This window comes from Micromonospora sp. NPDC005172, from assembly GCF_040608555.1.
Classification (GTDB): Bacteria; Actinomycetota; Actinomycetes; order Mycobacteriales; family Micromonosporaceae; genus Micromonospora.
Genome location: NZ_JBEXIL010000015.1, coordinates 115,343 through 157,602, shown reverse-complemented (window position 1 = coordinate 157,602; position 42,260 = coordinate 115,343). Strand labels below are relative to the sequence as shown.

The following is a 42,260-nucleotide window of genomic DNA, read 5'->3' as shown; positions in this document are numbered from 1 at the left end:
GGACCGGCGACAGCCCCACCGGTGAACGCGAGACCAGCAGCGGTCAGAGCAGTCCTACGAATCAGATCGGTACGCATAACAGCGTGCTCCTCTGCGAAAGTCGGGGGAAAACACGACGACACACGAACGGGGGCGGTGTGTCGAAGCGGAAGTTCATCCGAGACAGGGCCCGGCGACCCGACGGGGCCTGCACAGGGCGTGTCTCCGGAGGGGTGGTCCAACGGCCTGTGGTGGCGGATCATTCCGCCGCGCCTGAAGGGCTTGCGGACCGGGGCTGGCCGGTGCTGCTCGGCGGTGCGGGGGATGTAACGACGCCGACCCGGCGGGTGTTCCCGGCCGCTGCCCTGCGCCGCCAGCCCGACGGGCGCGGCGGCATGCCAGGTATAACGACCCCGCCCGGCCCGCGATTCCGCCGCCAGGGTGCCACCGGTCACGGGATGAAACTCCCAAATCACCCAAAATGCACCTGGCCACCCATGATCGCGCTAGATCCAGGAAAGAGGCCCCTCGGTGTGCGGGCGAGGCCACTACGTCCCGGATCGAGCACGATCATGCCCGACGTCACGTTCCGCGCCGACGTCCCCGACGTGGCGGGGTGCGTCGGCTGGGCTCACCCGTGGCCGCTGTCTGTTGACTGGCCACACGGGAGGTTGAGCCGCGGGTGGTCAGGCGGAGTCCGCTGCCTCGCTGGCCTGGGCGTGACGCTCCAGCAGCCGCTGCCGGATCTCCTCCGGCGTGTACGCGCGCCGGCGTCGCTCGGCTCGGGCGATGACCACACCGGACGCTGCCACCCCGGCGAGGCCGGCGAGGCCGAGGATCTTCCACCACCGCATTGGTTGCCGCATCGGCCTAGGCTAGTCCCCCATGAGCATCAGCCTGGATGAGGCCGTCGAGTTGACCCGCACCGGCGACGTGTGGGTGTTCCGGGGTCGTAGCGCGCCGGACCGGGCGATCCAGTTCACCACGAACAGTCCGGTCAACCACGTCGGGATGGCGGTGGTGCTGGACGACATGCCGCCGTTGATGTGGCACGCCGAGCTGGGCAAGTCGCTGCCGGATCTGTGGTCGGGCACGCACCAGCGTGGTGTGCAGCTGCACGACCTGCGGGACGCGGTGTGCGTGTGGGCCAACCGGTACGGTCAGCGGGCCTGGCTGCGGCAGCTCGACCCGCCGGCCGAGGGCGAGATGGAGCGCGCGGTGTTGCGTACCGTGGCGCGGTTGGACGGTACGCCGTTTCCGTCGACCGCCCAGTTGGCGTGGCGGTGGGTGCGCGGTCGGGTGCCGTCGATGCCGGGTCCTGGCCGGGCGGCACTCCGAGCCGTATCGCGGGCCGCCCAGGCGGCCTGGGTCGACCCCGCTGCTTCCGCCGTGTCGGACACCCCCACCTCCGGGGTCGACGGCCCGGGCACTGCGGGCACCGGGGCCGAGCGGGGGACACGTGCCGCTCCGACCAGCGCGGCCGCGCGGGACCGGGCGTTGGAGACGGCGTACTGCGCCGAGGTCGTGGCCGTGACCTACGAGGCGATGGGGCTGCTGCCGGCCGGTAAGCGTCCGAACTGGTACGACCCGGGGCGGTTCTGGAGTGGTGACGACCTGGGGTTGGCCGGTGGCGCCCGGTTGGGTACGGAGATCGAGGTGCGGGTTCCGCCCCGCTGAGGTTTGGCCCACCCGGTGAGCGGCAATTGCTGTCGCCGTGAACGCCTCCACGGATCTCGACACGCTGACCGGTTTCTTCGATCGGTACGGCGCCGCGTTGACCTCGGGCGACCTGCCGTCCCTCGGCGGCTGTTACGCCCTGCCCGGGCTGGTGGTGGCGGACGCGTACAGCTTCTCGTTCACCTCGTTGGCGGCGGTCGCGCTGTCCTTCGTGGGCGCCGCGCCCGACTACCAGGACCGGGAGTTGATCGCCGCGCACGCCCGGATCGAGGACGTGCAGCCGGTCTCCGCGCTGCTGACCCTGGTGTCGGTGGAGTGGGAGTTCCTGGACAGTCAGGGGCGTTCGGTGCCGGGGGAGCGGTACCGCTATCTGCTGCGTACGTCGGCTGAGGGTCCGCTCATCTGCACGGTCGTCCGGACGGCCTGACCGCCCGCGTACCGTCGAGGCGGCCGAGCCGTTTTCCGCGCCAGGGTGGCCGGTCGGTCCGATCCGTACCCGCCCGGTTCCCGGTCGGGCCGGCGCTGGCTACGCTGTCGCGTCGGTGGGACGAGGGGAGACCTGATGGCGGTGGGGCCGGACGGCGCGGGAGGTCCGCGGACGGCGCGGGTCGTGGTGTCGCTGCCGTGGATCGTGGTGCTGGTGGGCGTCTGCGCGCTGGCGGTGCTCTTGGTGGTCGCGCTGCTGTCGTTCCGTACCCGGGAGCGGGACAGCTCGCCGCAGGCGGCGCCGCCGGTGTTCCTGCCGACGACGCCGGCCGCGGCGTCGTCTGCGCCGACGCCGGGTGGGTTGGAGCGGCGGACGGCCTCGCCGCGCGCGTCGCGCAGCAGCCGGACGCCGTCGCCGCGTGCCACGACCCGGTCGCCGTCGCCGGCCAAGTCGAGTGCCGGGACGCTGGCGACGGCGGACGACGGTGCGGTGTCGGCTCGTTACCAGGTCGGTACGGACGGTTGGAACGCGACCGACGCCACCTTGGCGGTGACCAACGAGTCGCAGCGGTCGGCGGACTGGCGGGTGGAGTTGGCGTTCGAAGGCGACATGCGCGGCCTGCGGGTGAGTGGTGCGGCGGGAATCTCGGTGTCGGCCCAGGGTGACGGCGGTTTCGTGCTCAGCGGCGGGGCGTCGCTGGGTCCAGGTGACACGGCGACGGTGCGCCTGCGGCTGGGTTGGGACGGCTCCGCGGCGCGTCCGCTGCGGTGCACTGTCAACGGGGTCGACTGCCGGTTCGGCTGACCGGGCGTCGGGTGTGCCGCGCGCGCTTTCAGCGTGAGCCGTCGATCGCTAGGCTGCCCGGACGGCCCGCTGAGGGAGGTACATGTCCGGCTTGCGTCGTGCCCCGCGACCGTCGCACGGTCCGGCGGCCATCGCCTCGTCGCCGTGGATCGTGGTGTTTGCCGGCGTTGTCGTGATGGTGGTCCTGCTCTTCGTGGCCCTGGGCGCGTACCGGGGGCGTAGCCCGGCGCCGGACGACGGGCCGCCACCTGCGGGCCTGCCGTTGCCGCCGGTGCCGGTGTCGCCGTACGAGCTGTCGCCGACGCCGCTGCCGGAGAACTCGGCGCTGCTGCCCGGGTTGTCGCCACGGGCCAGCGGCTCGCCTCCGAGCACGCCGGTGATGTCAAGCCCGCCGGCGGTGAGCCCGACGGGGGCGGCGGCGTCGGCGCGGCCGTCGACCCGGGCCCCGCAGCGGCCACCGGCGGTGAGTGGCCGCTACCGGGTGGTGCAGAGCTTCGACGGGGGTTTCACCGGCGAGGTGTTGGTCGTCAACTCCTCGGGTGTGGACCGTGGCTGGACGGTGCGGTTCGACTTCACCGGTGGTCGACTGGTGACGACCTGGGTGGAGGGGGTGCCACAGGGGACGGTGCGGCAGGTCGACGGCGGCTTCAGCTATGTCAGTGGGGTGGACGTGCCGGCCGGCGGGTCGGTGGCGTTGCGGTTCCACCTGGAGCGGGCGTCCACGACACCGCGGGGGTGCACGGTCGACGGGGTGCGCTGTAGCGGTTTCTGAGCGGTGCTTCCGCAAGGATGCTGCTCTGTTTCGACTGTGTTTGCAAGGTATTGCAGATCGTTGCGGCAAGGATTAGCGTGCGGCCATCACGACCAGAGGAAGGCCGTCGATGAGACCCCCGTCGATCCCGCGTACCGCCCTGCTCGCGCTCGCCTGCCTGCTCACGTCCACCCTCGTCGGTGCGCCGGTCTCCGCGCGTGCCCTCGACGCCGACCCCCGTCCGTCCAGCGCCGACAGGCTGGCCGAGGCCGGTGCCGTGCAGTGGCGCGACGCGCCCACCGCCGAGGCGCTGCTGGCCGCGGGCACCGACACCGCGCGTGCCGAGCAGTTCTACTTCGTCCTGCCGGACCGGTTCGCCAACGGCGATCGGCGCAACGACACCGGCGCGCTCACCGGTGACCGGCTGCGCACCGGGCTCGATCCGACCGACAAGGGCTTCTACCACGGTGGTGATCTCAAGGGCGTTATCGACAAGCTGTCCTACATCCAGGGTCTGGGTACCACCGCCATCTGGCTCGCCCCGATCTTCAAGAACCGCCCCGTGCAGGGCGAGGGGGACGACGTCTCCGCCGGCTACCACGGCTACTGGATCACCGACTTCACTCAGGTCGACCCGCACTTCGGCACGAACGCCCAGCTCAAGGAGTTGGTCACGCTGGCGCACCGGCGGGGCATCAAGGTCTATCTCGACGTCGTGGTCAACCACACCGCCGACGTCATCAGGTACGCCGAGGACCGCTACGCGTACGTGGACAAGGCCACCTCGCCGTACACGGACGCGCAGGGGCGGGCCTTCGAGGACCGCAACTACGCCGACGGCAGCCGTGACTTCCCGAGGGTCGACAGCACCGCCGGCCCGTACACGCCGGTCTTTCCGGAGCCGGGCGACGCCACCGTGAAGGTGCCGGCCTGGCTCAACGACCCGAGCATGTACCACAACCGGGGCGACTCGACCTTCGCCGGTGAGAACAGCGAGTACGGCGACTTCTTCGGCCTCGACGACCTGTGGACCGAGCGGCCCGCGGTGGTCCAGGGCATGACCAGGGCGTACGGCGACTGGATCGGCGCGACAGGCGTCAACGGGTTCCGGCTGGACACCGTCAAGCACGTCGACATGGACTTCTGGCCGCAGTTCACCCGGGGCGTCGAGCGCGCCGCCGAGAAGGCCGGCAAGAAGGACTTCTTCCTGTTCGGCGAGGTGTACAGCGCCGATCCGGAGGTCACGTCGAGGTACGTGCGGCGCGGCGGCCTGCCGGCCACCATCGACTTCCCGTTCCAGGAGGCCGCGCGGGGCTACACGGCGGGCGCCGGCTCGGCGAAGGCGCTTGCCGACGTGTACGCCCGCGACGACCTCTACGCCGCCCGGGACACCGACGCGGGTCGGCTGCCCACCTTCCTCGGCAACCACGACATGGGTCGGATCGGCTCGTTCATCGCCGGCGGCGGCACCGATCCCGCCAGTCACCTGCGCCGCGATCAGCTCGCCCACCAGCTCATGTTCCTGACCCGCGGCCAGCCGGTGGTCTACTCCGGCGACGAGCAGGGCTTCACCGGCCCCGGCGGGGACAAGGACGCCCGGCAGGACATGTTCGCGTCGAAGGTTCCCGACTACCTCGACGACGACCTGCTCGGCACCGACCGCACCCACGCCAGCGACCAGTTCGACACCGCCCACCCGCTGTACCGGACGATCGCCGAACTGGGCCGGCTCCGCCAGGCGCACCCCGCGCTGCGCGACGGCATCCAGGTCACCCGGTACGCCGCCGACGGTCCCGGCGTGTTCGCCGCCTCCCGGATCGCGCCCGGGGACCGCACCGAGTACATCGTCGCGGTGAACAACACCGGGACCCCGCAGACTGTCACCGTGGACACCTGGTCGGCCGGCGCCACCTTCACCGGCATCTACGGCTCCTCGGCCGGTGCGAAGGCCGGCGGCGACGGAAAGCTGACGCTGACCGTGCCACCGCTGTCGGCGGCCGCGTACCGCGCGGGCACCGCCGTCGCCCGGCCGACCGGCACGCCGACCATCAGCCTCACCACGCCCGCGCCGGACGCGTCGGTGGCCACCCGCGCCACGGTCACCGCGCAGGTGACCGGCGACCCGCTGGCCACCGTCACCGTGGCCGCGCGGGTCGGCGGCGGCCGGTGGACGCTGCTGGGCAGCGCCGACCACGCGCCGTACACCGTGCACCACGACCTGGACGGGCTGGCCGGCGGCACCCGGATCGAGTACCGGGCGGTGGTCCGCGACGGCCGGGGCCGCACCGCCACGGCCCGGTCCGTCGCCGTCGTCGGCACGCCCGAGCTGGGCGGGTCCCGGGAGTGGGCGGTCGTGCACTACCAGCGTCCGGCCGGGGGGTACGACGACTGGGGGCTGTACGCCTGGGGTGACATCGACCCGGCGTACGTCACGGAGTGGCCCGAGGGGCAACCGTTCGCCGGGGAGGACTCCTACGGGCGGTTCGCCTGGGTGAAGCTCAAGCCCGGTGCGAAGTCCGTGGGCTTCGTGGTGGTCGACTCCGGTGGCACCAAGGACGTCGCCCAGGACCGCAGCATCGACGTGACGGCCACCGGTGAGGTCTGGCTCAAACAGGGCGACCCGGCGATCTACCCGAGCCGGCAGGCGGCCACCGGTCAACCGGACCCGCCGGTCGAGGAGGGCACCGCTGTCATCCACTACCGCCGGGCCGACGGCAACTACGACGGGTGGGGCCTGCACGTGTGGGACGGCGCGGCCAACCCGACCGAGTGGGCCACCCCGCTCGCGCCGACGTCCATCGACGCGTACGGCGCGGTGTTCCGGGTGCCGCTGGCGGCCGGGGCCACCGGGCTGAACTACATCATCCACCGGGGCGACACCAAGGATCTCCCCGACGACCAGCGGCTCGACGTCGCCAGCGCCGGCCGTGAGGTGTGGCTGCTCGCCGCCACCCCGGGGCGGCTGCTCCCGTCGACCGCGACCAGCGCAGGCGGGGACACCGACATCGGCAGGCAGCGGGCGCACTGGATCGACCGGTCGACGATCGCCTGGCAGACCCCACCGACCGACGGCCGGGTGTACGCCCTGGTGGCCGCCCCGGCCGGCGGGGTGAGCGTCGTCGACGGCGAGCTGTCCGGGACGTACACCAGTCTGCCGTTGCGCGCGCAGCGCAACGGGCTCACGGAGGCCCAGCGCGCGGCGTTCCCGCACCTGTGGTCCCATCGGGCCTTCACGCTCGACCGGGGTGACCTGGCGAAGGTGCCGGCGGCGCTGCGCGGGCAGGTGCTGGTCACCGAGCGCGACGCCCAGGGAAAGCTGCTCGCCGCGACCGGCGTGCAGATCCCCGGCGCGCTCGACGACGTGTACTCGCGGGCCACCCGGGTCACGCTCGGGCCGACCTACGCCGGGCGGACGCCGAGCCTCGCGCTCTGGGCGCCGACCGCCCGAACCGTGACGCTGCAACTGTTCGACTCGCCCACGGCCGTGCCGACGACGGTGCCGATGCGCCGCGACGACCGCACCGGGGTCTGGTCGGTACGCGGCAACCACGCCTGGACGGGGAAGTACTACCGCTACCAGGTGCAGGCGTGGCAGCCGGCGGCGCAGCGGATGGTCACCGCGTCGGTCACCGACCCGTACTCGGTGGCCCTCGCCCCGGACTCCACGCACAGCCAGCTCGTCGACCTGGACGACCCGGCGCTGGCTCCGCCGGGGTGGCGCACGCTGCGCAAGCCGGCCGCCGTGCCGGCGTCGAAGGCGCAGATCTCCGAGCTGTCGGTGCGGGACTTCTCCATCGCCGACGACACCGTGCCGGCGCAGCGGCGGGGCACCTTCCTGGCGTTCACCGACCCGGGAACCGCCGGCATGACGCACCTGCGCGCGCTCGGCGACGCGGGGGTGACCCACCTGCACCTGCTGCCGGCGTTCGACTTCGCCACGATCCCCGAGAAGCGGACCGACCAGCGCGAGCCGGCCTGCGACCTGGCGGCGCTCCCGCCGGACTCCGAGGCGCAGCAGGCGTGCGTCGCGGCGGTCGCCGACACCGACGGTTACAACTGGGGGTACGACCCGCTGCACTACAGCGTGCCGGAGTGCGGGTACGCCGTCGACCCGGTCGGCGCGGCGCGGACCACCGAGTTCCGCCGCATGGTCGCCGGGGTGAACGACGCCGGCCTGCGGGTGGTCATGGACGTGGTCTACAACCACACCGCGGCGGCCGGCGTCGATGCCAAGTCGGTGCTCGACCAGATCGTGCCCGGCTACTACCACCGGCTGCTCGACGACGGCACGGTGGCCGACTCCACCTGCTGCGCCAACACCGCCCCCGAGCACGCGATGATGGGCAAGCTGGTCGTCGACTCGCTGGTCACCTGGGCCCGGCAGTACCGGGTTGACGGCTTCCGGTTCGACCTGATGGGTCACCACCCGAAGGCCAACATCCTGGCCGTCCGAGCCGCGCTGGATCGGTTGACCGTCGCCCGCGACGGCGTGGACGGCAAGGCGATCATGCTCTACGGCGAGGGTTGGAACTTCGGCGAAGTCGCCAACGACGCCCGGTTCGTGCAGGCCACCCAGGCGAACATGGCCGGTACCGGCATCGGCACGTTCAACGACCGGCTGCGCGACGCCGTGCGCGGCGGCGGGCCGTTCGACGCCAACCCCCGCGTGCAGGGCTTCGCCTCCGGGCTCTACACCGACCCGAACGGCGACCCGGTGAACGGGTCGGCGACGGCGCAGAAGGAACGGCTTCTGCACGCCCACGACCTGGTCAAGGTGGGTCTCACCGGCAATTTGCGGGACTACCGGTTCACCGACACCTCGGGCCGCACGGTCACCGGGGCGCAGGTGGACTACAACGGTTCCCCGGCCGGCTACACCGCCGCGCCGGGCGAGGCCGTCACCTACGTCGACGCGCACGACAACGAGATCCTGTACGACGCGCTGGCGTACAAGCTGCCGCAGGCCACCAGCGCGGCGGACCGTGCCCGGATGCAGGTGCTCGCGCTGAGCACGGTGGTGCTGGGGCAGGGCACCGGGTTCGTCACCGCCGGGACGGAACGGCTGCGGTCGAAGTCGTTGGACCGCAACTCGTTCAACTCCGGTGACTGGTTCAACCAGATCCGCTGGGGCTGTGAGCGGGGCAACGGGTTCGGTGTCGGCCTGCCGCCGGCGCAGGACAACCAGGACAAGTGGCCGTACGCCAAGCCGTTGCTCGCGGACCCGGCCCTGGTGCCCGACTGCGCGGCGATCGACACCACCGACGCCCGGTACGCCGAGTTGCTGCGCATCCGCGCGTCCTCGCCGGTGTTCGGCCTCGGCACCGCCGAGCAGGTGCAGCAGCGGGTGGCGTTCCCGCTCTCCGGCGAGTCGGAGACCCCCGGCGTGCTGACCATGACCCTGGATGCCCGCGGCCTGGGCGGGGCGTGGACGTCGCTGACCGTGGTCTTCAACGGCACCCCGGGAACGACGACGCAGACCCTGACCGGTCTGCGAGGTGCGGACGTGGCGCTGCATCCGGTCCTGGTGCACTCGGCCGACCCGGCGCTGCGGACAGCGTCGTTCGACCGGGCGACCGGTGCCTTCACGGTGCCGGCGCGCAGCGTGGGGGTGTTCGTCCAGAGGTGAACGGGGACCGGCCCCCTCCCGCGTCGTGCGGAAGGGGGCCGGTCCTTGTTGGTGCGTGGTGCGTGGTGCGTGGTGCGTGGCGCTGGTGCTCAGGCGAAGCAGTTCTCGATGGTGCCGCCCGGGATGGCCAGGCAGTTCGTCGGGCGGTTGGCGGTGATGGCGGACTTGTCGTCCACGTTCACCTGACCGAAGAAGGTGAACACACCGCCCGGCGCGAAGGTCGAGAAGTTGTTGGCGACCTTCGTCTTCGACAGGTTGACCTCGCCGAAGATGTTGAAGATGCCGCCGCCGACCCCGATCGGGCCGATGGCCCGGTTACCGACGACCTCGGTGTCCCGCAGCGTGAGGACGCTGCCGGCGTTGAAGACCCCGCCGCCGAAGAAGCCGGCGGTGTTCTCCTTGATCCAGCTGTCCTCGACGGTCACCGCGCTGTCGAAGGCGATGGCGAGACCGCCACCGACCCCGGCGGTGCTGTTCTTCGCCACCGTCACCTTGTGCAGGTTGAGCTGGCTGTCCGCCGCCGCCAGACCACCACCGGCGAGGACCGCCGTGTTCGAGGTGATCTCGGTGTCGTACGCGGTGGTGTTGCCCTCGATGTCGAGGTAGCCGCCGCCGAAGCCCAGCGTCTCGTTGTCGCTGATCACGGTCTTCTTGAGCTCGACCGTGCCGCCGTCGACGTCCTCGGTGAAGATCTCCGCGGCGCCGTTGGAGATGCCGCCGCCACCGATGATGGCGGTGTTGTCCTTGATCTTCGACTCCTCGACCTTGAGCAGGCCGGCGTTGAACACACCGCCACCGAAGAAGAAGGCGGTGTTGCTCGCGACGGTGCTGTGCCAGATCTTCGCGGTGCCGAAGTTGGCCACACCGCCGCCGTTGCCGCCGGACTGGTTGAGGACGACCTCGGACTCGATGATCTCGGCGGTGCCGCCCGGCTGGACCAGGATGCCCGCGCCGTCGGTGTCACCCGGCTCCTCGACGAGCGGCGTGACGACGCCCGGCGCCGCCTTCGTGGTGGCCTTCGGCGTCACCTTGGGTGCGGCCTTCAGGCCGGCCTTCGGGTTCGCCTGACGCGCGGTGAGGGCCTGGTCCAGCGGAACACCGGCCTTCACCTGCGCCGCGATCGCCTCGGAGTCCGAGTAGGACGCCCAGACGGCCGCCGGCTCGACGGCGTTCAACGTTTCGAGAGTCTGACCGCCCTTGATGGTCAGGCCCTTGAGGGTCAGGTGCCCACCGCTGCCGACGTTGAGGATGCGGAAGTAGTCGGCCGTGGCCTCCCGGGCGATCGTGGTGTGCTCGCCCTTCAGGGTGATGCGCTCGGTGATGACCGGCAGACCGTTGCCCTGGTAGTCGTTGCGGCTCAGGTTGTAGGTGCAGCCCTTGGCCAGTTCCAGCACACCACCGTGCTTGTTGTTGGCGAACACGATCGCCTGGATCAGCTTGTCGGTGTCGCAGGGCACCTCCTTCCCACGCTCGTGGTCCTTGTCCCGGTCCTTGTCCTTGTCCTTGTCCCGGTCCTTGTCCCGGTCGCGACCCTCGTCACCGTGCTGGTCGCCGTCCTTGCTGACCTGCGCGGTGTTCCAGTTCAGGCCGACCGCCCCGGCGCTGCCCGCGACGCCCACCGCCGCGATGCTGATCACGCCCGTCAGACCGGCCACGCCGCTGGCGAGCCAGAGCTTGCGGCGGCGCTTGGCCGTCGCCCGCCCGGAGGCTTCGTTGTTCGTTAGGTAGTTGGACATCGGAGCTCTCTGCCCTCTCCTCGTACCAGACAGGGTCGCCGCCCTCAGACGGTCGTCCCCTGCTACAAATCGGTTGTAGCTCCCAAAAACACCGTATGAGAATGTTCCTCGCCTGGCGGCGGTATCCGAAACAACCCCACATTCGGTTCATGTCGGGCCGCGGGTGGCCTTCAGGCCCCGGCCGGGCACGCGGCCCCCAGCCGGGTCATCACGCCCCTGACCAGCCGAAATGGGTACGCCCCTCCGTGCCGTCACCGGCTCGGAGGGGCGCGCCCTCTATGTGGTTCAGCCCCACCCGATCAGGCGAAGCAGTCCCGAACGTTGAAACAGTTGGTCGGGCGGTTGGCAGTGACCGCAGACTCGTCGTCCAGCAGGACCGTGCCGCCGAGGCTGTTGAAGATGCCCCCCGGCTCGAGGGTGGCGAAGTTGTGCGCCACCGTCGTCCGGTAGAGCCTGACCTCGCTCCCCTCGGCGTTGAGGATGCCGCCGCCGCGGGCGAACGGGCCGATGGCCCGGTTGCCGACGACCTCGCTGTCGCGCAGCGTCGTGCGGCTCTCGTCGTTGAAGAGGCCTGCGCCGCTGGACCCTGCGGTGTTGTCCGCGATGGCGGTGTCCTCGATCGTCGCGGTGCTGTCGGCGACGACCGCCACACCACCACCCTCGCGACCGGCGCTGTTCCTGGCCACCGTGGCGTTCTTGAGGGTGAGCTGACCGTCGGCCACGCCAACGCCGCCGCCGTCCAGGACCGCCGTGTTGTCGGTGACCTTCGTGTCGTGCAGGGTCGTGGTGCCCCCGACGTCCAGGACGCCGCCACCGACACCGAGCGTCTCGTTCTCGGTGATCTCGCTCCTGTAGACCCAGACCGCACCGCCATCGATGCTCTCGGTGACGATCGAGGCCGCACCGTTGGCGATACCGCCGCCACCGACGATCCCCGTGTTGTCCGTGACCTTCGACTCGTCGACCTGGAGCACGCCGGTGTTGAAGATGCCGCCGCCGTAGAAGAACGCGGTGTTGTGCGCCACGGTGCTCTTGCTGAGCCGCGCCGAACCGAAGTTCGCCAAGCCGCCGCCGTTGCCGCCGGACTGGTTGTAGAGCAACTCGCTGTCCAGGATCTCGGCCCGACCCCCGGGCTGTACGAGCACGCCGGCACCGTCGTTGAACCCGGGCTCCTCCACCAGTGGCACGACCGCCGCGCCCGCCGCCGTCGACGTACCGGCCGTCGGGGCCTTGGTGATCGCCGCCGTCGTGGCTGCCGCTGCCGGCTTGGCCGCCTTGCTTGCTCCCGGCTTGGCCGCTGCTGCCGTTGCCGGCTTGGCCTTCGCTGGCTTGGCCTTCGCTGCCTTGGCTGTCGCTGCCGTGGCTGTCGCCGGCTTCGCTGCCGTCGTCGCCGGCTTCGCTGCCGTTGGGGTGGCCGCCTTGGCTGCCTTCGGTGGGGCCGCCTTGGTTGCTGCCGCAGGCTTCGCGGCTGGTGCTGCGGTCGGTGTGGCGGCACTACCCGGGGCGGCGGCGTCTGTCGCCGTGGTGGTCCGGACCGAGGCCGAGTACGGCCCCCAGACCGTGGCCGGCGCCACCGTCACCGGCCGTTGGATGGTCTGCCCACCCCTGATGCTCAGGCCCTTGAGGGTGAGGTTCCCGCCCGGACCCACGTTCAGGATGCGGAAGTAGTCGGCGGTGGCCGCGCGGCCGATGACCGTGTGCTCACCCTTGAGCGTGATGGGCTCGGTGATCACCGGGAGGCCGTTGCCGTCCTGGTTCCGGGTCAGGGTGTAGGTGCAGCCCTTCGCCAGTTCCAGGACGCCGCCGTCGCCGCTGTTGGCGAAGGTGATCGCCTGGATCAGCTTGTCCGAGTCGCAGGGCACCTGCCGGGCGCGGTCCTTCTCCTCGTGCTTGTCGTCCTTACCGCCACGATCATCGAAGCCGCTCCAGTCGTCGCCGCTCCAGTCGTCGTCGCCGCTCTCCTTGCCGTCGTCGGCGTTCCCACCCCCAGCGTCGCTGACGTTCTGCCGGTTCGTCGACGGCTGCGCGTCGGACACCCGGTCGGAGGTGGGCTTGTCATCCCGTGCGGCCACACCTCCGAGGGCGGCCAACCCCACCACTCCGGTCAAACCGGCGACGCCGGCGACCCACAGGGCCCGTCGTCGTCGTGTCGGCGGAGCCGTCGAGGCCCCGCCGTCGGTACTCGTTACGTCGTTGGACATCAGAGCCTTCCGCCCTTCCTGCTACCAGACGGGGTCGCACCGCCCGCAGCGCCACGACCAGCTACAAATGGGTTGTAGCCTCTGATGCCCACCGTATGAGAACTATCTTCGCGAGGAAGACGTATCCGAAAAAACCCCGCATATGCCTCAGGTTAGGGCACGCGCCCGCTAACGGACCGGGTCGGCAGGAAGGGATGTAGGCAGCCCAAACGGCCACCCGAGGCGCGCCTGGGTGGCCGGGCGAGGGGCGCTCGTCGTCGCATGATCCACACCGCTGCGCCGATGTCGCTGTATCCGGGCGGCTAAATACCGCAAGGTCGGCGATCTGGCGGTGGACAGACGTGCCACGGGCGGCCGGAAATGGGGCCGGGCCGGACGCCAGAGCGTCCGGCCCGAGCCAGGGTGTCGCGCGCGGGTCAGGCGGGCAGGCGGGGGCCGGCCTCGCGCTGCTCGGCCAGCCAGGTCTCCACGTCGTCGGAGGTGCGTGGCAGGCCCGCCGACAGGTTCACCGCGCCGGTCGCCGTGACCAGCATGTCGTCCTCGATCCGGATGCCAATGCCGCGTAGCTCCGCCGGGACCAGCTCGTCCTCGGGTTGGAAGTAGAGCCCCGGCTCGACGGTGAGCACGTAGCCCTCGCCCAGGGCGCCGTCGCGGTACGTCTCCTTACGGGCGTTCGAGCAGTCGTGCACGTCGATGCCGAGCATGTGACCGAAGCCGTGCAGCGTCCAGCGCCGGTAGACCGAGGACTTCTCGTCCATGGCCTCGTCGACGCTCACCGGCAGCAGGCCCAGCTCGGCCAGGCCCTCGGCGAGCACCCGCATGCAGGTCAGGTGGACGTCCCTGAACTTCACGCCCGGGCGGATGGCGTCGATGCCGGCCTGCTGCGAGGCGTACACGATGTCGTAGACCTGGCGTTGCAGGGCGGTGAACCGGCCGTTCACCGGCAGCACCCGGGTCACGTCGGCGGTGTAGAGGTTGCGCCCCTCGACCCCCATGTCCATCAGCAGCAGGTCACCCGGACGGGTGGCGCCGTGGTTGTGCACCCAGTGCAGGATCGTGGCGTGCTCGCCGGCGCCGACGATCGAGCCGTACCCCACGTCGTTGCCGTCGTGGCGGGCGCGCAGGGCGAAGATGCCCTCCAGCAGCCGCTCGGAGACGGCCCGGTCGGCCGGCAGGACGCGGGCCACGTCTTCGAAGCCGCGCACGGTGGCGTCGATCGCGTCCTGGAGCTGGGCGATCTCCCACTCGTCCTTGACCAGCTTCAGCTCCGAGAGGGCGATGGCCAGCTCCCGGTCGCGGGCCGGCTGGCCCTCGTCGCGGGGTCCGTCGTAGGACCGCACGGCCGCGTCCACCTGGGCGTCGAAACCGCGCAACACCCGGGTACGCGCCGGCGCCAGGTCGGCCAGCGCCGCCTCCAGGCCGGTCAGGTCGGCGGTGGGCAGGTCCAGCTCGGTGGACTTCTCGCCGAGGGTGTGTCGCCGGCCCACCCACAGCTCACCGTGTCGGCTGCGGAAGAACTCGTCGGTCTCCCGCGACGAGCGGGGCCGCATGTACAGCGTCGCGTCGTGCCCCGAGCCGTTCGGGCGCACCACGAGCACGCTGTCCGGGTCGTGGTCACCGGTCAGGTAGGCGAAGTCGCTGCCCGGCCGGAACGGGTAGGTGGTGTCGTTGGCGCGGACCTTCTCACCACCGGTCGGGATGACAAGCGTCTCGCCCGGGAAGGCGGCGGAGAGCGCGGCGCGCCGCTTGGCGTAGTTGGGGACCTCGGGACGGGGCGCGACGGGGAGTTCGGTGTCGCGCCAGCCCTGCCGCATGAACGACAGGAACGCCTCCGGGAAGTCCGGATCGTGCGATTCCGTGCCGTCTGTCGGCGTACCGTCGGTGCGTTCCTCGGTCATGGGGCCGCTCCCTTCCGCTCGTGGCTGGTCCCGACGGTACCGCGCGCCCGGTTCGCGGTGGTGGCGGCCGGGAGCGGCCCGGAACGACGGACGGCTGCGACGGGCCGACAGACCGCGTGGAAAGATGACCACCATGTGCGGACTCCTGGCCTTCTTCAGCGCGAACGGCAATGCCGCCGCGCACCGCGACCACATCGCCGGAGCATTGGAATGCCTGCACCACCGCGGCCCCGACGAGACAGGGGTCGAGGTGGTCGGCGACGCGTCCGGCCGGTACGCGGACGGAGTGTTCGCCCACAAGCGGCTCGCCATCATCGACGTCGCGTCGAGCCACGAGCCGCTGCCCTACGCGAACGGCCGTTACCTGCTGACCTTCAACGGTGAGATCTACAACTACATCGAGCTGCGCGACGAGCTGATCCGGGACTTCGGGGCGCAGTTCGCGACCGCCGGTGACGGCGAGGTGATCGTCGCCGGCTACCACTACTGGGGCGAGCAGGTGCTCACCCGGCTGCGCGGCATGTTCGCCTTCGTCATCTGGGACCGGCAGGAACGGCGGGCGTTCGGCGGCCGCGACTACTTCGGCATCAAGCCGCTGCACTATCTGGAGACCGCCGACGGCCTCTACCTGGCGTCGGAGAAGAAGGCGCTGCTGCCGTTCGCGCACAGCAACTACCAGGGCGACGCGGGCGTCGACGCGGCCAACCTGAGCCACTACCTGACCCTGCAGTACGTGCCGGAGCCCGGCACGCTGCACAAGGGCATCAGCCGTATCGGCTCGGGGGAGTACCTGACCTGGACCCCGGGCGGGCGGATCGACGTGCGGCGGTGGTACCGGCCGGTGTTCCGGCCCGCGCCGGTCGACGACGAGCAGAAGCTCTACCACGAGATCCGGGAGACGCTGCGCGAGAGCGTGCGCATGCACATGCGCTCCGACGTGCCGGTCGGCTCGTTTCTGTCCAGCGGCATCGACTCGACAGCGGTGGTCGCGCTGGCCCGCGAGTTCAACCCGAACATCCTGACGTTCACCGTCGGCTACGACGTCCCGGGCTACTCCGAGATCGACGTCGCCCAGGACTCGGCGCGGCACCTGGACGTCACCACCATTCCCACCAAGATCGGTCCGCAGGACATGATCGACGCGCTACCGAAGATCGTCTGGCATCTGGACGACCCGGTGGCGGACCCGGCGCTGGTGCCGCTGTACTTCGTGGCGAAGAAGGCCGCCGAGCACGTCACGGTGGTGCTCTCCGGCGAGGGCGCGGACGAGTTCTTCGGCGGTTACACGATCTACCGGGAGCCGCTGTCGCTGGGCAGCGTCAACGGTCTGCCCGGCGGTGTGCAGAAGGGGCTGCGCGCGGTCTCCAAGGCGATTCCGCAGGGCGTCAAGGGCAAGAGCTTCCTGGAGCGCGGCACCACCCCGATCGAGGAGCGTTACTACGGCAACGCCCGGATGTTCACCGAGGAGGAGAAGCAGCACCTGATGCGCCGCTACGACCCCTCGGTGCGCTACACGGACGTCACCGCCCCGATCTACGCCGAGTGCACCGAGCTCGACGACGTCACCAAGATGCAGTACGTCGACCTCTACACCTGGCTGCGCGGCGACATCCTGGTCAAGGCCGACCGGATCTCGATGTCGCACTCGCTGGAGGTGCGGGTGCCGTTCCTCGACCGGGAGGTCTTCGACGTCGCGGCGAAGATTCCGGTCGATTTGAAGCTGCCGCCGCGCTCCGACGCCACCAAGTACGCGATGCGCCAGGCGTTGCAGGGCGTCGTCCCGCCGGCGATCGTCAACCGCAAGAAGCTGGGCTTCCCGACCCCCACCCGGGTCTGGCTGCGCGGCGAGATGTACGAGTGGGCCCGGCACGTGCTGAGCACCTCCGGCGCGGGTGACCTGCTCGACCTGTCGTACGCGCTGCGGCTGCTCGACGAGCACAAGCGGGAGGAGGCCGACCACTCCCGCAAGGTGTGGACGGTGCTGATCTTCTGCATCTGGCACGCCATCTTCGTGGCCAAGACGCTCGACCCGGGCATCCAGCGCAACCAGTCGGCCCTGCTGACGAAGCCGGTGGTCGGCTCCATGGTCCGCTGACCCACGGACCCCACCCTGTCGATCAAGAGGTTTGCGTCATCGGAAGCGCTCCGGATGACGCAAACCTCTTGATCATTTCAGGGGACCTCAGCGACGGGCGCAGGTGACCGTCGGGAGGCTGTTCGTTCCCGTGCTGCTGGCCAGGAAGCCGAACGACGTCGTGCCTTCCGGCGCGACCGTGCCGTTGTACTGGACGTTCGTCGCGGTCACCGAGGCGCCGGACGTCGTCTGGGTGGCATTCCAGACCTGGTTGATCACTTGTCCGCTGGGCCAGGTCCAGCTCGCGGTCCAGCCGGAGAACGGCGTGCTGCCGTGGTTCATGATCGTGACCTCGCCCTGGAATCCGCCCTGCCAGGTGCTGGTCACCTTGTAGACGGCCATGCAGTCACCGCTGGACGGCGGAGGCGTGGTCGGCGGCGGGGTGGTCGGCGGCGGCGTGGTGGGCGGGGGAGTCGTCGGCGGCGGGGTGGTCGGCGGCGGGGTGGTCGGCGGAGGCGTGGTGGGCGGCGGGGTGGTCGGGTTCGACCCGCCCGGACCCACACCGGTCACCTGACCGCTGCCGCCGTCGAAGGTCACGTCCGAGCAGCCGAAGAAGTTCTCCTGCGAGTCCGAACGCACCCAGCGGGAGTAGATGATGTGCCGGCCGCTCTTGCCCGACGGCAGGTTGCCGCTGAAGTAGTAGTGACCGTCGTTGGTGCCGACCGCGCCGCGCTGCGGCGGGTTGGTCACTGTCAGGAACGGCTCCTCCAGGTCACTCCAGGCCAGCGCGCGGGTGGGGCTCCAACTGTCCTTCGTCACGTAGAAGTAGAAGGTGCCCGGGTGGTGCGCCCAGTTGCTGTACTTGAAGTCCAACCGCGCGCCGGACGTCAGGTGGGTCAGCGGCCAGTCGGTGCGGGCCAGGTCGTAGCCCCGGTAGCCGGTGTTGCCACCGCTGCACAGCTGACCGTCCGGAATGAAGCCGGTGGTACGGCCACCGGCGTCGGAGCGCAGCACGCTGAACCAGTTGTAGAGCGAGTTCGTGCCGCTCTGCGCCACGGCGGCGGCACAGGCCGGGTTGTTCGGCCTGATCTCGCCGGTCTGGCTCATGCCGTCCTGCCAGCAGAGGTAGGTGCGGCTGCCCGGCGTCATCGCCGCGCCGTGCGCGGCCGCCGGTTGTGGACTGGACGCCAGGGCTACGGCGCCCAGCGCAAAGGTCAGGGCCGCGGTGAGCACTGCGGCCGTACGGGAACGGTTCACGGGTTCTCCTGACTCGGGAGGCGTGCCGCCTGGGCCGCCCCGCCGCAAGCGGATACGACGATCACCCTGGCGCGCCCCGGCAGAAGATCGGCCGGGGGACACGCGCCATCGACGGTCCTGTCCTGGACCGGTGCCCTCGCGTCTAACCAACCCGGCAACCGGTGGCGCGGCAGCCCTCGCACCGCCCGGTACGCGTCATCCCACCACGCCGCCCGTCGCCGGCGCAATAGTCGGTCCTCGATGTGTCAATCGCGGCGGGCACCCATGCCGGGCTTGTCCGTCCTCCGATCGGCCCCGCCCGTTCTCTCCTATAGTGATGGTCTGCCTTCCTACGGCGACGACGGCCGTCCGAGCAGACGAAGGGGGCGGCAGCGCGTGCCCGACGTGTTCGACGAGCTGCACCGCCGCTGCCGGGCCGGCGAGTCGGTCGCCCTGGCCACCGTGGTCGCCACCTGGCGATCCGCGCCGCAGCCGCCCGGGGCCGCCATGCTCGTCGCTGCCGACGGGTCGGTCACCGGCAGCGTCTCCGGCGGCTGCGTCGAGGCGGACCTCTACGAGCGGGCCCGCCACGTGCTCGACACCGGCGTACCGGAGTTGGTCCACTACGGCGTCAGCGACGACGAGGCGTACGCGGTGGGCCTGACCTGCGGCGGCATGCTGGACGTGTTCGTCCAACGGTTCGACGACGACGCCCTGGCGCAGCTCGACGTGGTCGCCGCCGCGCGGCAGGCCGGCGAACCGGCCGCGGTCGTCACCTGCGTGGCCGCCGACGCGGGCGACACCGCGGCGTCGGCCGATCCGGCGGGGCGGCTGGGCCGTCGGCTGGTGTTGACCGCAGGGCAGGTGACGGGCTCGCTCGGCGACGACCGGCTGGACGACGCCGCGGTCGACGACGCGCGCGGGCTGCTCGCCGCCGGGCACAGCGGCGTCCTGCGGTACGGCTACCAGGGGCAGCGCCGGGGCAGCGGCCTGAGCCTGTTCGTGGCCGCGTACGCGACCCCGCCCCGGATGATCGTCTTCGGGGCGATCGACTTCGCGGCGGCGGTGGCCCGCATCGGCGCGTTCCTCGGTTACCGGGTGACCGTCTGCGACGCCCGGCCCGTCTTCGCCACCGGCCGGCGCTTCCCGGAGGCGCACGAGGTGGTGGTGCAGTGGCCGCACCGCTACCTGCGGGACGAGGTCGACGCCGGCCGGGTCGACCGGCGCACCGTCGTCTGCGTGCTCACCCACGATCCGAAGTTCGACGTGCCGCTGCTGGAGCTGGCCCTGCGCCAACCGCTGGCGTACGTCGGCGCGATGGGCTCGCGGCGCACCCACGACGAGCGGCACAAGCTGCTCCGCGAGGCGGGGCTCGCCCCCGAGCAACTCGACCGGCTCGCCTCGCCGATCGGGCTGGACCTCGGTGGTCGTACCCCCGAGGAGACCGCGGTCAGCGTGGCGGCGCAGATCGTCGCCGCCCGCTGGGGCGGCAGCGGACGCCCCCTGGCCGCGCTCGACGGACCGATCCACCACCCGGGCTGAGCGCGGCCCGGGCCTTCGCCGCTCGCCGGGCCGCGCGCTGTGCCAGCCTGGTTGCAGACGGCCGTCGCGGCCGCGGACGACGAGGGGAACTCCGATGGGGTACGCGCTGGTGCTCGGCGAGGCGCTCGTCGACCTGCTCGACAGCGAACTCGACGGGGAACGGGTCTACCGGCAGGCCATCGGTGGTGGCCCGCTCAACGTCGCCGTCGGGGTGACCCGCCTCGGCGGGGCGGCGCAGTTCGTCGGCTCGCTCGGCGACGACGCGCTGGGCGGGCGGATCCGCGGCTTCCTGACCGAGGTCGGGGTGGGCCTGGCCGGGGCGGTCACGGTGCCCGTGCCGACCACGCTCGCGGTGGTGACGTACGCGGGCCCGGAACCGGACTTCCGCTTCTACGGCGAGCCACCCTCGTACGGGCTGCTCGGCCCGGACGACCTGGACCTGGCGCTGACCGAGGGCGCCGACGTGCTCTACTGCGGCTCGATCGTGCTGCTCGAGCCGGGCACGCTGGCCGCCGCCCGCAGGGCCTGGTCGCTCGCCACGGGTCTGCGGGTCCTCGACCCGAACGTCCGCCCGCGACTGCTCGACGGGCCGGCCGCGCTGGACGGGCTGCGACGGGTGGTGGCGGAGTTCGCCGCGGGAGCGCACCTGGTCAAGCTGAGCAGCGCCGATGCCGGGCTGCTGTATCCGGGTGAGCCGGTCGAGGGGGTGGCCGCGTACCTGCGGGAGCTGGGGGCCTCCACGGTGGTGGTGACGCTCGGCGCGGCCGGCGCGGTGCTGGCCGCCGCCGAGGCCGACCCCGTGCGGGTGCCGGCCCCGAAGGTCGACGCCGTCGACGCCACCGGCGCCGGTGACTCGGTCATGGCCGCGTTGATCGCCGGCCTGCTGCGCGACGGCGAGCCGGCCGACCCGGCCGGCTGGGTGGACTCGGTGGCGTTCGCGCTGCGGGTCGCCGGCCTGGTCTGCGAGTCGCCGGGCGGGGCCACCGCCATGCCCACGCGCGCCGACGTCGAGCGCCGCTTCGGCGGCTGAGGAGCGGTGACGACTGGTTGACGGCCACGTTATGTGAACGTTAACATCGGCGTCTGCCTATTTCCAGCGTGTTATCCGGGAGGCTCCGATGAGACTCGTCCTGGTACCACCGGCATTCCGCCGCCTCGCCGCCATCCTCGTCGTCGTCCTGGTGGCCGCAATCGGCGTGGCAGCCAGTCCGCCGGAGCGGGCGCTCGCCTGGGACAACGAGACAGCCAGCACCCCGCCGATGGGGTGGAACAGCTACGACTCGTTCAACTGGAGCGTCACCGAGGCCGACGTACGGGCCAACGCCGACTACATGGCCACCAACCTGCGCCAGGTCGGCTGGCAGTACGTGGTGATCGACTGGGCCTGGTACTACCCCGGGCGACACAACAACAGCCCCAACCAGGACTCGAACCTGCAACCCCGGCTCGGCATGGACGGCAACGGGCGGCTGCTGCCCGACACCACCCGGTTCCCCTCCGCGGCGGGCGGCAACGGGTTCAAGCCCCTGGCCGACTACATCCACGCGCAGGGACTGAAGGTCGGCGTCCACCTGATGCGGGGCATCCCCCGCCAGGCGGTCGCCGACAACGTCCCGATCCTCGGCACCACCTGCCGCGCCAACCAGATCAACAACAGCACCACGGCGGCCTGGCTCAACCTCATGTGGGGCCTCAACATGTCCAACCCCTGCGCGCAGAGCTACCTGGACTCGGTGTTCCAACTGCTGGCGTCCTGGGGGATCGACTTCGTCAAGGTGGACGACATCGCCGCCCCGACCTACCGCCAGGCGGAAATCGAGGGCTACAAGCTGGCCATCCAGCACAGCGGCCGTCCCATGGTGCTGAGCCTGTCGCCGGGCGCGACCCCGCTGGCCAGTGGGGGCCACGTCCAGGCCAACGCGCACATGTGGCGGATCGTCAACGACCTGTGGGACAACTGGTCGTCCGTCGACGCCCTCTTCGACCAACTCCGCAACTGGACCCCGTACCGCGCCACCGGCGCGTGGCCCGACCCGGACATGATCCCCATCGGCCGCCTCTCCAAGTACGGGCCGGTCGGATCGCCGCGCTACTCCAACCTGAGCGCGGACGAGCAGCGCACCCTGATGACGCTCTGGGCGATCAACCGGGCGCCGCTGATGTGGGGCGGCAACCTGGTGGAGAACCGCGCCTCGGATCTGGCGTTGATGACGAACGCCGCAGTCCTGGCCGTCGACCAGAACAGCGCGAACAACCGTCAGCTCTCCGGCGGCACGCGGCAGGTGTGGACCGCCGACGTGCCGGGCAGCACCGACCGCTACGTCGCCCTGTTCAACCGCGAGAGCAGCGCGGCGAACGTCTCGGTCAACCTGGCCGACCTCGGAATCGGATCGGCCACCGTGACCGACCTGTGGTCCGGCGCGTCCCTCGGCACGGTCAACGGCACGCTCACCCGCTCCCTGCCGGCCCACGGTGCCGGGCTGTACCGGCTGACCCCGGGCACCACGGTGCCGGTGCCGTCCGCGTACACCCTCACCGCCCAGCACAGCGGGAAGCTGCTGGACGTCTCCAACAACGCGACGAACGACGGCGCCGACATCGTGCAGTGGGCCGCGAACGGGCAGCCCAACCAGCGGTGGCGGTTCCAGGACGCCGGCGGCGGCTACCAGACGGTGATCAGCGCGCACAGCGGCAAGTGCCTGGACGTGTACGGCGGCGCGAGCGCCACCGGCGACGGCGTCCGCGTGACCCAGTGGACCTGCAACGGCGGCACCAACCAGCAGTGGCGCGTGCAGGACCCAGGCACGGGCGCGGTACAGCTCATCGCCAGGCACAGCAACAAGTGCCTGACCATCCTCAACGCCGCCACCACCGACGGCGCCCGCGCCGTCCAGTCCACCTGCACCACCGGCACCAACCAACAGTGGCGCCGCACGGGGGTCTAGCTCCGCCCTCTCCTTCGCGCCGATCTTGCACTTCCTGTTGACAATATGTCCCTTATCCGGGGCTATGTCGCCGCAGGAAGTGCAAGATCGGCGGGGGTTGGGCGCTCAGCTTTCGCCGTTGAGCTCCCGGTAGCCGCGGCGGGCGGCGATCAGGGCCGCTCGGGCACCGAAGGGCGCCTCGGCGGCCACCCGCTCCGGGTGCGCGTCGCCGGTGTGCGCGGCCCGGATCAGCCAGGCCAGCCGCACCAGCTCCGCGTGCTGGGCGCGCACGAAATCGACGTCCACCGGATCGCCGTGACCCGGCACGACGACCGTGCGCGCGGTCGTCAGCCGCAGCAGGTCCGCGACCGCGTCCGGCCACTGCAGGGGGTACGAGTCCTCGAAGGCGGGCGGACCACTCTGCTCCACCAGGTCGCCGGCGACGAGCACATCGGCGTCGGGAACGTGCACCACCAGATCGGCGTCGGTGTGCCCACGTCCAGGGTGCCGCAGCACCACCCGTCGAGAACCCAGGTCGAGCGTCGTCTCGGTGTGCACCGTGTGCGTCGGGGCCAGCAGCGGAGTGTCCGCCAGATCGGCGGCCAGCTCCGGGTGCTCCGCGCGCACCTCCTCGTACGCCTCCCGGCGCAGCCGCTCCGGCTCGTCGTGCAGGGCGGCGGCGGCCCGCTCGTGCGCGTACACCGGGCGTGGTGGGTCGCCGGCCAGGACGGCGTTGCCGAAGCAGTGGTCGTAGTGGTGGTGCGTGTTGACGAGGGTCAGCGGACGGTCGGTGACCGCCCGGACGGCCTCGGCCAGCTCGGCGGCCTGCCCGGCCGAGGAGAGCGTGTCCACCAGCAGCGCCCCGTCGTCGCCGACGACGAGCGTGACGTTGACCCGCAGCAGGGGCTCGTCCCGCACGTACACCCGGTCGGCGACCTCGACGAACCCGGCGCTCACGACGACCGCCCGGCCCGGTCGACGAAGCGTTGCCGGTCCACCAGGAGGCGGTCCACCCGGCCCCGCGCCACCGTCTGGTCGCCGTCGGCGACGGTCACCTCGAACGACAACCGTCGACCGTCGACCGTCGCCAGCAGCGCCTGCGCCCGTACCGTGCGGCCCACCACCGTCGGCGCGAGATGCTCCAACTCGACCCGGATGCCCACTGTCGTCGACCCGGGCGGCATCGCGCTGGCCGTGGCCGCGACGGTGGCGGCCTCCGCGAGCGCGAGCGCCCGGGGTGTGCCCAGCACCGGTACGTCCCCCGAACCGACCGCCTGGGCGGTGTCCGCGTCGGTGACGATCAGCTCGACCTGGGCGGTCAGACCCGGCGCGAAGGCCGGCTCGGGCTGCTCCTGCATGGTCGCCAGCCTAGGTGCTCCCCGAGCCTGCCGAAGACCCGCCCGGCGATCCCGGCGCCGCCCACCCTCCACCCGTGCGGCGCCTCGACGGGTGGTACCCGTCGGTCGATGCCGTAGCCGTCGTTAACCTTGACCGCGATGGCCGTCGTGACTGACCCCCAGCCCCCCGCCCGGACCGACCCACCCGCGTCCCCGGAAGCGGGCCGCCGGCGCATCGTCGCCATGACGATCTGGGCGGTCGCCTTCGTCGCCGCGTGGCTCGGCATCGGTCTACCCACCGACCCGGCGTACGCCTTCGTCTGGATCTGGCTCGGGACCATCGCCTGGCACAGCGACCGCCCGTGGCGCAGCCACCTGCGCTTCGCCCGGGACTGGGTACCGGTGGTGCTGCTGCTTGCCGCGTACAACCTGTCGCGCGGGTTCGCCGACAACGGCGCCACCCCGCACGCCATGGAGTTGATCGTCGCCGACCGGTTCATGTTCGGCTGGGCCACCGGTGGGGAGGTGCCCACCGTCTGGCTGCAGGAGCACCTGTACCGCCCGCAGGTGCACTGGTGGGACATCGCGGCGAGCTGGGTGTACTTCTCGCACTTCGTGGTGGCGCTGGCCGCCGCCGCCGTCCTCTGGCTGCGCGACCGGCACCGCTGGGCCGCCTACATGCGGCGCTGGGGTTTCCTGTGCGCCGCCGGGCTGGCCACCTACTTCATCTATCCGGCCGCCCCGCCGTGGTGGGCCGCGCAGAACGGCCTGCTCACCGAGGTCGCCCGGATCTCCACCCGGGGCTGGAAGGTGTTCGGGATGCACGGCGCCGGCAACGTGCTCAACGCCGGCCAGATCGCCTCGAACCCGGTCGCCGCGATGCCGTCGCTGCACACCGCGTGGGCGCTGTTCGTGGTGCTGTTCTTCCTGCACACCACCCGTCGCCGGTGGTGGCCACTACTGCTCGCGTACCCCCTGGCGATGACCTTCACCCTGGTCTACTCCGGCGAGCACTACGTGATCGACGTGCTGGTGGGCTGGACGTACGTCGGGCTGACCTACCTGGTGGTCGGCCTGGCCGAGCGCGGCTGGAGGACCTGGCGCGCCCACCGCGCCACCCAACCCCCCACCACACCCGTCACGACCGCACCCCAACCCCCACCCCCACCCACCGAAACCCCAACCCCGCCCATCCCGGCCAACCACTAACCCGCCCCCGCCCCCGCCCGGCCTCCGCCCGGTTCCGGCCTCCGCCCCTTCCCCGGTGATCATGAAGTTATTGCTCCTCGCGTCGGCGTGTCGGGGCAATAACTTCATGATCAACCGGGGTGGAGTGGGGTTGGGGTTGGGGGTTGGGTGGGGGTGGGGTGGTTAGCGGGGTGGGGCTGGGGTTTGGTGGCGGGCGGCGGTTGCTCGGGTGGTCAGTTCGGCCGCCAGGGACCAGGCCTCGGCGAGGTCGCGGTCCTGGGCCGCCGCGCCCGAGCCGCCGGCCGTGTCCGCGTACACGGTGGCCAGCCCCAGCCGACGCTGCACCGGCCCCTGCACGACGCGCACGCTCTGGATCCGCGCGTACGGCACGATCGCCAGCTCCCGGGTGAGCAGCCCGGACCGGGTGGCGAAGACCCGTTCGAAGAGGCCCGCACCGAGCGCGCCGCGTCCGAGTGGGTGCAGCCAGCGCGTCCGGGGCGGTGGCGGGCTCAGTGTGAGCGCGTCCAGGCGTACGGCGGGTAGCACCTCGCCGACGATCATCGTGGCGGTCGGCAGGTCGCCCACCGGCAGCAGTCGGTCCGGCCGGTTGCGGTCGTCGGCCTCCGCGATCGAGTAGCCGGCCACCTCCAACCTCAGTCGCAGCCAGTCGTTGACCCGCCACAGCAGCGGCCACGTGGCCCGTACGGTCTGGACCCGGTCCAGCGGCACGGTCTGCGCCCGGGTCTCCAGCAGGCCGTTGTGCACCCGCAGGGTGCCGCCGTCGCGGGCCAGCCGGAAGTTCCAGTCGTCGAGGACCCGGCGGATCGGTTGCAGCAGCACACCGGCCATCGCGGTGAGCGTGCTGGCCACCGCGATGAACGACCACGACCCGGCGGTGACGAACTGCACCACGACGAATGCCACACCGAACGGGAGCAGGAACGCCTGCGGGGTGAGCAACTGGCTGACCAGCAGGTTCTTGTTGCGTACCGCATGCAGTGGCCGGCCCGGCACGGCCGTCGCCGCCTCGGTCGGCGTCGCGGGCGCGGTGGTGTCGGGTGCCGCCGTCCGCCCGGCGAGCGCCAGCAACCGCGCGCGCAGGCGGGCCGCGTCGGCCACCCCGAGGTACGCCAGCGGCGCCTCGGTCTTGCCCCCGCCGACGACCTCCAGGCGCAGCTCGGCCAGGCCGGTGAGCTGGGCGAGCAGGGGCCGGACCACCTCCACGGCCTGCAACCGCTCCAACGGGATCGCCCGGGTACGCCGCCACAGCAGCCCCTCGTACACCCGCAGCTCACGACCCACCACGTGGTAGCCGGTGTTGTACCAACTGATCACCGACAGCACCGTCGCGCCGAGCGCCAGCACCACCACCATGGCGGCGAACCAACCGAAGCCGACCCGCGACAGGGTCGACCAGGACAGGCCGGCGATCACCACGACCAAAGACTTGGCACCGTGCAGCAGCGGGCTGAGCGGGTGCAGCCGTTGCCGAGGCTCGCCGTCACCGCCGCCCCCCGGCGCCGGCCAGGGCTGAACCGCCTGCGCTGGCCCGACGGGGTACGGCGACCCAGCGGCCTGCGGTGGTCCGACCGGGTGCGGTGGTCCGACCGGCTGTGGCGTGCCGGGCGGCTGTGGCCAGCCGGGCGGGTGTGGCGTGCCGGGCGGGAACGCGCCGCCGTCGGAGGGTGGCGGTCGGGTGCCCGGCTCGACGGGGCTCTCGCTCATCGGGCCGGCTCCCGGCGTCGCCGACGGTCGCCCGCGCGGCCGGTCACAGCCCCTCCGCCCGATCCTCGCCGAGCGCGGTGAGCCGGTCGCGCAGTCGGGACGCCTCGGCCGGACGCAGGCCGGGTACCCGTGCGTCGCTGGCGGCTGCGGCCGTGTGCAACTGCACGGTGGCCAGGTCGAAGGCGCGTTCCAGCGGGCCGGCGCTCACGTCGACGAACTGCATGCGGGAGTACGGGACGATCGACAGCCGACGGACCAGCAGCCCGTGGCGCACGAGCAGGTCGTCGTCGCGCTCGGCGTAGCCCCAGGCGCGTACGGCCCGGACGATGGCAGTGGCCCGCCACGCGCCGAGCACCAGTACGACGGCGAGGGCGAGACCGAACAGCCAGTGGCCGCTCAGCGCCCAGCCGATAGCGGTGACGGCCAGGCCGACGGCCACCACGAGCGCGAGCCGGATCAGCTCCACCCAGATCAGGTCGGCGGAGATCGGCTGCCACTGGACGGTGTCCGGCCACGGCTCCAACGGGCCGTGTCTCGACCCGGCGGGGTCGCGCCCGGCCGGCAGGAGCCCGGGGGGCGGCAGGTCGGGCGGCGACGAGGGGACGTCGTGGTGGCTGTCGGACGGGGGAACGGCGTTCGGGGGCAACGGGGCTGGCGACGACACGTCCGGGGGAGACGGGTCCGGGCCGAGCGTGCCGGGCGCGGGGAATGCGCCGGGCGCGGGGAATGCGCCGGGCGGCGGCGCGACGCCGGGCGGCGCAGCGGCTGGGGAGGTCGCCCGGGTCGGGGCGGTGGGGCCGGGCAGGGCCGGTGGGGCGTCGGGGTCGGGGGAGGTCGGGATTTCGGCGCGGTCCTCCGCGCTCACCGATGGGATCCGTTCTGCGCGTCCCGCGCCGCCGCGCGAGACGCCACGCTGCTGTGCCTCATCGCTCGCTCACATGTCGAGGGTAGGCGATCCGGACACCGGAGTGACGGTACGGAGGAAGCCCCGGGCGTCCAGGAACGCCCCGAGGGTGTCGCGGTGCTCGGCGCAGGCCAGCCACGTCTTGCGCCGATCGGCGGTGTGCAGGCGGGGATTGTTCCACTCCAGCGCCCAGACGGCGGGGGCGCGGCAGCCCCGGGCCGAGCAGACCAGGGCTTCGTCGGCAGGGGTGGGGGCGCTCATCCGGGCCAGTCTAGGGCGGCCGGACGGAAAAGTTTGAGCGCCGGGCGGCCACGGGGGGAGCCGCCCGGCGACGGGATGAATCGTACACACGGCGGCCCGGTCCCTGTCCACCCGTGACGCGCGATTCGGTGGTCGGGACGGCGCGGCGAATTTCGGCTTCTCCCCACCTCGGCACTCAGGAAGGCATGCGAGTCTTGATACCGCATCAGCCGCGACGACCGACGAACGCTGTGGAGGACCGGTGGCCCAGCCGACCACGCCCGACGCCCCGACGCCGAACGGGGTGGCACCGCAGGCGCCCGCCCCGGTGACCACGCCCGCGCAGGACGCCACCCTGCTGGAGAAGGCGTTGTTCGAGATCAAACGGGTGATCGTCGGCCAGGACCGGATGGTCGAGCGGATGTTCGTCGCGCTGCTCGCCCGCGGCCACTGCTTGCTCGAAGGCGTGCCCGGCGTCGCCAAGACCCTGGCCGTGGAGACCCTCGCCAAGGTCGTCGGCGGGTCCTTCGCCCGGGTGCAGTTCACCCCGGATCTGGTGCCGGCCGACATCATGGGCACCAGGATCTACCGGCAGTCGAGCGAGAAGTTCGACGTGGAGTTGGGCCCGGTCTTCGTCAACTTCCTGCTCGCCGACGAGATCAACCGTGCGCCGGCCAAGGTGCAGTCGGCGCTGCTGGAGGTGATGAGCGAGCGGCAGGTGTCCATCGGCGGCGAGAGCCACCGGGTGCCCGACCCGTTCCTGGTGATGGCCACCCAGAACCCGATCGAGCAGGAGGGCGTCTACCCGCTGCCGGAGGCCCAGCGGGACCGCTTCCTCATGAAGATCGTGGTGGGCTATCCGACCGACGCCGAGGAGCGGGAGATCGTCTACCGGATGGGCGTTGCCGCGCCGGAGCCGACGGCGGTCTTCGACACCCCCGAGTTGATCGCCCTGCAACGCAAGGCCGACCAGGTCTTCGTGCACAACGCGCTTGTCGACTACGCGGTACGTCTGGTGCTGGCCACCCGCGCGCCCGCCGAGCACGGCATGCCGGACGTCGCCCAGCTGATCCAGTACGGCGCCAGCCCGCGCGCCTCGCTCGGTCTGGTCCGGGCCACCCGGGCGCTGGCGCTGCTGCGGGGCCGCGACTACGCCCTGCCGCAGGACGTGCAGGACATCGCCCCGGACATCCTGCGGCACCGGTTGGTGCTCAGCTACGACGCGCTCGCCGACGACGTGCCGGCCGATCACATCGTCCAGCGGGTGATGTCGACCATCCCGCTCCCGTCGGTCGCACCCCGGCAGCAGGCCACCCCGCCGTCGACCGTCCCACCGCCTGGCGCGGGCTGGCCCGGGCAGCGGCCGTGACCTCACCCACCCCTCGACCCGCCCCTCTGGCCGACCGCAGCGAGGCCGTGCTGTCCCGACTCCAGTTGCTGGTCACCCGCAAGCTCGACGGTCTGCTGCAGGGCGACTACGCCGGCCTGCTCCCCGGGCCGGGCAGCGAGGCGGGGGAGTCGCGGGAGTACCGCCCCGGCGACGACGTACGCCGGATGGACTGGCCGGTGACCGCGCGGACCACGACCGCGCACGTGCGGCGGACGGTCGCGGACCGGGAGTTGGAGACCTGGTTGGCCCTGGACCTCTCGGCCAGTCTGGACTTCGGCACCGGGCAGTGGCTCAAGCGGGAGGTGGTGGTGGCGGCCGCCGCTGCCATCACCCACCTGACCGTGCGCGGCGGCAACCGCATCGGCGCGGTGATCGGCACCGGTGGCGGCGCGTCCGCGCCGGCGCGGCGCTGGCGGGGTGGCCCGCCTCCGGCCGGTCCCGGCGCGTTCACCCGCCTGCCGGCCCGCTCCGGTCGCAAGGAGGCGCAGGGCCTGCTGCGTACCGTCGCCCGTACGGCGATCCAGCCCGGTCGAGGTGACCTGGGAGCACTCGTCGACATGCTCAACCGCCCGCCTCGGCGGCGCGGGGTGGCCGTGGTGGTCTCGGATTTCCTGGCACCGGCCGAGCAGTGGGCCCGGCCCATGCGCAAGCTGCGCGTACGGCACGACGTGCTGGCGATCGAGGTGGTCGACCCGCGTGAGCTGGAGCTGCCCGACGTGGGGGTGCTGCCGGTGGTCGACCCGGAGAGCGGTGAGCTGCACGAGGTGCAGACCGCGGACCCCCGGCTGCGGCAGCGCTACGCCGAGGCCGCAGCCGCCCAACGGGCCACGATCGCCGCCGCGCTGCGCGGTGCCGGCGCGGCCCACCTGCGTCTGCGTACGGACCGAGACTGGCTGCTGGACATGGTGCGTTTCGTGGCCGCGCAGCGGCACGCGCGTACCCGGGGGACGACACGATGATCCGTTTTCTGCAACCGTGGTGGCTGCTGGCCGTGCTGCCGGTGCTGGCGCTCGCCGCGTTCTACGTGTGGCGGCAGTTGCACCGCCGGGCGTACGCGATGCGGTTCACCAACGTGGACCTGCTGCGTACCGTTGCGCCGAAGGGCCTCGGCTGGCGGCGGCACGTCCCGGCGACCGCGTTCCTGCTCTGCCTGCTGGTGCTCGCCACGGCCCTGGCCCGGCCGGCGATGGACACGAAGGAGCCGCTGGAGCGGGCGACCGTGATGCTCGCCATCGACGTGTCGCTGTCGATGCAGGCCGACGACGTGGCGCCGAACCGGTTGGAGGCCGCGCAGGAGGCGGCGAAGCAGTTCGTGGCCGAGCTGCCGGAGAGCTACAACCTGGGCCTCGTTTCGTTCGCCAAGGCGGCGAACGTGCTGGTGCCGCCGGGCAAGGACCGGGACGCGGTGACCGCCGCGATCGAGGGTCTGGTGCTGGCCGAGGCGACCGCGACGGGCGAGGCGGTGTTCACCTGCCTGGAGGCGATCCGGTCGGTTCCGGCCGACGGTGCGGCGGGTGTCCCACCGGCGCGGATCGTGCTGCTGTCGGACGGTTTCCGGACCTCCGGCCGGTCGGTGGAGGAGGCGGCCGCCGCCGCGCAGGCGGCCAACGTGCCGGTCTCCACCATCGCGTTCGGCACGGACACGGGTCAGGTCGACATCGGCGGGCAGCTCCAGCGGGTGCCGGTGGACCGGCTGGCCCTCGCCGAGCTGGCCGAGACCACCGAGGGCTACTTCTACGAGGCTGCCTCGGTGAGCGAGCTGAAGCAGGTCTACCAGGACATGGGCAGCTCGATCGGTTTCCGCACCGAGCCGCGCGAGGTGACGCAGTGGTACGCCGGGGTGGCGCTGCTGCTGGCGCTCTGCGCCGGCGCGCTCAGCCTGCTCTGGTCGTCGCGGATGCTCTGACCGAAGGCCGGGTCAGCGGATGACCTGAGCCGACCGGGTCAGCAACGGCCAGGGGAGGGACGGCCGGTGGTGGTCAGTGACCGCCGCCGGCCAGGACGAAGACGACGGCCACCCAGACGGCGGCGAGGGTGAAGCCCAGCGGGGCGACGTAGCGGCTCATGGACAACTCCGAGTGGCGGCTGGACGGTCCGCGTGCGGGGGCGGACCGCAGGGGGTGGGGACGCGCACACGAAGTCGTGACCGGGCGGCTCCCGGCGACCGTCCGGTGACCGGACGGTGCGGCACACACCACGGCGTTCGCCGAGGTGGTGGGGGAGCGGAGCGGGGTCAGCTCGCCAGACTGAGTCGTGGCTCAGCGGGGCTGACCATCGGCCCGGCCACGACTGGGAGGATCGCTATCTCGCACAGCGATCACCTCCTGAAAGTCGGCCCGGTCCGAACGTCGATGATCGTACACCTGCGTCGGCGCGGGCACGCACTCGGCCGACCGGCCGGCGAGCGCTCCACCGCCCGGCCGGCGCGACCCGCCGGGGCGGTCCGTCGACCCGCTCCGGCGACCCGTACGCACCACCGTGGCCAGCGCCGCGGCCAGCAGCGGCAGCCAGCAGCACCGGGCCAGCAGCCACCCCGGACCGTCCGGTGCGGTGTGCAGCCCGGGTAGGGGCAGGCCGCCTCGTGCGGTGAGCGCGGTCACCCCGACCAGCACCGGTTGGTGCCACAGGTAGATCCGCACGGCATCGCTGTTCAACCTGCTCACCACCCGCGCGGGCAGCGGTCGGGCCAGCAACCGCTCCCACCCTGGTCGGGCCAGCAGGCCCACCCCGACCTGGGCGACCGCGAGCGCCACCGCCAGCAGCGACGGCGGGTTGAGGTTGGACACCCCGGCCCCGGGCACCCCGACCGCGCTGACCGGGTAACCCGCCGCCAGCAGCACGGCCAGCGTGACGCCCCCGCCCGCCGCCAGCAGGGCGGCCGTCCGCCGTCCACCCAGCCGCCCGTCGGCGTACGCCAGGCCGAGCAGGTACGGCACCGACCAGGCCGCCACCACGCTGACCGGCGGCACGGTGACACCGTCCGGCAGCAGACGGACCACGAGGTCGCTCACCGCCACCACGGCCACCGCCGGCAGCGCGCAGCGTGTGACCCCCCATCGGCGTACGGCCGCACGCAGCGGGCCGCTCGACGCGACGAGGAGCAGCAGCGGCGCCAGGAACCACAGCGGACTGACCGCGAGCCGCAGCCCCACGGCGAGCGTGTCGTCCGGTGCCCCCGCCACCGTGGCGGCCAGCAACACCGCGGCACCCGTGCCGAGCAGCGCCACCGCGGGCAGCAGCAGCCGACGCGTCCGGCGGGCCAGCCAGCCGCCCCACCCGCCCCGGTGCCCGGCCAGCGACCGTGCCGAGCCGAAGCCGGCGGCGAAGAAGAACAGGCCGAGCGTCTGCAACACCCAGGTGACCGGGGCCAGGCCGGGCAGCGTGGCCAACGGACTGGCCTGGTGCAGGCCGCCGTCCCCCGCCAGCACCAGACCGGTGACCAGCCAGTGCCCGAGCACGACCCCACCGATCGCGTACGCCCGCAGCGCGTCGACCGCCCGGTCGCGGTTCACCGCGCCTCCTCGACCGGCCCGGTGCCCAGCACGACCTCCGCGAGCGCGCCCAGCGTGGCGCTGCCCGTCGCCAGGTAGCCGTCGTGCCCGGACACCCCGTCCGCCGGCAGCGGCCGGGCGCCGAACGCCGGGTCGCCCGGGCGACGCCCGTACCCGAGACCGGGCAGCCGCACCCCCGGCACCCGGCGGATCCAGTCGGAGGACGCCTCGGCCGCCCAGAACCGCAGGCCGTCGCGCAACTCGTCGGCCCGCTGCACCCCCGCGCCGACACCGCCGAGGCTCACCACGTCGCCGACCTGCGCCGGGGCGTGCGCCGCCGCGAGCGCCGCCACCAGCGCCCCGTAGCTGTGCCCGATCACCGTGATCGTCGCGGTGGGACGCCGCGTCGCCAGCTCCCGCAGCAGCCCGGCCAGCCCGACCGCCCCGCGCCGGGCGCTCGCGTCGCTGACGGCGGCCACCACCCCGTCGGGCGGGTCGTAGCCGAGCCAGGCCAGCACCGCGACCCGCGCCGACGGGTCGGTCGAGCGCAGCCGCCGATACAGCTGCGCGGCCTGTACCGCCGGCGCGCGCCCGGCCACCCCGCCCAGCCCCCGGTCGAAGTCGGCGAGCGTGCTGCCCACCCCCGGCACCAGCACCGCGATCCGGTCCGCGTCGGCCAGGTCGCCGAGCACCTCCACCGCGCGGCCGTCACCGCGCGCGTCGAAGGTCAGGAACCGGCGTCCGTCGGCCACCCAGTCCGCGTACGGGTGGCCGGCCGCGCGCATCGCCGCCGCCGTCACCGGGTACGCCTCGACGAACCCCGCAGCCGCGACCGGCTCCGGTCTGCTGGGCAGAATCAGGTTCACGCCGAGCAGTGCGCTCAGCGCCACACGGGCGGCACCTCGTCGTCGCATGCGCGTTCTCCCCTTCCGGAATGTCGTCCGGAGGGAGAGTGCGGTGGCGTACGGGTCGCGGGCGTCGTGCCGGGGAGCCGCCTTGCGGGTAGCTCCCCGGTGCTACTCGCCGGCGGCGACCAGACCGGTCTCGTACGCCAGCACCACGGCCTGGGCCCGGTCACGCAGCCTGAGCTTGGCGAGGATTCGCCCGACGTGCGTCTTCACCGTCTGCTCGGCCACCACCAGGTCGCCGGCGATCTCCGCGTTGTTGCGGCCCCGGGCGATCAACCGCAGCACCTCGGTCTCACGGGGGGTCAGCCCGGCCAGGTCGGTGGGGCGGGGCCGGCGGCGGTCCGGGCGGGCCGCGAACTCGGCGATCAGCCGGCGGGTGACCGCCGGGGCGAGCAGCGCGTCCCCGGCCGCGACCACCCGTACCGCCTGCACCAGATCGGCCGCCGGGGCGTCCTTGAGCAGGAAGCCGCTGGCACCGGCCCGCAGCGCCTCGTACACGTAGTCGTCGAGGTCGAACGTCGTGAGGATGAGCACCCGGGGGCGCTGTGCCGACCGGTCACCCAGCAGCTTGCGGGTGGCCTCCAACCCGTCCAGGACCGGCATCCGCACGTCCATCAGCACCACGTCCGGGTCGAGCCGGCGGGCGGCGGCCACGGCCTGCGCGCCGTCGGCGGCATCGCCCACCACGAGCAGGTCCGGCTGGGCGGCGAGCAGCGCGCCGAAGCCCTGACGGACCATCGCCTGGTCGTCGGCGATCAGCACCTTGATCATGCGTCTGCGCTCCCCACCTCGTACGGCAGTTCGGCCACCACGGCGTACCCGCCGTCGGGCAGCGGTCCGGCGGTGAACGTACCGCCCAGCGAGGTCGCGCGCTCCCGCATGCCGGTCAGCCCGTGTCCCGGGCTGCCGTCGACGGTCGGTCGGACGTCGGGCCGGGAGTTGTCGACGCGTACTCCCAGACCGGACGGACCGGAACGGACGGTGACGCGCACCGCGGCGCCGGGCGCGTGCCGGGCCGCGTTCGCCAGGCCCTCCTGGACGATGCGGTACGCGGCCAGGCCGACCGGTGCGGGCACCGGCCCCGACGGGCCGGCTTCCAGGGTGACCGGCAGCCCGGCACGACGGGCCGCGTCCACCATCGCGCCCAGGTCGGCCAGGTCGGGTTGCGGGGTGGTCTGCGGCCCGCTGGCCTCGCTGCGGAGCACTCCCAGCAGCCGCCGCATGTCGGTCAGCGCGTCGCGGGCCGAGCCGGCGATGGCGACGAACTCCGCGGCGGCGGGGGCGGGCACGTCGCCGAGTCGGTACGGCGCGGTCTCGGCCTGCACGGCGATCAGCGACATGTGGTGCGCCACCACGTCGTGCAGCTCGCGGGCGATCCGGGTGCGTTCCTCCAGGACGGCGCGACGCTCCTGCTCCCGCTCGCTCAGCTCGGTCTGCGCCGCCAGAGCCCGCCGGGACAACCTGTTGTGTCGGTACAGGTCGCCGACGATCGCCAGCGCGCCGAACAGCAGCAGGACAGGCACCCGGTTGTCGGGGTGGACCAGAGTGAACACCGGCACCGTGCTGATCGCCACCACCCAGGCCAGCACCGGCCGGTCGACCCGCGCGACGACCACCGCCAGCACCGCGACCGACCCGAGCGCCAGCGGCGGGGTCCACGGCCAGGCCTGGTCGGCGGGCGCGTTGAACGTGCACACCAGCAGGGCCACCACCGTCAGCCGCCAGGCCAGCAGCGGAAACCGGGGCAGCGCCAGCAGCGGCGCCACGGTCATCGCCGCGAACAGCAGCGCGACCGGCGTCGGCAGGCCCCACTCGCTTTCCACGGTCAGCGTGATGAGGAACAGGCCCAGCGCGGCGAGCAGCCCCACCGGGGCGGCGTAGCGGGCCAGCCTGGGCCACCGGGCCAGCACCGACCGTTCGGGTGGGGCGTCCAGGCCCCACAGGGTCTGCCGCAGGGCGCCGAGGGTCACGGCGATCGGTTGCCGGCTCACCACCCGGAGGCTACGGGCCGAGGGCGCCACCAGGCGTGCCCCCGCAGGTTGATCCCCACGTCGTACCTTGGTGGGACGCCACACCCGTTAGCGCTTACTTGCGGGTAACGCCTAGGCTCCGAGCCGTCCGTGCTGTGCACTCGCAAGGAGGAACCGTGGCCCGTACCGTGCTGGTGACCGGTGGCAACCGGGGAATCGGCCTGGCCATCGCGCAGGCCTTCGCCAAGCAGGGCGACCGGGTGGCGGTCACCCACCGCAGCGGCGAGGCCCCCGACGGGCTGTTCGGCGTACGGGCCGACGTCACCGACGCGGCGTCGCTCGACGCCGCGTTCACCGCCGTCGAGGCCGAGCTGGGCCCGGTCGAGGTGGTCGTCGCCAACGCCGGCATGACCGACGACACGCTGCTGCTGCGGATGTCCGAGGAGCAGTTCACCACCGTGGTCGACACCAACCTCACCGGCGCTTTCCGGGTCGCCAAGCGCGCCTCCGGCAAGATGCTGCGAGCCAAGTGGGGCCGGATGATCTTCATTTCCTCGGTGGTGGGCCTCTCCGGCGGCGCGGGTCAGGTCAACTACGCCGCCAGCAAGGCCGGCCTGGTCGGCGTCGCCCGTTCGATCACCCGCGAGCTGGGCAGCCGCAACATCACCGCGAACGTGGTGGCGCCGGGCTTCATCGACACCGACATGACCGCCGGCCTGTCCGACGACCGCAAGGCGGAAATCCGCAAGTCCATCCCGGCCGGCCGGATGGCCAGCCCGGACGAGGTGGCCGCCGTCGTCACCTGGCTGGCCTCGGACAGCGCCGGGTACGTATCCGGCGCCGTGATCCCGGTCGACGGCGGCCTCGGCATGGGCCACTGACCTTCTCTGACTACGGAGGAAACCCTGCATGTCCGGACTGCTCGCTGGTAAGCGGCTGCTCGTCACCGGTGTCATCACCGACGCCTCGATCGCCTTCTCGGTGGCGAAGATCGCCCAGGAGAACGGCGCTCAGGTCGTACTCACCGGCTTCGGCCGGCTCTCCCTGGTCGAGCGGATCGCCAAGCGGCTGCCCGAGCCCGCGCCGGTGATCGAGGTCGACGTGACCAACGCCGAACACCTGGCCAGCCTCGCCGACCGGGTCCGCGAGCACGTCGACGGGCTCGACGGCGTCGTGCACTCGATCGGCTTCGCGCCGCAGAGCTGCCTCGGCGGCGGCTTCCTCGACGCGCCGTGGGAGGACGTGGCGACCGCCCTGCACGTGTCGACCTACTCGTACAAGTCCCTCGCCATGGCGGCCCTGCCGCTGATGTCGGCCGGCGGCGCGGTGGTCGGCCTGACCTTCGACGCCAGCAAGGCGTGGCCGGTCTACGACTGGATGGGCGTGGCCAAGGCCGGCCTGGAGTCCACGTCCCGCTACCTGGCGATGCACCTGGGCAAGCAGGGCATCCGCAGCAACCTGGTCGCCGCCGGACCGCTGCGTACCATCGCCGCCAAGTCGATCCCCGGCTTCGACCAGTTCGAGACCGCCTGGAGCGAGCGCGCCCCGCTCGGCTGGAACCTCACCGACCAGGAGCCCGCCGCGCGGGCCTGCCTGGCGCTGCTGTCCGACTGGTTCCCGGCCACCACCGGCGAGATCGTGCACGTCGACGGCGGCTACCACGCCATCGGCGCCTGACGCTCTCATCGGCGACGCCCCCGAGGGCCGCGCGCGTGACCTACGCGTCCGGACCAGGGGGCGTCGCCGGGCCGTCGTGGGCGAGGGGCAAGAATGACCCCATGGTGTACGACGCGGTGGTGCTGGTGTCCTTCGGCGGGCCCGAACGGCCCGAGGACGTGATGCCGTTCCTGCAGAACGTGACCCGCGGCCGCGGCGTGCCGCCCGAGCGGCTGGCCGAGGTCGCCGAGCACTACCAGCACTTCGGCGGGGTCTCCCCGATCAACCAGCAGAACCGTGAGCTGCTGGCGGCCCTGCGCGCCGACTTCGACGCGAACGGCATCGACCTGCCCGTGTACTGGGGCAACCGCAACTGGGACCCGATGCTCGCCGACACCGTGACCCGGATGCGCGACGACGGCGTGACCCGGGCGCTTGCCTTCGTCACCAGCGCGTACGGCGGCTACTCGTCCTGCCGGCAGTACCAGGAGGACATCGCCGCCGCCCGCGCCGCCGTCGGGCCGGACGCGCCGGTGATCGAGAAGTTGCGGCAGTTCTGGGACCACCCCGGGTTTATCGAGCCGCACGTCGACGCGGTCCGGGCCGCCCTCGCCCAGCTCGACCCCGCGAAGCGGGACACGACCCGACTCGTGTTCACCGCACACTCCATCCCCACCTCGATGGCGGCCAACGCCGGCCCGCGCGGCGGCCGGTACGAGGCGCAGTTGCGCGAGGCCGCCCGGCTGGTGGCCGAGGCCGCCGCCCCCGACCTGGAGTACGACCTGGTGTGGCAGAGCCGGTCGGGCCCCCCGCACGTACCGTGGCTCGAACCCGACATCAACGACCACCTCGGCGTGCTCGCCGAGGGCGGCACCACCGGCGTGGTGGTCAGCCCGATCGGGTTCGTCTCCGACCACCTGGAAGTCGTGTGGGACCTCGACACCGAGGCCCTGGAGACCGCCAAGCAGCTCGGCCTGGACTTCGTCCGGGCCGGCACCCCGGGCACCGACCCGCGCTTCGTGACCATGATCCGTGAGTTGGTCATTGAACGCACCGACCCGGACGGCGCGCAGCTGCGCCGTCGCCTCGGCGACCTGCCGATGTGGGACACCTGCCCCACCGTCTGCTGTGTACCGACCCGTCGACCGACGCCTGCTGGGGGCACCGATGCATGACCGCAAGCCCGTGCAGAGCTGGCTCACCGACATGGACGGCGTGCTGGTGCACGAGGGTCAGCCGGTGCCCGGAGCGCCGGAGTTCATCAACCGGATGCGCGCCTCCGGCAAGCCGTTCCTGGTGCTGACCAACAACTCGATCTACACGCCGCGTGACCTCACCGCCCGGTTGAGCCGGATGGGGCTGGACGTTCCGGAGGAGTCGATCTGGTCGTCCGCGCTGGCCACCGGCCAGTTCCTCGCCGACCAACGCCCGGGTGGAACCGCGTACGTCATCGGTGAGGCCGGCCTGACCACGGCGCTGCACGCGGTCGGGTACGTGCTCACCGACTTCGCCCCGGACTACGTGGTGCTCGGCGAGACCCGCACCTACAGCTTCGAGGCGATCACCAAGGCGGTCCGGCTGATCAACGACGGGGCCCGCTTCATCTGCACCAACCCCGACGTCACCGGCCCGTCCGTGGAAGGCGCGTTGCCGGCCGCCGGCTCGGTCGCCGCCATGATCTCCAAGGCGACCGGGGTGGAGCCGTACTTCGTCGGCAAGCCCAACCCGATGATGATGCGATCGGCGCTGAACACGATCAACGCGCACTCGGAGACCACCGCCATGATCGGCGACCGGATGGACACCGACATCCTCTGCGGCCTGGAGGCCGGGCTGGAGACCATCCTGGTGCTCACCGGCATCAGCAGCCGCACCGAGGCCGAGCGGTACCCGTACCGCCCGTCCCGCATCATCAACTCGGTCGCGGACCTGCTCGACGAGATCTGACGACCGCGCCGCGCGGCGGCGCACCGTGCGGTCCGACGGCGGCACCGTGCGGTCCGACGGCGGCGTCGTGCGGCCAGACGGCCGTGCCGTCCAACGGCTGTGCGGTCCGACGGCGGCGGGGGCGTGGGTGGGTGAGACGTCCTTTGCTCTGCTTCAGCGGAGGAAACGCTCGTGGCCTTCCGGTGTCGCCTTGGTTGAAGCAGAGCAAAGGACGCGTGCAGAGCGCCGGGCGGGTGGCAGAGCGGCAGGCCGGGTACAGAGCGCAGGACGCGAGCAGAGCCATGGGCGTCTGCGGACGCGACCAGGGCTGAGATCGGGCGTACCCCAGCCCCGACGTGATGGCCTTCTGGATCAAGCGACCGGCGGAGCCGCAGCGTCGCCGGACCGGGTCAGGGACGTAGGGGTGCGTTGCAGGCGGCTACCAGTGCCTGGCGGCAGGCCGTGGTGAGAGGGCGGAGCGCGGCGTCGCGCTGCTGGGCCTCGTAGTTGTTGATGGCGCCACCGGGAGCGGCGTGCCCGGCCAGCGCGAGCACCCGGTCCAGCACGGCGGCCCGGGCGAACAGCCGGCGCGCCCGTGGGTCGAAGCCGGGCGGCAGGTCGGTGGCGCCGTCGGGGCGGCGCAGAGCGGCCAGCGCGCCGGCCAACTCGGGCCGCCACTGCGCCACGTCGAGCCGGGTCAGCGCGGCCGTCGTCTCGGCCAGAGCGGCGGCCAGCTCGGCCTCTGCCTCGGCGGCGCCGGGCAGCGACAACGAGGCGGCCGGAGCGTCGGCCGGCAGCGGGTACACCCGCCACAGCACCGTCTCGAAACAGTCCCCGGAGCCGGAGGTGTGACTACGCACGTGTGGGATCAGGCCCAGCCCGCCAGCCACCACCGCCTCACCCGCCACCAGCGCCGCCCCGGCGAAGTCCCCGGGACCGGGAAGGCCCCGCGGGTCACCCGGCGCGGGCAGCACCAGCCGGATCTCGTCGGGGGAGAGCTTGGCCAGGGTGGGCAGCGCGGCACCCAGCGGGACGTCGGTCCAGGTGCCGGGGGCGTCCGCGACGAGGTGCTCCTCGTCACCGGCGATGGCGTCGGCGACCTCGTCGTACGGCACCAGCCCGGCGCGCCACGCGCGCACCCAGGCAACGAACCGGCTCGACCGGCGCGGCGCAAGCGTGGCCGCGCCCGTTGCGGGGGTGGACATGCCGAAAGGGTACGTGGTGATCGGTGGCCCTGTCTCGGCTGCCGCTCCGGCCGCCCTGCCTGCCCCGAACTGCCCCCTTCGCCCCATCCGCTGCCCGTCCTGCCCCGCCGGTCCCCGCTGTGCTCACGCGGGGACGGTGTGTCGGAGTGAGCGCGTCGGTGGTGGGGGTTAGCGTGATCGACATGGCGGGGCGATACGGCGAGGACGTGCTGGCCGGAGACTGGCGGCGACGAAAGGTCACCCCCGAGGTGGACGCCGAACCGGATCTCGTGGTCGAGGATGCCGACTCCGGGTTCTGTGGAGCGGTGGTGGGCTTCGAGGCCGGCGCGGTGGTGTTGGAGGACCGGCACGGTAAGCGGCGCAACTTCCCGCTGCTGCCGGCGGCATTCCTGCTCGACGGCCGGCCGGTGACGCTGCGCCGCCCGAGCCGCGCGCCGGTGCCGGCGGCCCGCCGACGGACCGCGTCCGGTTCGGTGGCCGTGGACAACGTCCGCGCCCAGGTGGCGAAGGCCAGCCGGATCTGGGTCGAGGGCATCCACGACGCCGCGCTGGTCGAGCGCATCTGGGGCGACGACCTGCGGATCGAGGGCGTGGTCGTGGAGCCGCTGGACGGCATCGACGATCTGGACGCATCCGTTCGCGACTTCGGCCCCGGCCCGACCCGACGACTCGGCGTACTCGTCGACCACCTGGTGCCGGGCAGCAAGGAGAGCCGGATCGTCGCCCGGGTGACCTCGCCGTACGTGCTGGTGACCGGCCACCCCTACGTGGACGTGTGGCAGGCGGTCAAGCCGGCGGCGTTGGGCATCGCGGCCTGGCCGGTGGTGCCGCCGGGGCGGCCGTGGAAGGAGGGGGTCTGCGCGGCCCTCGGGGTGGCCGAGCCGGCCGACATGTGGCGGCACATCCTGTCCCGGGTGAACAGCTTCGCCGACGTCGAGACCCCGCTGATCAACGCCATGGAGCGCCTGATCGACTTCGTCACCGAGCCAGCCTGACCCACCGCCCGGCCCAGCCGCCCGCACGATCCGCTCAGTTTCGGTAATGTTGCTGCCTCACCGCGCGACGAGGCAGCAACATCAGTGATATTGCGCGGATCTTGGACCGGTGGTGGGCGGGCGCGTGGCTCAGGGCTCCTGGTCGGGGGTGCGGGTGTAGACGAAGGTGGCGATGTCCAGGGCGACCGCCCGGCCCCGCTCGTCGCGTCGGACCGTGAGGATCTCGCCGTCCTGGTCACCCGCCCGACCCCGCCAGCGGTCCGGGCCTTCGATGACGAAGCGGAGGTCCGGCGCGCCGATCGGGCCGGCGTGCAGGTCCCCGGCGGGGTCTGCGGTCACCTCGATCTCGGTGCCCATCCACCACCAGCGGCCGGTCAGCTCAGCCAACTCGGCGGGCGGGGCGGTGGCGGCCGGCCGCCACGGGGTGAGCGGTGCGGGTTCGCGGTCCAG

The 42,260-nt window shown here is 72.4% G+C and carries 34 protein-coding genes (1 of these 34 cut by a window edge); 18 read left to right on the top strand and 16 right to left on the bottom strand.

Translation table 11 applies throughout. From position 1 onward, the window contains the following. Positions 1-665 precede the first annotated feature (665 nt). Complete coding sequence (locus tag ABZV06_RS13540; protein ID WP_355245807.1) at positions 666-845, bottom strand: hypothetical protein; 180 nt, start codon at positions 843-845, stop codon at positions 666-668. A gap of 19 nt (positions 846-864) precedes the next feature. Here ABZV06_RS13540 and ABZV06_RS13535 point away from each other — a divergent pair, with 19 nt between their 5' ends. The 5 genes from ABZV06_RS13535 (at position 865) to pulA (ending at position 9,264) form a co-directional block, all read left to right on the top strand. Continuing rightward, on the top strand, positions 865-1,656 hold the full coding sequence (locus ABZV06_RS13535; RefSeq protein WP_355621244.1) for a hypothetical protein: 792 nt from the start codon (positions 865-867) through the stop codon (positions 1,654-1,656). A gap of 37 nt (positions 1,657-1,693) precedes the next feature. Then, entirely contained in the window at positions 1,694-2,083 is a 390-nt protein-coding gene (locus tag ABZV06_RS13530) for a hypothetical protein (RefSeq protein ID WP_355245620.1), read from the top strand. A 135-nt stretch (positions 2,084-2,218) separates the two neighbouring features. Continuing rightward, entirely contained in the window at positions 2,219-2,887 is a 669-nt protein-coding gene (locus tag ABZV06_RS13525) for a hypothetical protein (RefSeq protein WP_355245622.1), read from the top strand. An 82-nt stretch (positions 2,888-2,969) separates the two neighbouring features. Continuing rightward, on the top strand, positions 2,970-3,659 hold the full coding sequence (locus tag ABZV06_RS13520; protein ID WP_355621241.1) for a cellulose binding domain-containing protein: 690 nt from the start codon (positions 2,970-2,972) through the stop codon (positions 3,657-3,659). A gap of 109 nt (positions 3,660-3,768) precedes the next feature. Beyond that, complete coding sequence (gene pulA / locus ABZV06_RS13515; protein WP_355621238.1) at positions 3,769-9,264, top strand: pullulanase-type alpha-1,6-glucosidase; 5,496 nt, start codon at positions 3,769-3,771, stop codon at positions 9,262-9,264. Between the two features lie 89 nt (positions 9,265-9,353). Here pulA and ABZV06_RS13510 read toward each other — a convergent pair whose 3' ends face one another. The 3 genes from ABZV06_RS13510 to ABZV06_RS13500 form a co-directional block, all read right to left on the bottom strand. Continuing rightward, on the bottom strand, positions 9,354-11,000 hold the full coding sequence (locus tag ABZV06_RS13510; RefSeq protein WP_355245631.1) for a hypothetical protein: 1,647 nt from the start codon (positions 10,998-11,000) through the stop codon (positions 9,354-9,356). Between the two features lie 299 nt (positions 11,001-11,299). Next, entirely contained in the window at positions 11,300-13,201 is a 1,902-nt protein-coding gene (locus tag ABZV06_RS13505; protein WP_355621235.1) for a hypothetical protein, read from the bottom strand. A 416-nt stretch (positions 13,202-13,617) separates the two neighbouring features. Beyond that, a complete protein-coding gene (locus tag ABZV06_RS13500; protein WP_355621232.1) occupies positions 13,618-15,099 on the bottom strand; it encodes an aminopeptidase P family protein in 1,482 nt (493 codons plus the stop codon). Between the two features lie 133 nt (positions 15,100-15,232). Here ABZV06_RS13500 and asnB point away from each other — a divergent pair, with 133 nt between their 5' ends. Beyond that, complete coding sequence (gene asnB / locus ABZV06_RS13495; RefSeq protein ID WP_355245640.1) at positions 15,233-17,194, top strand: asparagine synthase (glutamine-hydrolyzing); 1,962 nt, start codon at positions 15,233-15,235, stop codon at positions 17,192-17,194. Positions 17,195-17,281: 87 nt separating this feature from the next. On the opposite strand, the gene ABZV06_RS13490 is transcribed toward asnB, so the two are convergent. Then, positions 17,282-18,430 carry a lytic polysaccharide monooxygenase gene (locus ABZV06_RS13490; RefSeq protein WP_355245642.1) on the bottom strand — a complete coding sequence of 383 codons (1,149 nt, stop codon included), beginning with the start codon at positions 18,428-18,430 and terminating at the stop codon, positions 17,282-17,284. Between the two features lie 375 nt (positions 18,431-18,805). Between ABZV06_RS13490 and ABZV06_RS13485 the strand changes: the two genes are divergently transcribed. The 3 genes from ABZV06_RS13485 (at position 18,806) to ABZV06_RS13475 (ending at position 22,896) form a co-directional block, all read left to right on the top strand. Beyond that, positions 18,806-19,951: an XdhC family protein gene (locus ABZV06_RS13485; protein WP_355621229.1), complete on the top strand. Its 1,146-nt coding sequence runs from the start codon at positions 18,806-18,808 to the stop codon at positions 19,949-19,951. A gap of 94 nt (positions 19,952-20,045) precedes the next feature. Continuing rightward, on the top strand, positions 20,046-20,981 hold the full coding sequence (locus ABZV06_RS13480; RefSeq protein WP_355621226.1) for a PfkB family carbohydrate kinase: 936 nt from the start codon (positions 20,046-20,048) through the stop codon (positions 20,979-20,981). Positions 20,982-21,069: 88 nt separating this feature from the next. Beyond that, complete coding sequence (locus ABZV06_RS13475; RefSeq protein WP_355245650.1) at positions 21,070-22,896, top strand: alpha-galactosidase; 1,827 nt, start codon at positions 21,070-21,072, stop codon at positions 22,894-22,896. Between the two features lie 105 nt (positions 22,897-23,001). Here ABZV06_RS13475 and ABZV06_RS13470 read toward each other — a convergent pair whose 3' ends face one another. Together ABZV06_RS13470 and ABZV06_RS13465 are read right to left on the bottom strand one after the other, a co-directional pair. Next, complete coding sequence (locus tag ABZV06_RS13470) at positions 23,002-23,832, bottom strand: MBL fold metallo-hydrolase (protein ID WP_355621223.1); 831 nt, start codon at positions 23,830-23,832, stop codon at positions 23,002-23,004. Beyond that, the gene (locus ABZV06_RS13465) at positions 23,829-24,233 is read right to left on the bottom strand and encodes a hotdog domain-containing protein (protein ID WP_355245656.1); all 405 of its coding nucleotides are present in this window, start codon (positions 24,231-24,233) and stop codon (positions 23,829-23,831) included. The genes ABZV06_RS13470 and ABZV06_RS13465 overlap by 4 nt, the downstream gene beginning before the upstream one ends. A gap of 138 nt (positions 24,234-24,371) precedes the next feature. On the opposite strand from ABZV06_RS13465, the gene ABZV06_RS13460 reads away from it, so the two are divergent. Beyond that, positions 24,372-25,421 (top strand): phosphatase PAP2 family protein, encoded by a 1,050-nt coding sequence (locus ABZV06_RS13460; protein WP_355621220.1) that lies wholly within the window; start codon positions 24,372-24,374, stop codon positions 25,419-25,421. A gap of 162 nt (positions 25,422-25,583) precedes the next feature. Here ABZV06_RS13460 and ABZV06_RS13455 read toward each other — a convergent pair whose 3' ends face one another. From ABZV06_RS13455 to ABZV06_RS13445, 3 genes are all read right to left on the bottom strand, one after another. Further along, complete coding sequence (locus ABZV06_RS13455) at positions 25,584-27,125, bottom strand: PH domain-containing protein (protein WP_355621217.1); 1,542 nt, start codon at positions 27,123-27,125, stop codon at positions 25,584-25,586. Positions 27,126-27,168: 43 nt separating this feature from the next. Further along, the gene (locus tag ABZV06_RS13450; protein WP_355245786.1) at positions 27,169-27,708 is read right to left on the bottom strand and encodes a PH domain-containing protein; all 540 of its coding nucleotides are present in this window, start codon (positions 27,706-27,708) and stop codon (positions 27,169-27,171) included. Between the two features lie 351 nt (positions 27,709-28,059). Continuing rightward, positions 28,060-28,290: a hypothetical protein gene (locus ABZV06_RS13445; RefSeq protein ID WP_355245665.1), complete on the bottom strand. Its 231-nt coding sequence runs from the start codon at positions 28,288-28,290 to the stop codon at positions 28,060-28,062. Between the two features lie 241 nt (positions 28,291-28,531). Here ABZV06_RS13445 and ABZV06_RS13440 point away from each other — a divergent pair, with 241 nt between their 5' ends. From ABZV06_RS13440 to ABZV06_RS13430, 3 genes are read left to right on the top strand one after another with little or no spacing between them, the layout of a single operon-like run. After that, complete coding sequence (locus ABZV06_RS13440) at positions 28,532-29,638, top strand: MoxR family ATPase (protein WP_355621214.1); 1,107 nt, start codon at positions 28,532-28,534, stop codon at positions 29,636-29,638. Continuing rightward, positions 29,617-30,618 (top strand): DUF58 domain-containing protein, encoded by a 1,002-nt coding sequence (locus ABZV06_RS13435; RefSeq protein ID WP_355245789.1) that lies wholly within the window; start codon positions 29,617-29,619, stop codon positions 30,616-30,618. The genes ABZV06_RS13440 and ABZV06_RS13435 overlap by 22 nt, the downstream gene beginning before the upstream one ends. Next, positions 30,615-31,565, top strand: coding sequence for a VWA domain-containing protein (locus tag ABZV06_RS13430; protein ID WP_355245671.1), 951 nt, complete (start codon positions 30,615-30,617; stop codon positions 31,563-31,565). Before ABZV06_RS13435 ends, ABZV06_RS13430 begins: the two co-directional genes overlap by 4 nt. A gap of 352 nt (positions 31,566-31,917) precedes the next feature. Here ABZV06_RS13430 and ABZV06_RS13425 read toward each other — a convergent pair whose 3' ends face one another. The 4 genes from ABZV06_RS13425 to ABZV06_RS13410 form a co-directional block, all read right to left on the bottom strand. Continuing rightward, a complete protein-coding gene (locus ABZV06_RS13425) occupies positions 31,918-33,171 on the bottom strand; it encodes an acyltransferase family protein (protein ID WP_355621212.1) in 1,254 nt (417 codons plus the stop codon). Next, the gene (locus ABZV06_RS13420) at positions 33,168-34,064 is read right to left on the bottom strand and encodes an alpha/beta hydrolase (protein WP_355621209.1); all 897 of its coding nucleotides are present in this window, start codon (positions 34,062-34,064) and stop codon (positions 33,168-33,170) included. The genes ABZV06_RS13425 and ABZV06_RS13420 overlap by 4 nt, the downstream gene beginning before the upstream one ends. Positions 34,065-34,166: 102 nt before the next feature. Next, the gene (locus ABZV06_RS13415; RefSeq protein ID WP_355621206.1) at positions 34,167-34,829 is read right to left on the bottom strand and encodes a response regulator transcription factor; all 663 of its coding nucleotides are present in this window, start codon (positions 34,827-34,829) and stop codon (positions 34,167-34,169) included. Next, a complete protein-coding gene (locus ABZV06_RS13410; RefSeq protein WP_355621204.1) occupies positions 34,826-36,049 on the bottom strand; it encodes a histidine kinase in 1,224 nt (407 codons plus the stop codon). The genes ABZV06_RS13415 and ABZV06_RS13410 overlap by 4 nt, the downstream gene beginning before the upstream one ends. Positions 36,050-36,204: 155 nt before the next feature. On the opposite strand from ABZV06_RS13410, the gene fabG reads away from it, so the two are divergent. The 4 genes from fabG (at position 36,205) to ABZV06_RS13390 (ending at position 39,631) form a co-directional block, all read left to right on the top strand. Further along, positions 36,205-36,909 (top strand): 3-oxoacyl-ACP reductase FabG, encoded by a 705-nt coding sequence (gene fabG / locus ABZV06_RS13405; RefSeq protein WP_355245689.1) that lies wholly within the window; start codon positions 36,205-36,207, stop codon positions 36,907-36,909. 28 nt (positions 36,910-36,937) lie between these two features. Continuing rightward, on the top strand, positions 36,938-37,705 hold the full coding sequence (gene fabI, locus ABZV06_RS13400) for an enoyl-ACP reductase FabI (protein ID WP_355621202.1): 768 nt from the start codon (positions 36,938-36,940) through the stop codon (positions 37,703-37,705). 101 nt (positions 37,706-37,806) lie between these two features. After that, positions 37,807-38,859 carry a ferrochelatase gene (locus tag ABZV06_RS13395; RefSeq protein ID WP_355245695.1) on the top strand — a complete coding sequence of 351 codons (1,053 nt, stop codon included), beginning with the start codon at positions 37,807-37,809 and terminating at the stop codon, positions 38,857-38,859. Continuing rightward, positions 38,852-39,631: an HAD-IIA family hydrolase gene (locus ABZV06_RS13390; RefSeq protein WP_007462546.1), complete on the top strand. Its 780-nt coding sequence runs from the start codon at positions 38,852-38,854 to the stop codon at positions 39,629-39,631. The genes ABZV06_RS13395 and ABZV06_RS13390 overlap by 8 nt, the downstream gene beginning before the upstream one ends. Before the next feature lie 389 nt (positions 39,632-40,020). On the opposite strand, the gene ABZV06_RS13385 is transcribed toward ABZV06_RS13390, so the two are convergent. Beyond that, the gene (locus ABZV06_RS13385; protein WP_355245698.1) at positions 40,021-40,815 is read right to left on the bottom strand and encodes a hypothetical protein; all 795 of its coding nucleotides are present in this window, start codon (positions 40,813-40,815) and stop codon (positions 40,021-40,023) included. A 182-nt stretch (positions 40,816-40,997) separates the two neighbouring features. Between ABZV06_RS13385 and ABZV06_RS13380 the strand changes: the two genes are divergently transcribed. After that, on the top strand, positions 40,998-41,810 hold the full coding sequence (locus tag ABZV06_RS13380; RefSeq protein ID WP_355245701.1) for a DUF3097 domain-containing protein: 813 nt from the start codon (positions 40,998-41,000) through the stop codon (positions 41,808-41,810). Between the two features lie 129 nt (positions 41,811-41,939). On the opposite strand, the gene ABZV06_RS13375 is transcribed toward ABZV06_RS13380, so the two are convergent. Continuing rightward, positions 41,940-42,260, bottom strand: partial view of a serine hydrolase domain-containing protein gene (locus tag ABZV06_RS13375; RefSeq protein WP_355621199.1) — the end only. 993 nt of this gene lie beyond the right edge of the window; only the last 321 of its 1,314 coding nucleotides appear in the window; its start codon lies beyond the right edge, outside the window; the stop codon is at positions 41,940-41,942.

What these genes read in the sequence shown, in the direction of transcription:
- ABZV06_RS13540 (WP_355245807.1), bottom strand. Translation starts at nt 845, where the DNA reads ATGCGGCAACCAATGCGGTGGTGGAAGATCCTCGGCCTCGCCGGCCTC.
- ABZV06_RS13535 (WP_355621244.1), top strand. Translation starts at nt 865, where the DNA reads ATGAGCATCAGCCTGGATGAGGCCGTCGAGTTGACCCGCACCGGCGAC.
- ABZV06_RS13525 (WP_355245622.1), top strand. Translation starts at nt 2,219, where the DNA reads ATGGCGGTGGGGCCGGACGGCGCGGGAGGTCCGCGGACGGCGCGGGTC.
- ABZV06_RS13520 (WP_355621241.1), top strand. Translation starts at nt 2,970, where the DNA reads ATGTCCGGCTTGCGTCGTGCCCCGCGACCGTCGCACGGTCCGGCGGCC.
- pulA (WP_355621238.1), top strand. Translation starts at nt 3,769, where the DNA reads ATGAGACCCCCGTCGATCCCGCGTACCGCCCTGCTCGCGCTCGCCTGC.
- ABZV06_RS13510 (WP_355245631.1), bottom strand. Translation starts at nt 11,000, where the DNA reads ATGTCCAACTACCTAACGAACAACGAAGCCTCCGGGCGGGCGACGGCC.
- ABZV06_RS13505 (WP_355621235.1), bottom strand. Translation starts at nt 13,201, where the DNA reads ATGTCCAACGACGTAACGAGTACCGACGGCGGGGCCTCGACGGCTCCG.
- ABZV06_RS13500 (WP_355621232.1), bottom strand. Translation starts at nt 15,099, where the DNA reads ATGACCGAGGAACGCACCGACGGTACGCCGACAGACGGCACGGAATCG.
- asnB (WP_355245640.1), top strand. Translation starts at nt 15,233, where the DNA reads ATGTGCGGACTCCTGGCCTTCTTCAGCGCGAACGGCAATGCCGCCGCG.
- ABZV06_RS13480 (WP_355621226.1), top strand. Translation starts at nt 20,046, where the DNA reads ATGGGGTACGCGCTGGTGCTCGGCGAGGCGCTCGTCGACCTGCTCGAC.
- ABZV06_RS13475 (WP_355245650.1), top strand. Translation starts at nt 21,070, where the DNA reads ATGAGACTCGTCCTGGTACCACCGGCATTCCGCCGCCTCGCCGCCATC.
- ABZV06_RS13465 (WP_355245656.1), bottom strand. Translation starts at nt 24,233, where the DNA reads ATGCAGGAGCAGCCCGAGCCGGCCTTCGCGCCGGGTCTGACCGCCCAG.
- ABZV06_RS13460 (WP_355621220.1), top strand. Translation starts at nt 24,372, where the DNA reads ATGGCCGTCGTGACTGACCCCCAGCCCCCCGCCCGGACCGACCCACCC.
- ABZV06_RS13455 (WP_355621217.1), bottom strand. Translation starts at nt 27,125, where the DNA reads ATGAGCGAGAGCCCCGTCGAGCCGGGCACCCGACCGCCACCCTCCGAC.
- ABZV06_RS13445 (WP_355245665.1), bottom strand. Translation starts at nt 28,290, where the DNA reads ATGAGCGCCCCCACCCCTGCCGACGAAGCCCTGGTCTGCTCGGCCCGG.
- ABZV06_RS13430 (WP_355245671.1), top strand. Translation starts at nt 30,615, where the DNA reads ATGATCCGTTTTCTGCAACCGTGGTGGCTGCTGGCCGTGCTGCCGGTG.
- ABZV06_RS13420 (WP_355621209.1), bottom strand. Translation starts at nt 34,064, where the DNA reads ATGCGACGACGAGGTGCCGCCCGTGTGGCGCTGAGCGCACTGCTCGGC.
- ABZV06_RS13415 (WP_355621206.1), bottom strand. Translation starts at nt 34,829, where the DNA reads ATGATCAAGGTGCTGATCGCCGACGACCAGGCGATGGTCCGTCAGGGC.
- fabI (WP_355621202.1), top strand. Translation starts at nt 36,938, where the DNA reads ATGTCCGGACTGCTCGCTGGTAAGCGGCTGCTCGTCACCGGTGTCATC.
- ABZV06_RS13395 (WP_355245695.1), top strand. Translation starts at nt 37,807, where the DNA reads ATGGTGTACGACGCGGTGGTGCTGGTGTCCTTCGGCGGGCCCGAACGG.
- ABZV06_RS13390 (WP_007462546.1), top strand. Translation starts at nt 38,852, where the DNA reads ATGCATGACCGCAAGCCCGTGCAGAGCTGGCTCACCGACATGGACGGC.
- ABZV06_RS13385 (WP_355245698.1), bottom strand. Translation starts at nt 40,815, where the DNA reads ATGTCCACCCCCGCAACGGGCGCGGCCACGCTTGCGCCGCGCCGGTCG.
- ABZV06_RS13380 (WP_355245701.1), top strand. Translation starts at nt 40,998, where the DNA reads ATGGCGGGGCGATACGGCGAGGACGTGCTGGCCGGAGACTGGCGGCGA.